The 57,671-nt window shown below is 36.8% G+C and carries 32 protein-coding genes (2 of these 32 only partly in view); 13 read left to right on the forward strand and 19 right to left on the reverse strand.

Going from position 1 to position 57,671, the window contains the following annotated elements; genetic code table 11:
• From K350_RS0109575 to asnA, 3 genes are all read left to right on the forward strand, one after another.
• Nucleotides 1-2,699 carry the 3' portion of a T9SS type A sorting domain-containing protein gene (locus K350_RS0109575; protein ID WP_028979728.1) on the forward strand. Its footprint begins 127 nt before the window's first position, so the window shows 2,699 of its 2,826 coding nt (coding positions 128-2,826); its start codon lies beyond the left edge, outside the window; it ends in the stop codon at nucleotides 2,697-2,699.
• Nucleotides 2,700-3,064: 365 nt separating this feature from the next.
• Complete coding sequence (locus tag K350_RS0109580) at nucleotides 3,065-3,919, forward strand: hypothetical protein (RefSeq protein WP_028979729.1); 855 nt, start codon at nucleotides 3,065-3,067, stop codon at nucleotides 3,917-3,919.
• A gap of 280 nt (nucleotides 3,920-4,199) precedes the next feature.
• Nucleotides 4,200-5,240 carry an aspartate--ammonia ligase gene (gene asnA, locus K350_RS0109585; RefSeq protein ID WP_211236731.1) on the forward strand — a complete coding sequence of 347 codons (1,041 nt, stop codon included), beginning with the start codon at nucleotides 4,200-4,202 and terminating at the stop codon, nucleotides 5,238-5,240.
• A gap of 126 nt (nucleotides 5,241-5,366) precedes the next feature.
• On the opposite strand, the gene K350_RS32525 is transcribed toward asnA, so the two are convergent.
• The 15 genes from K350_RS32525 to K350_RS28150 all read right to left on the reverse strand — a co-directional run bounded on the left by K350_RS32525 (nucleotide 5,367) and on the right by K350_RS28150 (nucleotide 30,359).
• A complete protein-coding gene (locus tag K350_RS32525; protein WP_162144153.1) occupies nucleotides 5,367-8,714 on the reverse strand; it encodes a rhamnogalacturonan lyase family protein in 3,348 nt (1,115 codons plus the stop codon).
• A gap of 458 nt (nucleotides 8,715-9,172) precedes the next feature.
• Nucleotides 9,173-12,244: a rhamnogalacturonan lyase family protein gene (locus tag K350_RS32320; RefSeq protein WP_051313015.1), complete on the reverse strand. Its 3,072-nt coding sequence runs from the start codon at nucleotides 12,242-12,244 to the stop codon at nucleotides 9,173-9,175.
• A gap of 277 nt (nucleotides 12,245-12,521) precedes the next feature.
• Entirely contained in the window at nucleotides 12,522-14,561 is a 2,040-nt protein-coding gene (locus K350_RS0109610) for a TolB family protein (protein ID WP_162144154.1), read from the reverse strand.
• Nucleotides 14,562-14,565: 4 nt separating this feature from the next.
• On the reverse strand, nucleotides 14,566-15,462 hold the full coding sequence (locus K350_RS0109615; protein ID WP_051313016.1) for a PorP/SprF family type IX secretion system membrane protein: 897 nt from the start codon (nucleotides 15,460-15,462) through the stop codon (nucleotides 14,566-14,568).
• Nucleotides 15,463-15,517: 55 nt separating this feature from the next.
• Complete coding sequence (locus K350_RS30975) at nucleotides 15,518-17,578, reverse strand: RCC1 domain-containing protein (RefSeq protein ID WP_051313017.1); 2,061 nt, start codon at nucleotides 17,576-17,578, stop codon at nucleotides 15,518-15,520.
• Nucleotides 17,579-17,627: 49 nt separating this feature from the next.
• Nucleotides 17,628-18,368 carry a hypothetical protein gene (locus tag K350_RS0109625; protein WP_028979733.1) on the reverse strand — a complete coding sequence of 247 codons (741 nt, stop codon included), beginning with the start codon at nucleotides 18,366-18,368 and terminating at the stop codon, nucleotides 17,628-17,630.
• Nucleotides 18,365-18,940, reverse strand: a complete 576-nt coding sequence (locus tag K350_RS0109630) for an RNA polymerase sigma factor (protein ID WP_028979734.1) — start codon at nucleotides 18,938-18,940, stop codon at nucleotides 18,365-18,367. Before K350_RS0109630 ends, K350_RS0109625 begins: the two co-directional genes overlap by 4 nt.
• Before the next feature lie 535 nt (nucleotides 18,941-19,475).
• Entirely contained in the window at nucleotides 19,476-21,845 is a 2,370-nt protein-coding gene (locus K350_RS30980) for a GDSL-type esterase/lipase family protein (RefSeq protein ID WP_051313018.1), read from the reverse strand.
• 26 nt (nucleotides 21,846-21,871) lie between these two features.
• Nucleotides 21,872-24,262, reverse strand: coding sequence for a GDSL-type esterase/lipase family protein (locus K350_RS30985; protein WP_051313019.1), 2,391 nt, complete (start codon nucleotides 24,260-24,262; stop codon nucleotides 21,872-21,874).
• 242 nt (nucleotides 24,263-24,504) lie between these two features.
• Nucleotides 24,505-25,134 (reverse strand): cadmium resistance transporter, encoded by a 630-nt coding sequence (locus K350_RS0109645; RefSeq protein ID WP_028979735.1) that lies wholly within the window; start codon nucleotides 25,132-25,134, stop codon nucleotides 24,505-24,507.
• A 9-nt stretch (nucleotides 25,135-25,143) separates the two neighbouring features.
• Nucleotides 25,144-25,932, reverse strand: coding sequence for a hypothetical protein (locus K350_RS0109650; protein WP_028979736.1), 789 nt, complete (start codon nucleotides 25,930-25,932; stop codon nucleotides 25,144-25,146).
• Between the two features lie 355 nt (nucleotides 25,933-26,287).
• Nucleotides 26,288-28,222, reverse strand: a complete 1,935-nt coding sequence (locus K350_RS33040; RefSeq protein ID WP_081670951.1) for a sugar-binding protein — start codon at nucleotides 28,220-28,222, stop codon at nucleotides 26,288-26,290.
• Between the two features lie 273 nt (nucleotides 28,223-28,495).
• Nucleotides 28,496-29,077, reverse strand: coding sequence for a HupE/UreJ family protein (locus K350_RS0109660; RefSeq protein ID WP_028979737.1), 582 nt, complete (start codon nucleotides 29,075-29,077; stop codon nucleotides 28,496-28,498).
• A gap of 144 nt (nucleotides 29,078-29,221) precedes the next feature.
• Nucleotides 29,222-29,986, reverse strand: coding sequence for a T9SS type A sorting domain-containing protein (locus K350_RS28145; RefSeq protein ID WP_162144155.1), 765 nt, complete (start codon nucleotides 29,984-29,986; stop codon nucleotides 29,222-29,224).
• Nucleotides 29,943-30,359 carry a hypothetical protein gene (locus K350_RS28150; protein WP_037574907.1) on the reverse strand — a complete coding sequence of 139 codons (417 nt, stop codon included), beginning with the start codon at nucleotides 30,357-30,359 and terminating at the stop codon, nucleotides 29,943-29,945. The genes K350_RS28145 and K350_RS28150 overlap by 44 nt, the downstream gene beginning before the upstream one ends.
• A gap of 213 nt (nucleotides 30,360-30,572) precedes the next feature.
• Between K350_RS28150 and K350_RS0109670 the strand changes: the two genes are divergently transcribed.
• The 3 genes from K350_RS0109670 (at nucleotide 30,573) to K350_RS0109680 (ending at nucleotide 32,528) form a co-directional block, all read left to right on the forward strand.
• Nucleotides 30,573-30,983 carry a hypothetical protein gene (locus tag K350_RS0109670; RefSeq protein ID WP_028979738.1) on the forward strand — a complete coding sequence of 137 codons (411 nt, stop codon included), beginning with the start codon at nucleotides 30,573-30,575 and terminating at the stop codon, nucleotides 30,981-30,983.
• A gap of 80 nt (nucleotides 30,984-31,063) precedes the next feature.
• Nucleotides 31,064-31,852 carry a hypothetical protein gene (locus tag K350_RS0109675; RefSeq protein ID WP_156026987.1) on the forward strand — a complete coding sequence of 263 codons (789 nt, stop codon included), beginning with the start codon at nucleotides 31,064-31,066 and terminating at the stop codon, nucleotides 31,850-31,852.
• Between the two features lie 55 nt (nucleotides 31,853-31,907).
• Nucleotides 31,908-32,528 (forward strand): hypothetical protein, encoded by a 621-nt coding sequence (locus tag K350_RS0109680; RefSeq protein ID WP_028979740.1) that lies wholly within the window; start codon nucleotides 31,908-31,910, stop codon nucleotides 32,526-32,528.
• A gap of 206 nt (nucleotides 32,529-32,734) precedes the next feature.
• On the opposite strand, the gene K350_RS0109685 is transcribed toward K350_RS0109680, so the two are convergent.
• Both K350_RS0109685 and K350_RS28155 read right to left on the reverse strand, forming a co-directional pair.
• Nucleotides 32,735-33,919, reverse strand: a complete 1,185-nt coding sequence (locus K350_RS0109685) for a hypothetical protein (protein ID WP_028979741.1) — start codon at nucleotides 33,917-33,919, stop codon at nucleotides 32,735-32,737.
• Between the two features lie 295 nt (nucleotides 33,920-34,214).
• The gene (locus K350_RS28155) at nucleotides 34,215-46,841 is read right to left on the reverse strand and encodes a CARDB domain-containing protein (RefSeq protein ID WP_037574910.1); all 12,627 of its coding nucleotides are present in this window, start codon (nucleotides 46,839-46,841) and stop codon (nucleotides 34,215-34,217) included.
• A gap of 729 nt (nucleotides 46,842-47,570) precedes the next feature.
• On the opposite strand from K350_RS28155, the gene K350_RS0109700 reads away from it, so the two are divergent.
• From K350_RS0109700 to K350_RS0109710, 3 genes are all read left to right on the forward strand, one after another.
• A complete protein-coding gene (locus K350_RS0109700; protein ID WP_028979742.1) occupies nucleotides 47,571-48,152 on the forward strand; it encodes a YdeI/OmpD-associated family protein in 582 nt (193 codons plus the stop codon).
• Between the two features lie 112 nt (nucleotides 48,153-48,264).
• Entirely contained in the window at nucleotides 48,265-48,954 is a 690-nt protein-coding gene (locus tag K350_RS0109705; protein ID WP_028979743.1) for a helix-turn-helix transcriptional regulator, read from the forward strand.
• 79 nt (nucleotides 48,955-49,033) lie between these two features.
• Nucleotides 49,034-49,426 carry a RidA family protein gene (locus tag K350_RS0109710; RefSeq protein ID WP_028979744.1) on the forward strand — a complete coding sequence of 131 codons (393 nt, stop codon included), beginning with the start codon at nucleotides 49,034-49,036 and terminating at the stop codon, nucleotides 49,424-49,426.
• A 53-nt stretch (nucleotides 49,427-49,479) separates the two neighbouring features.
• On the opposite strand, the gene K350_RS0109715 is transcribed toward K350_RS0109710, so the two are convergent.
• Nucleotides 49,480-49,815: a hypothetical protein gene (locus tag K350_RS0109715; RefSeq protein ID WP_028979745.1), complete on the reverse strand. Its 336-nt coding sequence runs from the start codon at nucleotides 49,813-49,815 to the stop codon at nucleotides 49,480-49,482.
• Nucleotides 49,816-50,264: 449 nt separating this feature from the next.
• A complete protein-coding gene (locus tag K350_RS0109720; RefSeq protein WP_028979746.1) occupies nucleotides 50,265-50,660 on the reverse strand; it encodes a DoxX family protein in 396 nt (131 codons plus the stop codon).
• 89 nt (nucleotides 50,661-50,749) lie between these two features.
• Between K350_RS0109720 and K350_RS0109725 the strand changes: the two genes are divergently transcribed.
• The 4 genes from K350_RS0109725 to K350_RS30990 form a co-directional block, all read left to right on the forward strand.
• On the forward strand, nucleotides 50,750-51,586 hold the full coding sequence (locus K350_RS0109725) for an AraC family transcriptional regulator (RefSeq protein WP_028979747.1): 837 nt from the start codon (nucleotides 50,750-50,752) through the stop codon (nucleotides 51,584-51,586).
• A 109-nt stretch (nucleotides 51,587-51,695) separates the two neighbouring features.
• The gene (locus K350_RS0109730; protein ID WP_028979748.1) at nucleotides 51,696-52,565 is read left to right on the forward strand and encodes a DUF808 family protein; all 870 of its coding nucleotides are present in this window, start codon (nucleotides 51,696-51,698) and stop codon (nucleotides 52,563-52,565) included.
• Between the two features lie 283 nt (nucleotides 52,566-52,848).
• The gene (locus K350_RS32325; RefSeq protein ID WP_156026988.1) at nucleotides 52,849-53,196 is read left to right on the forward strand and encodes a hypothetical protein; all 348 of its coding nucleotides are present in this window, start codon (nucleotides 52,849-52,851) and stop codon (nucleotides 53,194-53,196) included.
• Between the two features lie 1,052 nt (nucleotides 53,197-54,248).
• Nucleotides 54,249-57,671, forward strand: partial view of a pre-peptidase C-terminal domain-containing protein gene (locus K350_RS30990; RefSeq protein WP_051313020.1) — the 5' portion only. It continues 558 nt past the right edge of the window; the window shows 3,423 of its 3,981 coding nt (coding positions 1-3,423); it begins with the start codon at nucleotides 54,249-54,251; the stop codon falls past the right edge of the window.

The raw sequence follows: 57,671 nt of genomic DNA on the forward strand, positions 1-57,671 counted from the left end.
TAAACCCAACATCATTACAGTTTGGGCCAGATGGAAAATTATATGTCAGTCAGCAGGACGGCATTGTCCAGGTTTTTACTATCCAAAAGAATGGACCTAAAGACTATACTGCTATTGCAACCGAAAAAATAGATCTTGTTAAAAAAATCCCTAACCACAATGATGATGGGTCGCTATTGGCGCAAACAGCAGGTAAACGGCAGACTACAGGCCTATTGGTTGCAGGAACAGCAGAGTCTCCATTAGTTTATGTAACTTCCAGTGATTATAGAATGGGAGCAGCCTCAGCAGGAGATATGAATCTCTGTACTAATTCAGGAATACTATCTAAGCTTTATAAAGAAGGAAATGTCTGGAAAAAAATTGATCTAGTAAGAGGACTTCCCAGATCAGAGGAAAATCATGCTCCCAATGGCATGCAACTTCATGATGGGAAAATAATCATGATTGTGGGAGGCTTTACGAATGCGGGAGCTCCATCAATGACTTTTACCTATATCAGTGAATACGCCCTTTCTGCAGCTGTATTATCAATCGACCTGAGTGCAATAGAAGCTATGCCACTTAAAATCGATGAAAGTGGTCAGAACCCATATAGATATGACATTCCCACACTTGATGATCCAACCAGACCCAATAAACCTGATGGAACTGATGTGAATGATCCCTGGGGAGGAAACAACGGGCTCAACCAGGCAAAGATTGTCCCCAATGGTCCTGTACAAATATTTGCTACAGGTTTCAGGGCTGCTTATGATATATTAATAACTAAATCAGCCATAAGAAAAGGCAGAATATATAGCATTGACAATGGAGCAAACAGAACATGGGGAGGTTATCCTGTCCTGGAGCAAGATGGAGTTTCATATACCAATAAATACCCAGAAGGAGAGCCTGGATCAAGTGCAGTTGAAAATCTTGATGGATTGGAATATATAGGACATATAGACAGTTATATTCCAGGATCCTATTACGCAGGACATCCGAACCCTATCAGAGCTAACCCGAAAAATGCAGGGTGGCATTCTGTATACGGAGATCATAAAGGATGGAGAAATGATAATTCAGATACAAGTCTTCCCTTACCTGTTGACTGGCCTCCTGTACCTTTAGATATGGCTAATCCCCAAGAAGGTGAGTTTCACAATCCGGGTACAGCAAAAGACAAAGGACTAATCTACTTCAACACTTCTACAAATGGACTATGCGAATACACTTACTCTAAAAATCCGCTTTACGGTGATATTCTTGCAGCCTGCTTCGACGGCACTATAGCACGGATAAAGCTTGATGACGCAGGCAATGTATTAAATAGTAAAACAGCAAACAGAGTTAATCTTGACAAGCCTTTTGCAAGTGGATTCGGAGACAAACCTCTGGATATAATTGCTCAGGGCGACGATGAGCCTTTTGAAGGGACAGTGTGGATTGCAACTTACGGATCTCACCTCATTACAATCCTTGAACCAGAAGATGTCGTTTGTACAGGGGATACAACAGATCAAGTCTTAGATGACGACCACGATGGTTTTTCAAACTATGAAGAAAGCATTAGCGGAACAGACCCTTGTAATGCCGTTGACAAACCATCTGATACAGACAATGATGGAATAAGCGACAACTATGATGAAGATGATGACAATGATAACGTCAAAGATATTCTCGACTTATATGCTTTAGATTCTCAAAACGGTCTCACTACTGCTATCCCTACCCATTATAATTTATTTAACAATGACCCAGGTACAGGTCTCTTCGGATTAGGCTTTACAGGACTTATGAGCAATGGAGTAGATGCATACAACAAACTCTTTGATCCGGATAAAATAATTGCGGGTGGAGCTGTTGGTGCATTAACAGTTGAAGAGATTCCGGAAGGCGATGCTGCCGGGCCACTCAATACACAAAAATATGCTTTCCAGTTCGGAGTCAACGTTGACAAGAATACCGGACCATTCCTAATTAAAGCAGGGATATTACCGAATTACTTTAATGGTGTTACCCCAGTAGATTATCAATCACAGGGAGCCTTTATGGGATATGGGGATCAGGATAATTATATAAAAATTGTTTATAATTCAAATGGAGGCAAAGGAGGTATTCAGGTATTGAGAGAAGCAAATGGTACAAGCAATTCCTTTCAGAAAGACCTTCCTGAAGGGGGCGTACAATCAAAGCTTATTACTTTCTACTTTGCAGTAGATCCATCATCTGGTATGGTATTTCCCAAGTATGAGGTTAACAAAAATATCTATAGCTTTGATCCTATTGAGACAACAGGTAGACTGCTCGGTGCAATTCAAAAAAGTGACACCGCTCTTGCTGTAGGTATTATTGCTACATCAAACGGATCAGGAAAGACTTTCAGTGCAACATGGGACTATATAGAAGTAGTACCGGGAATTGTTTCTTCAATATCAAAATGGCATGATGGAAATAAGTCAATCAATATCAACTTATACCCTAACCCTTCCAGAGATTTAGTTAACATAAATATTAATGAAGAAGGTGGTAAAAGATATACGATAAAGATATATAATAATCTTAGTCAGATGATATCAGAGAAAGCTATCTACTTTGATTCGAATTTAAAAGATTATTCTATACCTGTATCTGACTATCCAGAGGGAGTTTATTACTTCCAGGTAATACCTGAAGGTGCTGATCACTCTGCAACACTCAAATTCATTAAAAATTAATAGGATTAGCCATTTAATTCCCGTTGACGATAGTCGTCACATTAGCTAAAACTTTAAAAGACCTCATCCTAAATCCCTCTCCTGAAGGAGAGGGACTTTAATGTGTATGTTATTAGTTCTAATCGCTGTTAATTCAATCTTATCGTCGACTGTTCCCTTCTCCTTCAGGAGAAGGGTTAGGGATGAGGTTTAATTGGCTTGAATACAATACTTTTTGGCAAATACATAAAATGCTTAAGTTCCACCTACAATACTTATTCTATCCTTTAAACATAAATTCTTCTAATAACATCCATAATCAAAACGAACAAACTAAGATTCTGATTTTTAGGTTTTAAAACTAAAAGAAACCGGAAGGAGGTTATATGTTAACGGATGTTAGTGAGTTATTGCAGAGAGTATCTCCTACAAAGGAAGAGATAAAAGGTTCAATAATTTCTTTTGAAGAAAAAATTTCACAAGAGTTCAAACAAAAAGCAGAAATAGAAAATAAACGAGCACATCTCGTTACTAAGATTTCAGAACCATATAAAACTCCTATTATTGATAATATGGAACTGAGCGCTCCTGATTTTAAATCCTTGGAAGAACTGGCCCTTAACGAACATGAACTACATCGCCAAAAGCTCAAAGAAGAACATACCGATGTAGAGGAAAGAGCCCGATACATGCTGAGAATTGATGAGCGATATAACATAATGGGACCACCCTATGATATAGATTGGACAAACGGAGCCATAGGATATGCTCATCCAAGCACAGGAGAATTCGGGATAGCACCATTTAACGGCCAAGTCGCAGCAGCTATTGGAATATTTATATCTCCATTACAAAATGTCATAGGTCGTTTTACTGCATATGTTCCAGTTACCTTCTCCTGGTTCAACTGGATCATAAACAGTGGATATGCGAGCACTAACGGAGGAATAGGAGTTATGATTTATGATGTTAAATCTGGCCAACCCCTTCTGGACAATAGAGCTAAACTATGGAACAATACCTTGGTTGGAGCTGGCTTCTCGAATGAATCCGAATCCTCTACTTATCTTAGCAGTACATCTGCAGCTGAAAGTTATTTTGCAATGACAGGAGGTGAATCATATCTGGTGTGGATTTGGTGCTGGGGTGAGACAAAATTCATCGGAAGCCCAGCTTTATCCATGGCATCCATTGCAGGTAAGATTCCATTTGTGGCATTACAATCATGGCCTACCAGATAATTTCTTTAAATAAATAAGTAAGCCCAACTTCCCTTCTCAAACCTAATTATTCTGAAATACAAGGAATAGCAATAACATTACCATTGCTGTTCCTTTGTCATATACTAAAACTTTAATTTGTTTGTTGATCAATTTAAAACTCATTTTTTTTCAAATGTGTTATCACTTATAGAATCTAAAACAGCAACCCTATCAGTATAAACCCTGACTCTTGATCAAAATTAAGTATGCGTATAAAAGCATAAGAATTTATACTTTTACATTGCTATAAAATAACAAAATGCTGAATCACCTTTTTATACCCAAAAACTACGATCCAATCCTTAATCTTAAAAAGACAGAAAAAGCTATCAAGCTTATCAAGGATACTTTTGAACATCAGTTAGCCTCAGAATTAAGACTCAGAAGGGTTACTGCTCCTTTATTCGTCCTTAAAGGAACAGGCATTAATGATGACCTGAATGGAATTGAAAGGCCAGTTACCTTCCCAATAAAATTCATGAAAGAGACTCCTGCTGAAATAGTTCATTCGCTTGCGAAATGGAAAAGGATGATGCTGGCTAAATTGGAATTTCCTACAGGTTTCGGACTTTATACTGACATGAACGCCATCCGTCCTGATGAAGATCTTGACAATATTCACTCTCTTTATGTTGACCAATGGGACTGGGAAAGGGTAATGTCGGACAATGACAGGGATATCAATTTCCTTAAAAAGACAGTTACTCAGATTTATACTGCAATGAAGCGTACTGAATATCTGCTATGCGAAGAATATCCAGAATTAAATCCGGAGCTTCCTGAGCATATTCATTTTATTCATAGCGAAGAGTTATTGGAAAAATATCCTGACTTAAGCTCTAAAGAAAAAGAAGACAGAATTGCAAAAGAGTATGGTGCTGTATTTATTATCGGGATTGGAGGAGCTTTAAAGAATGGTCAGAAACACGATGGAAGAGCCCCGGATTACGACGATTGGAGCACAGAATCTGAAAACGGATTCAAAGGATTAAACGGAGATATCGTTGTCTGGAACTCCGTTTTACAAAGATCATTTGAATTATCTTCAATGGGCATCAGAGTAAATAAAACAGCATTGAAAAAGCAATTGGAGATTGCCGGCTGTGAGAACCGAGCAGACCTCATGTGGCACAAAATGCTTCTTAACGGAGAACTTCCACAAAGTATCGGAGGTGGAATAGGTCAGTCAAGACTATGTATGTATCTTTTAAAGAAAGCGCATATAGGAGAAGTTCAATCAAGCATATGGCCTGACGAGATGGTTGAGGAATGCAGAAAACATAATATCAATATTATATAGAAAGATATTAGAAAAAAGTAACCCCGAATATCAGGGTTTTCTTTTTCTTTATTCTTAAGGTTTATAAAAGTAAAGCCACTGATATCAGTGGCTTACTTATTTAAAAAAATCCCCATTAAAATATAATTACAACTTTTGCAATCTTATTACCTCAACTTTTCCTGAAGAATAAACAATAGTTAAAGTATACAAACCAGTATCAAGAGAGCTTCCAAATTCTAATAGGTCCCCCTTTATAACTTTTCCATATCTGAACACTTCAATTCCATTAGAATTCGATACTAATAAAGTTTCAATATCGTCAAGAGCAGTTAAATTGAAAGCTCCTATAGATGGATTAGGTCCTACCGGAGCTATAGATTCTATGCGTAAAGAACGGCTAGCCGGAGCAGCACAAACATCCACTTTCTTGCAATAAGAAGCGTAGTAAGGAGGGATGTTATAACTAATCCCCACACAAACATCTCCACCGGTATAGTGTTCTCCGGTTTCAAGATTTGCTTTATAAACAGTTCCTGATTCAGCGTTTAAGCTCTTACTATACCCGTTTGTCCACCATGAGTATGCTGTTGCTCCGTTTCTTAATGAAGAACTTACTTCTAAAGTGATTGTCGTATTAGGCACACTGCAAGAAGGACCAGTAATACTTTCCTGAGAATTGTTAATTGATTTCACATTGATTGAAATAGCAGAAGAAGTAGTTGAAGCTCCTTGGTTATCGGTTGCTTTAGCAGTAATATTATAAACACCTGCAGTAAGATTTGTCCAGAAAAACGAATAAGGAGCTGTAATATCAGTTGCGACTAATGTTGAACCATTGAAGAATTCCACCTTTGTCACAGAACCATCATTATCACTAGCTGAGGCTGATAAGGTGATAGTTGCCGGCGCTGCATATTCTTCGTTAGACGGAGGTGAAGTCAGATTGATAGATGGAGGCTGATTCAGAGTAGCATTACATTGTCCTGCTGTTATATTTTCAGAAGCAAATGTAAGTTCATCAATATTAGGACCTCCGTTTTCTGTTAAAGAAGTTAAAGTGATCAAATTATTTCCTTGAGAAACAGGAATCTGAACTATAGCGGTATTCCATGTTGTCCATGCTCCCGAACCGGTAAAGCTTACTGAAGCTATCTGAGTAACACCATTTATACTAAGCGACATAGTTCTGTTTGCAGTTGTGCCGTTTGCAAACCGTATAGTCAGACTAATATTCCCTCCAGCACTTGCTGAAACTGCCCAGGTTGCTTTGCTTCCAACTGCATTATTAACATTTGCGTAACCAGTTCCATTAAATCCAGTGTTGGTACTTTCATTTGAAACACCATCAACTGAACAAGCTGATTCACCTTGCACTTTGAAGGAAGCAACTGGTGTAGAACTTACAGTCACCGCTACGGCGCCCGAAGTAGCAGTACCTCCTGCATTATCCGTAGCAACTGCAGTAATCGAATAAGAACCTGCTGCTACATTAGTCCAGCTAAAGGAATAAGGAGCTGTAGCGTCAGAGCCAATCAGAGTAGTTCCATTGTAGAAAGAGACAGAGCTTATTGTTCCGTCAGCATCATTTGCATTAGCCGATATATTAATCGAAGCTGGAGCGAGATAGTTTGAGTTGTTAGCAGGAGCTGTTAAAGAAACAGTCGGCAATTGATTTTGAGGATTCTGAGCTCCGACAATGGTAATATTCGGCTTTGCAGGTTCAGCCATTTTATCACCTAAAAAGAAGCTTACGTGAGGAGGCTGGTTATAAGCACCATTCTGCCAAGCCAACGCAACTCGATATTGCGGATCATGCACCAACGTTCTGATTTTATAGTTGGTAGGAATATTAGTTGTATAAATTCTTAATGCTTTGTTATCTGATGTTCTGAATATTACCTCTTCTCTCCAGTCACCAAGGATGTCACCGCTTAAACAAGGAGTTGATTTAGTTCCGTTGTTTGATGCACAACCAGAAGCATTCAACAAAGTGCTACCCTGGTATTTTGTAATAGAAGTACCATTTAATAATTCTCTAAGCAAGTCTCCATCCCACCAGGAAAGAAAGTTACATGAAGAAGGTGTAGGCAAACCTGTTCTTTGACCTTTGGTATTGAATACACCTGTTACACCAGCGCCAGCTGCCCATGATTCAGCTCCGGGAGATGATGCCGAAATATCAGCACAAACACCTCTTCCTGGACCTTCGCCATCAGCCCCAGCAGCAACAGAAGGAATAGCCCATATTTGTCTTTTACTTGTGGCATTGTACATATAAATACCTTCATCATCAAACCTTTCTTGAATATTCACTACTTCAATACCTGGCGTTGATGGGTCAAAATCAGAAACGTGCCCTGCATCTCCATGACCATTACCAGTTGTATAATACGGCTTACCATCATCATCAATTATTGCAGCACCTGAAATGATTTCATGCTTACCATCGTTATCCACATCTGCAACACTAAGGCTATGATTACCTTGCCCAGCATAAGCTCCGTTTCCAGAAGTATTACTGTCAAAAGTCCATCTGTTGGTTAGTTTTCCGTCTCTCCAATCCCAGGCAGCCATAACAAGTCTTGTATAGTAACCTCTTCCGAAAAGAGCTGTAGGCCTTTTGCCATCGAGGTATGCTACTCCAACTCTGAAGCGATCAATTCTGTTTCCATATGTATCTCCCCAAGAGCCTACATTTCCTCTTGCAGGTACATAATTGGCTGTTGCCATTGCTGCACCAGTAAGACCGTTAAAAACGGTAAGATATTCAGGTCCGGTCAATATATATCCACCACTATTTCTGTAATCTGCATTGGCATTTCCGATTACTTTACCTGTACCGTCAACAGTGGCATCAGCAGTCTTACACATGAACTCTGCTTTACCATCCCCATCAAAATCATAAAAAGCCATTTGAGTATAGTGTGCACCAGCTCTGATATTTCTTCCAAGATTAATCCTCCATAATCTTGTACCATTCAATCTGTAACAATCTATATAAACTACATCAGTTACACCTGACTGAGAGTTATCCTTAGCATTGGATGGATCCCATTTTAATAAAATTTCATAAATACCATCTCCATCAACGTCAGCAATGCTGCAGTCATTAGCATTATACGACCCAGATGGTGCTTGTATCGGCACGGATAAGTAGTTCTGTCCCCATGTTGCTGCTGTCTCTGATGCGGCTTGTTCTATTCCACCGACAACAGCTTTTACATTGTATTGGGCATTTGCAGGAGCACCATTATCTGTGTAGTTCGTAACAGTTAATGGAGTTGTATTCACCTTAGTACCGTTTCGATACAAGTTAAATGTAATATTATCTTCTGTTCCGAGCCAACGCCAGCTAACAAAATTATTGTTACCAGAACGAACAGAAACTACTCCTCTATTAAGCTTCTCCATTGCATATTGACCTTTTGAATAAAAGGGTAATATGGATAACCAAAGAAGAAAAATGACTTTTGATAGTTGTGTTTTTTTCATGATGTTAAGTTTAATTAATACCAAACAAAACCTTTTCTAAAAGTCAACAGCATAAATAATAGCCTAGGAAAAAATATACACTGTTTACCTTTTTCAGTTTCTAGTGTAGTATACAATTCGCCAAATTGGAAGGTGAACATTTTTTATTTAAAAAATTTCATTCATATCTAAATGTTGATAGCATAATATTCCAATGACTTAATGAAGCATATATAATGCATAAACTTTGTTTTGTATCACAAGGAAGAAGTAGTTAGATATAGTCAAATGGGATGTATTTCATGGCTATTAAATATAAATCAGACTAGCAATAACCTTATCTGCAACAGTTGTCATTATTAATAAACAGCATAGAATGATTTTATAGTGTACAAATAAAAAGAGGCTGCCTTTTAAGACAACCTCTTTTATTTATAATGTGATAGAAGGTATTAACAAAACATATTCTTCACTATTCATTATTTCACTTTCTGCAATTTTATAACTTCAACTTTCCCTGAAGAATGAACAATAGATGCAATATAAAGACCAGACTCCAACCCTGTTCCAAATCTAACCTGAGCTCCATCCTCAATACTTCCCGAACTAAATACAACAGTTCCGTTGGAATTAATCACTGTTAAAGACTCTACACTCTCGGCTGCGGTAAGAATGAAAGTATTCTCTGAAGGATTCGGTCCAATAAGAACACCATTACTATTCGTGTAGTCTATGGAAGTAACAACAGGATTTACTGTGATCGTCTTCGGGGAACTTGTAGTAACTGCACCTTGATTGTCGGTTGCTTTAGCTGTTATAATATAAGTACCTGCGCCAAGATTCGTCCAGAAAAATTCATAAGGAGTAGTCAGAACTGAACTTAACAGCTCTGAACCATTATAGAATTCTACTTTACTTACAGAACCATCACTATCTATAGCAGTAGCGCTTAGACTTATATTTGCAGGAGCTATATGTTCTCCACCGTCCACAGGTGATGTAATACTTATAGATGGAGGTAGATTAGCAGGAGTAGTAATACATTGTCCTGCTGATATATTTTCAGAGCCGAATGATAATTCATCAATATTAGGTCCTCCGTCAGCCGTTAGAGATGCTAATGTTATTATATTATTTCCCTGAGAAACAGAAATCTGAACGACTGCTGTATTCCAGGTTGTCCATGCTCCTGTACCTGCAAAGCTCAGTGAAGCAACTTGAGTAACGCCATTTACTGCTACAGACATAGTTCTGTTTGCAGTTGTTCCATTTGCAAAACGGATTGTCAGGCTTACATTACCAGCTGCACTTGCCGAAACTGCCCATGTAGCTTTGCTGCCTATAACATTATTGACATTTGCATAACCAGTACCATTAAACCCTGTATTTGTATTTTCATTTAATACCCCTTCTACAGAACATGCTGCTTCTCCTTGAACTTTAAATGACGGGGTAGAATCCACAATCACAGTTGCTGTGCTTGAAGTGACCGTTGCCCCAGCATTGTCTGTGGCAACTGCAGTTATCGAATAAGTACCTGCTGCTACATTAGTCCAGTTAAAGGAATAAGGAGCTGTAGCATCTGTGCCAATCAAAGTAGTGCCGTGATAGAAAGATACAGAGGATATGGTTCCGTCAGCATCATTGGCAGTAGCAGCAATACTGATCAAAGCTGGAGCAAGATAGCTTGTATTGCTTAAAGGAGCTGTCAATGTTATAGTCGGCAATTTGTTTATAGGATCAAGAGATCCTACAATAGTAATATTTGGTTTAGCGGGCTCTTCCATTTGATCTCCTAAGAAAAAGCTTACATGAGGAGGTTGGTTGTAAGCTCCATTCTGCCATGCAAGAGCAACTCTATACTGAGGATCATGAACTAACGTTCTAAGTTTATAAGTGGTTGGAATTGTAGTGGTATAAATTCTTAAAGCACTATTGTCTGAAGTCCTGAAAATAACTTCTTCTCTCCAGTCACCAAGTATATCACCGCTTAAACAAGGAGTTGATTTGGTTCCATTGTTGGATGCGCAACCTGAAGCATTTAACAAAGTATTACCCTGGTATTTTGTAATAGAAGTACCATTTAATAATTCTCTGAGTAAATCTCCATCCCACCAGGAAAGGAAGTTACAGGAAGGAGGAGTTGGCAAGCCTGTCCTTTGACCTTTAGTATTGAACACTCCACTTACACCAGCACCGGCAGCCCATGATTCTGCTCCGGGAGATGATGCAGAAATATCAGCGCAAACACCTCTTCCAGGACCTTCACCATCAGCGCCTGCAGCAACGGAAGGGATAGCCCATATTTGTCTTTTACTTGTAGCATTATACATGTAAATACCTTCATCATCAAATCTTTCCTGAATATTTACTACTTCAATGCCAGGTACTGAGGGATCGAAATCAGAAACATGTCCAGCATCTCCGTGTCCATTACCTGTTGTATAAAAGGGTTTACCATCATCATCAATGACTGCTGCACCAGATATGATTTCATGCTTTCCATCATTATCCACATCTGCAACACTAAGACTATGATTACCTTGTCCTGCATAAGCACCGTTTCCTGAAGTATTGCTATCGAACGTCCATCTGTTGGTTAGTTTTCCATCTCTCCAATCCCAAGCAGCCATTACTAATCTCGTATAGTAACCTCTTCCGAAAAGAGCTGTAGGCCTTTTTCCATCAAGATATGCTACCCCTACTCTGAAGCGATCTATCCTATTGCCATATGTATCACCCCAAGAGCCTACATTTCCTCTTGCAGGTATGTAATTCGCCGTAGCCATTGCAGCTCCTGTAAGACCGTTAAATACAGTAAGATATTCAGGACCGGTCAATATATACCCTCCGCTGTTTCTATAATCAGCATTGGCATCTCCTATTACTTTACCTGTACCATCTACTGTTGCATCAGCAGTTTTACACATAAATTCTGCTTTACCATCTCCATCAAAATCATAAAAAGCCATCTGAGTATAGTGCGCACCTGCTCTGATGTTTCTACCTAGGTTAATCCTCCATAATCTTGTACCATTCAGTCTGTAACAATCTATATAAACTACATCAGTAACACCAGACTGAGAGTTATCCTTAGCATTGGTTGGATCCCATTTTAATAAAATTTCATAAACACCATCTCCATCTACGTCAGCAATGCTGCAGTCATTAGCATTATATGACCCTGATGGGGTTTGTATCGGCACGGATAAGTAGTTCTGTCCCCATGTTGCAACCGTTTCTGATGCAGCTTGCTCTACACCACCCACAACTGCTTTTACATTGTATTGAGCATTTGCAGGAGCGCCAGTATCTGTATAGTTTGTAACAGTTAGTGGATTTGTATTCACCTTAGTACCGTTACGATAAAGGTTAAATGTTATGTTATCTTCCGTTCCCAGCCAACGCCAGCTAACAAAGTTATTGCTACCCGAACGAACAGAAACAACTCCCCTGTTGAGCTTCTCCATGGCGTACTGACCTCTTGAATAAAAGGGCAATATTGAAAACCAAAATAGAAAAATGATTTTTGAAAGTTGAAATCTTTTCATGATACAAAGTTTAATTATGACCAAATCAAAACCTTTTCTAAAAGTCAACAGTATAAATAAGAGCCTAGGAAAAATAAATACTGTTTGCCTTTTTCAGTTTCTTGAGTAGTATACAATTCGCCAAATAGGAAGGTGAACAATTATTATTTAAAAAAATTTTATTCCTTTATATATTAAAAAAAGCTATCCCTATGGATTGCTTTTTAATTTTACCTTTAAAACTGATTTACAATTTTTTACTCCGCAAGTTGATAAAAAATAGAAAGCCGATTAAAAGTTATTTTTTTAATCTGAATAGCTGACGGCTTGAATCATGAAGGTATTTAATACAATATTTATTTTGAACGATTTCACTTCCTTCCAGCCTAACTTCCTTACCATCAACAAAAAGATCATATAATCTATCGTCCATTACAACAATTTGAAAATCACCTTCTGGTCCGGGAGTTATATTAAACTGGTTTCTGTTTACCCAATCCCACACTGTAACTTCAGGAATATTAGAAGTTTCCATATCCTTTGCCGTAACACATTCTTTTATACTTACATATAATATTGAAGGTGTAGCTGCACCAAGATATAAATTATAGTAAGGTACCAAATCAGTTAGCCTGAAAGATTTTCTTTCTACATATATATATCTGAGCTTGTCACCATTTCTTGATGTAATAATATATTCACAATCCCCATCCAGTTTTATTGTCGCTGTAGCTGTATTATTATCAAGAGTATCCAGTGTTTTTTCAGTCAAGTTGTTTATAAGTATTAAAGCTCCGCTGAAATTCTCTTTAGAAAATTCACCTTTAAACTGAAGACTTGCATTATAAATATGCTTTCTCTTTAAATAAATTATTTTGGAAATTTTATTAGTATATGCTGCATTACCATAGGTCGATATATTCAAGGTATCACTCTTATAATCATTCTTATAGATAATCAATCTATATGCATGACCAGGACGGAGATTTGCTTTAATTGAATTTGGTGAAGAACCAGGTAAACATCTAATAGGTATATTTAATTCCGCATCAACAAGACTGGCAGTATAATCAACCAATTCCTTTTTATCAAAATCATCAAAAATGCTAAGATCAAAAAACACTTTATTCTCGGTATACATGTAAAGATCATCATCTCCATTGCTCTTTCTGTTAGAAGAAAAATAACCTGTCTTAGCCTTTTTATTATAACTGAAGCCAAAGTCATCAAGATTAGAATTCACAGGGAATCCCATATTTACAACCATGCTATCTTTAAACAGAAGATCGATATAATAAATATCCAAACCTCCCATTCCATACTTACCATCTGATGAGAAAAACAAAATATTATCATCCGTTAAAAACGGATATTTCTCATCTCCTTTGGTATTGACTTTAGGCCCAAGATTAGCTGGCTCTGACCAGGAACCATTCTTCAATAGGCTCATATAAATATCAGTCCCGCCATAGCCACCTTGTTTATCTGAAACAAAAAACAATTGTTTTCCATCCGTGCTTATTGCGGGATGACCAATTGAATATTCAGCATTATTGATGGATATAGGAGAAAGGTATTTCCATTTTTTTAACGATTCATCAAATTCACCGGAATAAAGTTCCAATCTGTAAGGTTCCTGATCTCCTTTTACACAAATGTTAACAATTGCTTTAAGACTATCATAAAATGCAACAGGTCCAATATGAAGTACATTTTCTTTATCGAAACTTACTTTAACAGATTTACTCCAACCAGTATCATTTTTTTGGGAATAATAAATATGTGCAAAACCACCGTTATTTAAAGCATTATACTTCCGAACTACTGAAGTATCTTCTTCCTCAGTAACATAAAACATTCCTTTATTCAATTGAGCAGGACAGTACTCAGAACCAGAAGTATTGAAAGGCAAACTAAAAATGTTATAATACAGACTATCTCTGAAAAGATTATTTAATACAATCCTTGAATGAACTTTTGTAAAAATTGTATCTGCCTTTGGATCATTGATTGCCCGTAAAGTATTGAAATAATCTATACTATCCTGAGAATTCAAAACATGCCCGGATAACTGAATATTTTCAAAGCACCTTTTCGCCTCTTCATATCTGGACATTTTTTTAAAGAGTATGGCAGCCTTTCTGTTAAGATCACAATCTTTAATATTTTTCTTTTTCTTTAAAGCTTCTGCATACAGGTCAGCTGCTCTTGCATAAACCAGCTTTTGATAATAATAATCCGCACGATTTTTAAGGCTGTTAACATCAGTAAAGACAGACTGAGCAAAAACCGCTTTAACTTTTATTAATAAAAACAATATGACCAGCAACCTCTTCATCTCATTAAAAATATCTTGGCATATATGCATTATCCTTAAAAAAGACAAACCTGTAACTCAGCTTAAACTCATGGCTGGCCCCTGCAACTGAACTGAAACGGGAGAATGGAGCATCATAAGAATAGCCAGCCTGAAGCTGATTGGTAATTTGAGCCTGAACAATAAAATTTAAAGAAGTCCCTACTCTATAGCCTAAACCTAGCCATAACACATCATTCAAAATAAAGATATTATTTATATCTAACTGGGCGTTACTACCATTCACATATTTAACAAGAAAGCCGGGAAGATATTTAACCTGATAAGATAATTTAAATACATATCCTCCATGAATAAATATATGCCTGTATTTAACAGCTTCACCATCTTCATTAATTCTAACTTCCAGAAGATCTGGAACGGATGCTCCCAGATAATACTTTGGAGAGTACCAATAAATCCCGGCACCAACACCGGGTGCAACATATATAGATTTATCACTACTCATATCAGGATCGTTGGCTTGCTTGGTCTGAATCCTGCTGAATCTTGAGACCATCTGCACAAATCCCCCCTCTAATCCAAGAGACAACTTTGAATTATTATTGAAGCTTATCCTATATGCATAAACACCATACAAGCCAGTCTTTCCCGTAACGCCTATTTTATCATGTACCGCCAATAGGCCAAGCGCAATCTTTTTTTTCTTAACAGGACTATGTATTGAAAATGTTTGAGTAGAAGGAGCTCCATCAATATCCATCCATTGCTTTCTATAAACTGCAGTAGCATTCAGATCTCCCTGACTTCCGGCGTAAGCAGGATTAATGATTAATGTATTAAAAATATACTGACTATACATTGGTTCATTCTGAGCATGCACAAAACCAGACTTGAGAAGAAACATCATGATTAAAACCATGTAATTCTTCTTTCTGATGAACAGCCTCAAATATAAATTACAATTCAACTTTAGTCTATCTGTTAATTACTACATATCCCTTCATAACCGGATTCCCTTCACCCAAATTAATTACATAAAAATAAGTGTCGTCTTCTAAAGGTACTTTTCCAGCAACATTACTTTCTCCCTTCCACACTTTGGATTCATTATTATATGAATTATTTCTATATACCAACTGTCCCCAGCGATTATATATTTCCACTTTGTTATCAGGATATAAATCAATAAAATCTATAATCCACTCATCATTGATATTATCTCCATTCGGAGTAAATCCGTTATAAACCTTAACTTCGGAAGCATCAACAATCCTTATCTCTGCAGCTTCAGAATACCTGGCAGGACAACTGCCTCTTTTGACATAGGCCCTGTAATAAGTCGTTTTTAACAAGTTATTATAAACACAAGAAGATTCCGAGGACTTTATAATTTGCCAGTCTGTAGTAAAATTATCTTTTGAATATTCCCAGAACAAAATTGTTCCTTTATAATCTTTTAAACGGAGAGTATCTTTATTCAAATGAGCACGGACACTCGCTGATGATTCAACTATACCGCTTTTGGTCAATGAATCTATATCTATTACAGTTACAGGAGAATAGAATGTTTTACCACAATCATTTAATAAAACTCTGTAATAAGTTTTCTTCTTAAGATTTATATATTCATTAGAAAAGCTGGTATTAACAATAGATGTAAAAGTCTCAAAATTATCTGTCGATAGTTCCCACCTCTCAATTGCTGAATGGTATTTAGTAATATAAACTTTGCCTTTATTAGATTCAACACAAACAGAAGAAGCATTCTCCATTTTTCCATTACCTGGAAATACATCTCTATCAGGTTCACATGGCAAAGTTAGCATGACGGGAAGCCATCTATCTACGTGATCATTAAGCCCCAGCTGGCCGAGAGGATTTCCACCCCAAACGTAAATTTCATTTTTATCATTTCTCACTATGCAATGAATATCTCCGACAGATATATAATTAATATCTTTCAAATCTCCGGTACCTGAAGGGTCTTTAACCTTTACCGGGAGAGCAGAATCCAGAGTATCATTTTTACCAAGCTGACCATAATCATTAAGTCCCCAGGCGCAGACAGTCTTGTCAGACATTAAAGCAAGAGCTACACCTTGCCCACCTGCGATAGCAACAACACCGGACAAATGCTTGGTACCATCAGTACTCCTAACATAATCAGGTAACAGGCGATCGGTTTTATTCCCAGTACCAAGCCTGCCGTCCCAGTTAGGTCCCCAGACCCAAAGAGTATCACTGTTAGATAAGGCATACGAATAATTATCCGCAGCTTCTATTTTTATAATATTATTCAAAACAGACTTTCCTGATTTATCCTTAACAGGTATGGCATATGCTGAATTTGTTTTATTACTCTGACCAAGTTGGCCTACATGGTTTTTTCCCCAGCCCCATACGCTGCCATCACATAACAAAGCAATGCAAAATGTACCACCTCCGCTGATTGCTTTTACATTCTTCAAAGTATCGCCAGGTGCCTTTAACACATATGAAGGATAATATACAGGATCAGTAAAATTACCAGTACCTGTTTCCCCATTGGCATTGCCACCCCAACTTAACACCTTACCATCATTTGTTAGCGCATACCCGGTTGTATTTCCTGTCGAAATCTGCTTTATATTACTCAAATGTCCTAAACCTCCAACACCTTTTACGATGTAGGGAGTAAGTCTTTTGTTCAATGTCCCATCACCCACCTGACCGCGATCATTGGGCCCCCATGATAAAACTGTGTCTCCTGAATTGGTAAGCGCCATAAAAGTTGTTACTCCTTCCAAAGATACCTGTTTACATCTGGGAGGTATTCCTCCATTTATACCGGAAATCAGGATAGGCACATTGGAAGGAACTAAGGAACCTATTCCAAGCTGTCCAACGTTATTTTCACCTGTTAAAAATACTCTTCCATCTTCACACAAAAAAGCAGAGTTATCATCACTCGCAGAAAAAAATACATTCTGGCCCTTAGCTTCTGATAAAGCAAGAGTAGCAAATAATATACTAAACAGAAGAGCTCTGAAATGCATCTAAAGTACCTACAATTTCAAATTTAACCTAGTGACTAAAACATGAATATTATTTACATTCTATTGAAGGAACCTCTACTTTAACATTCAACCTGCGAACACAACCTTTGGCATCTTTTACAAACAAACTGTACTTTCCTTGTTTAAGGTCTCCGATAAATGGTTCAGAAATAAATTCCCGATTGGGATGTATTGAAAATTCAAACGGTGCTTTACCATATTTAATGGTGTTCAAATCAACTTCAATAGCACCATTACTTTGATCAGTGCATGCAGCTCTTGCCTGACAAGAGAAACTGATCAACGTGTCTTTACAAATATCATGATCATTATTTATAGCAGCATTTTTTTCCAGACTATCTTCTGGCAAAAGTTCAGGAATATTATTCCAGGCTGCAGTATCGATTTCATTATTTTCAGAAACAGAAGTAACAGTATCAGTTAGTACCGGATTGTTTTTGGGTTCGGGCTTAACTTGCTCATCTGATTTAAGAAAGAAGTACAATAAAACAGCAATTAAAACCAATGCTGCGCCGCCTCCAAAATACTTCCAGCCATTATTCTTATTACCGATATATTTACTACCGCTAAGATCCTTGTGCATTCTGGCTTTTAAATCAAGGAGATTTTGACCTACGACAATCTGATAGCTTATATTTTGTATTTCAAACTGCTCAGCAAATTCCTTATTCGACTTAAGCCTTTCTTCAAAATCAGATTTCTCCCCTGCGCTCATCTCTCCATTGAGATAGCGATCTATCAATTCATATGTATAATCGGGGAGACTCATTGCTTAAATAATGATATGATGTGAGAATTATCTTTTACCAGATTGAACAGTTTTTGCCTGCATCTGTAACTATATGTTTTAGCTACCTGATCACTCGAGTAGCCCATTTTTACAGCTATTTCTTTAAGACTGATTTTATCATATATAGTATACATCAGAAGCTTCTTACATTCTTCGCCAACCCTATCCATTATATCTTCTATTGCTTTAGCCTTCTCTGCTGTAATCATATCCGCCAATACATCCGTACCTTCTTCTTCACTGTCATCAAACTCAGTTGTATTAACAAGTCTATTATCCCTCTTTGCCTTATTGATCCAAAGATTCCTGGCCACACTAAACATAAAGGCTCCTATTTCCTTCCTTTCATCAAACTTATTAAGTTTGACCTGATTATAAAATATCACTACGGTATCTTGAAATATATCCTTCGCATCCTCATGAGAGCCACTATTGTTGGTGATATATTTTTTGATATGAGGAAGGACATCTTTATACAGATTACTCAGAACAGATTCATTATCTCCTGTTCTGATCGCCTTCAGTATTTCTTTATCATTTAGCCTTCTCATTTCTTATACAAAGATGGTAAGGAAAATGTGAACAAAGAGTTTTTGCTTAATACTCTGAACTCGAGAACTAAGCATATTCTTTTTTATAAACAGACTAGACGGATTCATCAAATTTATATTTTCTAAAAGATCTCAAACTAAAATCTTCTGTTCTTATGATTTAAAGTGATGTTATACTTCTATAAGATTATTTAAATAATTCTTATGAGTGACACCCAAAACTATTAAAACACTATTAATAAATCACTTAGGGTATACGAATTCTCTTCATTGCAGTTTGTTTTACTTATCCGATTTTTAAAATAAAAACCCTATACCCATTACAACTGAAATAACAGAAGGTGAACAACATTTTAAAAAAGTTGCGATCAGAGCAGTAATTTAATTTAGAAGGCCTGTTTAAATTAAAAATCCCTGCCTTATTTTAGAAGACAGGGATTTTTAATTTCAATAATCCGGAACCATGACCTACTCAATATCAACAAATTAAACTAACTCTTATATTCAGACTATAACAGAATGAATCTTCAGGATCCTATTTTTTAATAATTCGCAAAGTCTTGATACTTTTTTCTGTTTTTAATCTTAGCACGTAAACACCTGGTAATAGTTCGCTTCCCCCCAGACCTGTTTCAAAACCTTTTCCCGATTCAATTTCTTTACCGGAAAGATCATAAAAAGAATAGGTATAATTTCCCGAAGTTCTTAATACAATAGAACCTGTAAATGGATTAGGATAACAAATAACATTATTGGAACTAAGATCTTCAGCTAAAATGCTGGTGACCACACATGATCCTTCCGAGACTGAGTTATCTGTAAAACCGATATAATCAAGGTTTGGCAAGCCATCAGCAGTTTTTGCGGCTAATCTGACCATATTATTTCCATAATTAAGATAAACATCAGCCTCTAAAGTAATCCATGTTGTAAAGTTTCCTGTAGAAGGAAAAACAAGTACATTGCTCTGTTCAATGGAGTTAATTACAATACCGGAAGATCTACTTGTGGCACCTCCATTCGCATATCTGATCAGGAGTTTATAATTTCCGGACGCCTCTGCATTAAATGAAAAAGTTGCAGACTTTCCAATAGCATTATCGGCATTCACATATCCACTACCTTCAAAACCTGCATTGGTAGATTCATTCCGGATACCATCTACTTCACATGCTTCCTCAGCCTGAAGTTTACCTACACAAGCTTTTTTACCAGTATTGCCACCAACGCAAACTCCGCATGCATCCAAAGTTGCGGTGCCATTCAGAACATTTGCACAATCCACACAACTTGATTCTGTTTTCCCACAACCGCAAACTCCCGGCTCTGATTTATATTTATCATCAGGGCATAGGTCTGTTTTGTCTGATACATATCCTGAAGGCTGTGTGCATGATGATTGAGAGACTACAGGATCTCCTTTTCCATCTCCATCAACATCTGCATACCATGTAGTTTTGGCTTGAACTGAAACTACAGTTGCAGGTGAAACAGCCTTGCAACCACTAACATTGATTACTTCTACGGTATAAGTACCTGCATTTGCAGCTACATAAGTCTGGGAAGTTCCTACCTGAGTAGTTTCATTCTTCCAAATATAAGATGAACCAGAGGATGAAGTTAAAGTAACACTTCCTCCTTCGCAGAAAGAGGTGGATCCAGAAGCCGAAATAATTGCAGAACAGGTAGTAGTTGCTCCTTTATAAATAGCTGAATATGATGTTGAAATTGCTCCAGACTTAATTGTTGTAAGCGTTGCAGTTGATAATTGACCTCCCGAAGCATTGTTCCATTTCTGAAAGGTTCCACTGGTTTTGGGCAAAGTCTTTAAAGTTATAGTAAGGCCTTCAGGATAGCTTGCAGTCCGTGTGGTCGCCAAATCCGAACCAACAGGATTTACACTGACACCTATCTGATATCTTGGTTTTATATAAGGAATAAGTTTACTAACATTTGCATCTGACTTCAGCTCTTCGATCCCCTGCACCACGAGATTCGCCATTGCTATAGCACCCATCTCCTGAAAATGAACATCGTCCGTATTTCCATTAGGATAGTTAGGATATTCTCCGGCAACGTAATTATTGTACCAGAAACGAGTAGTATAGGCCTGACCTGCAGCTTCCATCTGCACTTTTGCCTTTGCATCCAAATCTATCAAAGGAACTTTCAGATTGTTTGCAACAGTGCGCACGGCAACAGGATGATCATGATATGAATCATAAACTGTTCCATCAGCATTCCAGGCATTTCTTCTCAACGTAGCGACAAGAACAGGATAAGCACCTTTGGCTTTCGCTTCATTTACAAACTTTGTCAAATACTCTTCGAACACTCCTCCTGTTGGAGCATACCGGGCTGCATCTGCTTTATTTCTATCGTTTATCCCAAACTGAATAAATACATAATCTCCCGGCTGCAAAGCATTTCTAACTGCAGGCCAGAAGTTGTTGTAAAAACTTTTTGAGCTTGTACCTCCAACAGCTTTATTAATCACTTGAACATTATTACTGTTAAAAAAGAAAGGCAAAACCTGCCCCCATCCTTTTCTCGGATAATATCCGTCATTATAGTCCTGAACAGTAGAATCGCCTATGGTATAAATTTTTATAATTGCTCCAACTGAGTTGATTGCTATAGTTATATCTTCTGTATGTGTATATCCTGACTCTTCTGTGATCTTCACAGAGTAATTGCCTCCATCATCAACTGAAAGAGATTGATCAACTCCTCCTTCAATAAGTTTTCCTTCTTTAAACCATTGATACGAGCAGCCATCCGGAGCTATCAATGATTTCAATTTATTATCTGCTACTATTCCTTTTCCGGAAAAACAATAGCCCAATGCAGGTGATAATAATAAAATGAATAATAAAGCGAAGAATATTTTTTTAGTATTTCCCATTGTTAAGATTGATTCTTATACACCATTTATCTTTTAATAATGCGTACAGTCCTTGTAGACTGAAAAGTCTGCAATTTTATTGTATAAATGCCAGGTAACAATTCATTACCTGCAAACCCTGACTTAAATCCTTTACCAGATTCAACTTCTTTGCCGGTAAGATCATAAATAGAATAAGAATATTCATGAGGGGCTTGCAAAGTAATTGCTCCTGTGAATGGATTTGGATAGCAAAGACTTTCATCCGAACTCATATTTTCTAAATAAACTCCTGTTACCAGGCAATGACCGGCTGTAATAGCATTTTCTGTAAAACCAATAAAATCAATATTTGGTAATCCATCAGCAGTCTTTGCAAACAACCTGACTATATTATTACCTACATTGAGATATACTTCTGATTCTAATGTTGACCATGTTGTAAATGTTCCTGTAGAAGGAAATGCAGGTACACTGTTTTGTTCTATAGAATTAACCGAAACTCCGGAAGAGCGACTAGCCATACCACCATTTGCATATCTGATCAATAGTTTATAATTTCCGGAAGTTGCTGCATCAAAAGAAAAAGTAGCTGATTTGCCAATGGCATTTTCAGCATTCACATAACCTGTGCCTTCAAATCCTGCATTTGTTGTTTCATTGCGGATACCATCAACTTCACAGGCTTCTTCTGCCTGAAATTTATATAAACAAGCTTTTTTCCCAGTGTTCCCTCCTACACAAACGCCACACGCATCCAAAGTTGCAGTGCCATTCAAAACATTTGCACAATCCATACAACTAGTCTCTGTTTTTCCGCATCCACAATTTCCAGGCTCTGATTTATTTTTATCATTCGGACAAAGATCTGTTTTGTCTGCTACATAACCAGTAGGCTGAATGCATGATGATTGTGAAACTTTTGAATCTCCTTTTCCATCTCCATCTGCATCTGCATACCAGATGGTATTGGTTTGTGCAGTTATAGAAGTTGCTACTGACAAAGCTTTACAACCACTGGCATCTGTTACTTCCACAGTATAAGAACCAGAAGTTTTAGCAACATAAGTCTGTGTAGTTGCTACCTGAGTAGTTCCGTTTTTCCAAAGATAAGATGAACCAATAGAAGATGTTAGTGTAACGCTTCCTCCTTCACAAAACGTAGTTGCACCGGAAGCACGGATGGTTGCAGAACAGGTTGTTGCTCCTTTATAAATTGCACTATAGTTGGTAGCTGCCGCACCTGATTTAACAGTTGTAAGTGTAGCAGATGATACTTGTCCACCTGCTGCACTTTTCCATAGCTGAAAGGTACTACCTGTTTTAGGTAAGGTTTTTAAAGTAACCGTCAGGCCTTCCGGATAGCTTGCTGTACGGGTTGTCATCTGATCTGTCCCAAGAGGATTGACATGTACTTTTATTTCATACATAGGCTTCAGGAATTTAGCCAAACTAACCATGCTAGCATTACTGGTTAATTCTGAAATACCCAGAACCACCATCCTAGCATTCTCTATAGCGCCCATCTCCTGAAAATGTGTCCCGTCTGTAATTCCATTAGGATAGTTGGGATATTCACCTGCAGGATATGTATGATAAACAAACCTCGTGATATAATTTTGTCCCAAACCTTTATATAGATTCCAGGACTTCATATTAAGATCAATAAAAGGTACGTTCAAAGCTGTAGCAACTTCAAGCATTCCTCCACGATAGTTATTACCGGTTTCTGTAAAAACATTACGCATGGTTCCATTGCTCCATGCGTTCATTACCATAGGAGAAACAAGGACTGGTATAGCACCTTTGGCCCGACTTTCATTGACATAAATGGTTAGAAATTTCTTATAATCCTCAACTGAGGTATATCGTTCAGCCTTTGAAAAATCTCTGTCGTTATGCCCGAATTGAATGAATACATAATCTCCCGCAGCCAAAGCATTTTTCACAGTTGTCCATCTGCCTTCTTCATAAAAGCTCCGGCTGCTTCTCCCTCCTATTGCCCTGTTGTCAATCTTAACATTAGCACTATTGAAAAAATAAGGTAGCATTTGCCCCCATCCTGTCATAGGATAGGTCGATGCTGCATAATTACAGACAGTAGAGTCACCTATCAAATATATAGTTATAACAGCACCAGTTGCATCAATAGCTAGCAATACTCGCTGATAAGTTGAAATACCTTCATCATCAGTCATCAAAACCGAATATTCACCGGTTTGTGAAGGTTTTAAAACCTGATCATCCTCAGCATTTATTTTCTGACCATTATAAAACCATTGATAACTGCAAGCATCAGGAGCAATCAGTGCCTTTAAATTTTTATCATAACTTATTTTATTTATCTCCCCGGAATATGCTGAAAGAGAAATGAAAGTTAAACTAATAAGAATAGCCAGTTTACCGGCTTTAGTAATTTTTAGAAGGAGTCCTTTCATATATGGATTAATCTTAAACAACCTGAAAATTAATCCATATACAATTTGAGAGATTAAAGGGTAACAGATATCGGGATTTTTTTTAAAAAAGAAAATTCGAAGTTCCCCAAAGTTCCATAATCTCCTTCTTACCAAACACTTATACTTGGAAATTCCTATGATGCAGATATTAGATCACAGAGGTACATAAGGAGACTTAGAGAAACACAGAGGTTTTTATGCACAATTTTAGAATATTAAACCTATGGATAATTGAACCTAGAAGCAATTAATACGAAAAAACTAAAGCTTTTTGATTCTGCCAATATCCAAATACCAAGAGCAATCAAAAATACGGGAAGGATTATATGTCCATATTTACCCAATACCTTTTCAACAAAAGGATGTTTAACAAAATAAAAAGCAAGAACACACCAAACAGCAATCATCACCATAAACACTATGACAAATAGCATAATAGTGGTTAGTGAATTACTTGCAAACAAAGGAGTATAAACGCCCAGATTATCTCCGCCATTTGCAATTGTTACTAAAGCTACATTTAAATATTGAATCTTAGTCTTAGAAGCACCTTCAGCATTTTGTGTTTCATCATTATCAGATTTAAAAAGAGCTATGATCCCTTTCAATCCAAGCACTATCGGTATAATACCAAGTAATCCAATCCATCTTGGTTCAACCACCTTCCCAAGAATAAACCCGGAAAGACTAATGATCACTAATGTCATCACTCCCAAATACTGACCTATAACGACATTGCTCTTTTTATATGCAGGGTTGGAAAAATACATACTGAGAATCATGAGATCATCAATATTAGTTAAAGCAAATGTTGTTATTGCCAGAATGATTGATGGCAAGTAAATTTCCATATCTGAAAATCAATCAATCATAAAAATAATAAATAACGACATCCAGATAACATTCAAGGGCCACAGCCAGAATACCCAATTTGTGTTATTTCTTTCAAACTTTTTTATGGCAAAATTATCTATTTGCTTAAATAGTAAAGCTGCTCCAATTTGCTTATCTCCTGAGATAAAATCGTTTTTTCGTTCAAGTATAAATTTGGCAATAGGAATCTTTTTTAACAGGTGGATAATTGCTAATCGAAGAAAATAAGGCATTGATTTAAAGCTTTCATTTACCTCTTTCGCAAAGTCTATAAAATTTGTAAGCTCTTTATTGCTGACCTTTGATTTACCTTTGAGATAACCAGTTACTTTTTCCACCGCTATTTCACATAGCCTTTTAACAAGGGGCTTCGCACTTTCGTATACCAAATTCATAGTTTCTGTTCTTATAAACAGATAAGCCCAGTACCCGGCATTGATAGTAAGCCCTATTCCAAAACACAGAACTATAAAAACATAAAATAATTTTTCTCCACTAAAATCTGTTGCAAAAAGTCGAAATAGAGAATAACCAAAAAGAACCGTATTGGTCAATGCAAAAAATGTAATGATTAAAGCAAATCTTTTACGGCCTTTGATTTCATAATCCCCTCCTCCTAAAATCAGGCTGAATGGATTTTCAAGGAGAGAAAGAAGGTTATCAGTTTCCCCTATATTGTCAAGGCTATTTCCAAAATCAATTTCAAACTCCTTTTCAAATTCTTTTTCTTTACCATTAGAATAAGAACTTCCGTAGATTGTTAATTTTTCTTTCATAAGCAATTAAATACTTTTCAATACAACAGTAAGACAAAGTATTGCAGGTATACAATTATAAAATAAGGAATATGAAGTTATGAAAAATTTCTAACCAATGGAATAAAATGATTTAAGCGGAGAGATAGATGAGATAGTCTCTTTGAGGAAACCATGCAGACTATAAACCATCCATCCCTCATCTGCAAAGTGTTACAATTCTTAACAGTTTCTTTTTAAATAACTGGAGTATCCTCAAAAAAGAGGCTCAGGTTTTTAAACCTGAGCCCTGAAAAACTAAAACTAACTATAATAAACTTGGAAAATTGACTGAGACTTTATTAAGTTCTAACAATAACAGACTGAATACCAAAGATCATTCTTTAATAAACTTCATAATAGTTTTATTTGAACCTTCCTGTATACAAATGGCATAAAAGCCAGGAAGCAGGTTATCAATATTTACATCAGCTCCGGATGTCCCTTCCCGCACTTCTTTTCCCGAATAATCCATAATACTATATGTAAATTTATCTGATACTCCGGATATCTGTATAGAACCTTTCGCAGGATTAGGATACAAAGTAATGCTGTTCTTTGTAGTACTGACAATAGAAGTCACCACAAATGACTCCAATCTTCCTAGTCCGAAAGTTGAAGGGTTTGAATAAGAATTATCCTGTGTCGCAAACCAGGTAATTTTGCCATCTCTTAAAGCCTGATCACTATCATTGATATGGAAATCCATTCCTATGTTTTTTCGATCTGATGGACTGACACCTATTAAAGACCATGGAATAGATGCTTCCAGTATATATCCAGTGCTGTTTTGAGTAGCTTTTGCTATAATTCCCGTTACTGATTTACTATGCCCTTCCTGAATCTGAGAAGCATCATATCTGATTACAAATTGAAAATCGTTAGCATCATAACTTGTTGCCTTATCATTGTTTCCATCAATGTATAGTTCCACACCATCGTTCTCCCAGAAGTTTGTTGACGAAGCCCTCTTCTGACTATCAGTAACATTGTATAGTACATACAAATTCTGATTATCATAAAGTACATTAACTTTTGCACTCAGATCTGCATCATTATCGACTGTCAATATTTTATTTTTCAGCTGATATGTATTGGAATTGCTCCAGATAGGATCTTCTGCGCCATCTATTACAACTGGGGTTTCAGTCTTTACTACTTTAACTCCCAGAAAATCTGTAACGGTAAGTGTTATAATATTACTTGTAACTGTACCTAATTTATTTGATACTACAACTTTAAAAGTGCTTTTATCATAAGCAGCATCAACATTTGCAATAGTAAGCGTAGCTGAACTTGCTCCGTAAATAATCTGATCATTTCTATACCAGACATATTTAAGATCGGTACCGCTCGCAGCAATAGTTAATGTTAGTGTTTGATTTTGAGCAATGGTCGTATTACTTAGATTTCCTGTAATAGATGGAGCAGTATCTTCTGTCGGAGGAAGTAAGGTTAGCATTTTTTGTGCATATCTTGTACCAAGCAATCTGTATCCTGCAGAAGTAAAATGTAAATTATCAGACTGATCAGTACAACCACTTGAAGAAATAACATGTGCCGTTGGAATTGTATTTGGCAACTTGTCTATAATAGAATTATGTCCGGCACAAAGACCACCCTGGGCTGCATCCACAACCTGACCTACAAGTAAAGGAACATTTGCAGCGGTAAGTCCAAGATCTTTTAATAGGTTTTCATATACCCCTTTTACTTTATTTGGCCATGTTGACTCTCCGCTATTTGATTCACCCTGATGCATCAGTATACCTTTTATCACACCATCCTTTTGGGCAATCTTGGCTAATTGAACAAGTCTTCCATAAGGATTACCACCATATTGAGCAATAATATCTTTCATCCATTGTTGCTCACCAGCAGCATAGCTAGCATAATTCACCTTATCAAAGAGTTCTATCTTACAGCCTGCAACAGCAACATGAACAATTCCAACCTTTATATTGGATGGAAGATTTTTAACCATCTCACGGCCGAAATAATCAGCAGGTCCAAGTTTAGTGTTACATCTCGAAAGAGGTGGTGTAGCAGTCCTCCAGGTTTCCTGAGGCTGACCAGAACAATTAACAGCCTGCATAATCCTAAACCTGCTATCTACAGATTGATCCTGATTTTCTATAGTACCTTGCCCTTCCATGTTAGATTGTCCGAAACACAGATAAATATGAAAATTAGGATCCTGGGCATTTACAAAGAAATGACTGCCCATAAATAGTGAGAATAATATGAGTCCTTTAATTAGTGTGGTTTTCATCTTAATGAATGTTGTAAAGTTTTATAGAGAATCCTTCTAAACTCTATGGTTATAAAACGAACTAATAAGCTATTAGCCAGACTCCTTTAGTATTTTCCAGAGATTTAAGCTTTACACTGAACCTAAAAAAAGGTAAACATTCAAAATAATTATTTAAAAAAATGGGGATGATAGAAAGCACTAAGAAGGAAATCAAAAGAACTATGGCCTTATAAAACAAAAACTAGGCACATTACCTGACCTTTGTTGATATTATAAGTCATATCAATGGTATTACAATAAACTAATGCGGCTATAAATCAGAAATATTGCTATCACTGCTCCTGTGAAAGAAAATAGATATTTCCATTTATTATGTGTAAAAGATTTAAATCGATTGAGAAGAAAATAAAGAGAAAAGAAAGCACAAACAATCAGCATTTGTCCCACTTCCAGCCCAATGTTAAAAGCAAACAGCGGAAACGTGATGCTTTGATTGCTTCCCATCAATGCAGAAAAAAAGTTTGAAAACCCCAATCCATGAATAATTCCAAAAAGCAGAACAATTAAGTATCGGAATGTATTATTTCTAATAGACTCTGAAGCATAAAAAATATTAGTAACCGCAGTACAGAGAATCGTCACAGGAATTAAAAATTCAACTAGCTGACTGTTAGCAGAGACAATGTGCAGAGCTGAAAGAGCCAAAGATAATGAATGACCTATTGTAAATGCAGTAACGAGAATTGTTACCTTCTTCCATTCAGAAACAGAATAAACGGCGCAAAGCGTCATTAAAAAAACAATATGATCTATACCTTGAAAATCAGAAATATGCTCAAGACCTAACTGAAAATATATGCTAAATTGGTTCATCTCACATGCATTTTTTTTACTATAGACTTATACACTTGAGAAAACGAAAAGTAATTCAATAATCATTTTTTTTATAAAGAACCACAAGAATGTTTTAATCAGACATTGATAAATTATAATAAATTTTACCTGCATTTTATTGGTTTACTCTACAAGAATTCGTTTAACAACAACCTCATTTTGTCTGATATACCTAAGAAGATAAATACCTTTATTAATTGAGGGAGCAATGACAATACCTTCCTTGTGTAACTCACAGCTTTCAACAACATTTCCCTTCATATCAATCCATTCTACGATGGAATTCTCCATCACTCCCGGTAAATTAACTATCTCATTCTGTTTTACAGGTACTGGAGATATTGACAATTTATCATTACTGGTATTAGATTGCATATTTGAGGTAACACTACCTTCAACAACATCGGCAAGTCTGGTTGAAATAACAATATCATCGAACCATATATAAGAATCAACAAGCGGAGCCCAGTCAGCAGTACTTCCACCATGGAATGTAGAAAAATAAAGGGCATCAACTTTATCTCCATTAGTTACAAACTGTATCCTTGAAAGCTTGTCTACCAATGCACCGCTATAAAGCCTTATCTGTGCATGCTGATCATTAATCCACATTTCTACTTCACCGTCTTTATTAACACCACTATTTACTTTAACCCTCTGAGAAATTTTATACCATTGACCTTTCTCAAAGTATAAAGTCTTTCCATCTACAACTGTATCATAATTATCCCCGCAAGGTGGATTAACTTTATTCAAATGATATAGGTAAATAACAGCTTTACCATCAGTTCGCCTCATTAATCTTGCCGTAAATCCATTGCTACCAGTGCAGGTTGCACAACCACTACAACGGCCTCCACCAGAGTCCTGGTAATTTACCGCCTTCACTGGATGCTCCCCAGCTAAAGTCTTCACTGAAACGAACATAATAAGATGCAAAATATTCTTCTTGTGGAGGAACCATTAAAGGTGCTTGCCCTCCTGTATTTGCTGTTCCGAATTGTCCTTTGGGATAATAAAGACGAAGAGCATTTGAACCGCTTTGGGAGAATGCATCGTCCACAATAGCTCTATTAACATCAAATCCATTGACCCAGGGAACTGTAAAGCCTGCTGATTGCCATTCTGCTTTAGTAAAATAGGATCCCTTTGAAAATTGCTCAAAATCTGACGATTCAACAACCTGACCAAATACATTTATTGAAAGAAACAATAAGAAAAGCAGGCTACAACTAAGCAAAAGACTATGTTTCAGGGACATAATTTTTCAGATTAATATTAAGAGGAGATGATAAATAAATATACTGTAAAATAAATTTATAGTTACGAATTGAATTTCAAAGGTACTTAAGAACTACTTATTTGAAGTCTTAAGATTTATCCTAAACATTAGATTTTTTATTACATTACATAATTAAATTCATTATTGCTGGTAGGAGACAAATTTTAATACAACTTTTTAAAATAAATACATATGAATATTCTTGATGCCCTTATCTTTTTGGGTGAGCTTTTAGCTTTAACACCAGATAGAAAATCCGACAAAAGATCTATTTTAGAAAAATCTAATTCCATAGTTCAAAAACTGATTACACTATTTATCACTCTAGCAATTATCTTTTTGATAGTAGAAATAAACTTCAAATATCTCCCTTACAATCTTTGCCTTACTCCTCTGCTGGTTTCTGTAATTACCATGTCCTTATCCATTGGATTTTCTATTTTATTAAACAGAGTTTATAACATACAATATACTTATAGCTCCTTCATTGTACTGATCATAACAATGGCCCTATTCTTAAGTTCGCTGACCTTTACAATCAACAGGATGGCAGATCAAAAATTATTTAAAATTATTCCATATTCTCAAGCCCTTAAAGATTAATATATTCTTTTATATCATTCAATTATAGAAAAACAATAATTCTCACATTACTAAATAATATTTCTTAAAAGAGGGAATGTATGATCCGAATAGTATTTTTTACAATTGGTTCTCTACTCTCTTTGCAGATGCAAGCACAAGTCACGCTAAACAGTAAATATGAAGGAACAGACCTTTACTTTCAGAATCCATTCAGTGATGACAACTACAATACATATTGTATTGATTCTGTTTTTATAAATGAAAAAAAAGTATTCGATCACATCGATAGCTCAACATTTAAGGTTGTCCTTTCAGATTTGGATCTTCATGATACTTTTCAAGTGAAATTATTTCATAAGAAAACATGTAAACCAAAACTATTAAACATAAATCTTGCTTGTCATCACATAAAAAAATTTGCTTTTAAATCCCTTGAAATAAAACAAAATTATCTCTTCTGGACGTGCACAATAATTCCCAAAGGAAAATTTCAAATCGAGCGATTTGATTATAACTCATGGGTCATTAACAAAGAAGTCAAAGTATCTGACACGACAAAATATTCTATCCTTCTTAAACACTATTCCGGACTTAATAAGTACAGAATTAAATTTTTGCAGGAAAATGGGGAAGTAGTTTATTCAAGTGCACTAGAAATAAATTCAGATGTTCCTTGCCTCAATATTCAAACTATCAATAAGCAACTTTTATTCTCAGGAGAGTTTGACTTTGAAATATTGAATACTTATGGTAACAGTCTTTTAAAAGGCTCCGCTTCAGCAGTTGATCTCTCCTTCCTTTCCAATGGAATTTACTTTTTAAATGCAGATAATAAGACTTATAGAATAAAAATCAAAGAGGGGAATATAAAGATAAAAAGCCCTTAAAATCATTCTTAAATGCTTATCAAAGTAAATCATAATAAAACATGGAAATAGTTAGATGAAAAAAATCATAAGTATAATAGCAATCCTAATATTAGTTCTAATTTGTATTATTAGCATTTATATATATTTCTATTACGAGGAATTCAGGGATGTACAATCAGAATTTAACAAGATTGAAAATGTTGAATCAGTTGAACTAAGTATAGGGAATTACGACATAGATTTAGAAGAAATTTCTGCAGATGTTGTGCTTACGGACAGTACCCAAATAGAATTTGCTTCATCAATATTCTCAAGCAGCTTTAAAGACACAAGCTGGGTAGATATAAGACGATACAATAATTGGATTTTTGAAACACATACATTCAGAGACAATGATTTATTCAAATATTCTTGTAGTTCAACCATCGATCTGGGAAAGGATGGAGAATTGAATGGATGTACTGTAATTGACATTAATAATATTACAGACGCTATTAACTATCACACAGAAATAGAAAGATTTATAAATCAAATTCCAGTCTATTCCGAGATGCTAATGATTGAATATCCCGATTATAAAAAATTCATAAGTAAAGCCCCCAAAGATAAAGTCTTAGAATGGAGCCATGACAAGTTTGAAAATAAATTCGACAGGTTAAAATCAAAGGCACGGATAATCAAACCTCTCCACTAAGTCACTCTTTTGGTTCAAACGTCATCGCTTAAATCAAGAGAATGCCTGATATTAACAAAAGCTTATTAGACAATATGAGGAAATAGATCCAAGCGGACAAAACAGCAACCTATTAAAAAATAAAAGGATCCTACGCAAAATTATCCTTTTGTTTATCTAAAAATAAAAACCTGATCATTCGATCAGGCTTTATTTTTAAAACTACTTTAAAAATTGATTCCAGGAATAACAATTCTATTTTCAGATCCTTTTCTGACATTAGTACTTACTACATCCCTATAAAGCAATCCAGAAACTGAAACATTCCCTTTATCTTTATTCCAGTAATTAGTCTGAGCTGAAAACAAGCCATTAGACACGTCAATTGCTTCTGTTAAAAGGTCTCCCCAGTAACTAGTCTGAGTGGAGTTCAGTTCAGCAATTTTATATATATAAATTGTATTCAAACCAGTTCTTCCAGTCCAGCCATATCCGACTTTTGCGACTGATTCGTTCATATATATGGGATCTGCATTGAATAAATTTTCTCCTTCCTCATAAACCATTAACAATCCATTATCCTCATACCAATACTGATAAGCAGTTTTTGACGGATCGGATTCATAAGTTATCTTTACTTTGTAAATATTTGCATTAGGAAGTTTACTTTCTATGCTTATATTAACAAAATCCTCTTCGCCACCCAAAATTACTTCAGAATACCTCCATTTATTACCTACTTTCATAAATGCAAAATCGCCAAATGTAATTGGATATACAGCTCCGTTAGATGGCAGAGTGGAGATTGTATAGTCTTGTAATTGAACTTCAGCATCAGTCTCATAAGAACCACTTCCAATCAAACCAACTGTAGGAGAATAATAATTATAAACTGTTTCGTTACTTCTAACAATTTTTACTTTTACAGCATCTTTAACAAGTCCTTTTCCAGTATACACAGTTGCATTTAATGAATCGATTGTACAGGAAAAAGCAGTACCATTTTCTGTTCCACTCCATGTGGTTCCTACCGGGACATTAAATTTACATCTTATAAAATAATTGGATGGATCACGATGTCTGAAAGAACTGTATAAATTTCCATTTTTCAAGACATAATAAACTGTCGGATAAATTGTAGTAACATCCTCTGAAGAGTTTCTTACCATAAAGGTATCTTTACCAACTTCCTGCTCAACTTTAGCAACAACAGTTCCGCCAAAAAAACCAGTATACAGGTAAGTATGCGACGTACCTACCTTAAGAAAGGTTACACCATCATTACTTCCCCCATTATTACCTCCATTATTAGAATTGTTAGATGGAGCAGGATCATTTCCTTTTTTACAAGAAACAATCATTCCTATTACTAATAGAAATAAAAACGTTTTAAAAAAATTTTGCTTTTTCATTTTAATTAAATTTATCATATAAAAATACTTCAATATCTCCCCTTCCTCAAATCAGAAAGAGAGAATAATTATCCACAATTGCCAAAAATAATCGTACACAACAACTTAGATTACAAATAGAATTTATTATTTATCCTACCTAACTATTCGCATTGTTAAAATTAATATAACACCAATGGAAGTAGGAAAAATAATAGAGCCAATGCTCGAAATGCAATAAAAATAAAACAAAAGAGGCTGCTTAAGATCTCTCTTACAGCAGCCTCTTTGCTTATGAATAACTTTACTAAGTCTATTACCTTTCTACAACCATCTTCTTAACTGACTTTCCTTTCTTAGTATAACAATTGACGAAATAAATTCCCGGATCCAGTTTGTTTAAAAGTTTAACTTCAGAGTCTATAAAATAAGTAGCATCTCTAAAGTCTGTCACAAACATTGACCTTCCAAGAACATCTACCACTTCAAGGGTCACAGTTTCTTGAATTTCTAGTCCTGTTATAAGGACATTGAACTTAAAGCCATCAGAAGGGTTTGGATAAAGTATAAACGTTCCTTCAACTTTCGGATCAGCGACTCCAGTGACTACGCCACTCGAGATAAAACAAGTATCAGGCTGAACTTTTATAGCTTCTTTGTTATTCACATTATCTTTCGATACTGCATATAAACAATATGCTTCACCTTCTTTTGAAGGAATCTTGTAAATTGAGTCATTAGAGATATCTGAGGCTATTAACTTGTACTCAGCATTTCCGACAGCTACATAAAGATCAAATGCTTTTGCTCCGCTGCCATTAAAGTCATCCTCTATTACTGCTCTCACAGAAATTGAATCGTTACTAATAGCAAGAACTTTTACCTTAGACACCGGAGGCTCTGCATCGATGATATTGAATATCTCCGGAGTAATGATCGGAGCATTGATATCAAACACGATGTCAGCCTGAGCAAGAATTGAATCACCTGTGATAGCATTGTTCTTCGCTTTAATCGTATAGTTCACAAAGCCTTCTCCTGCACCTGTAGAATCATTAAGAGCAAGGAATCCTTTCAATGGATCTGAAGGAGGTAATCCTGTTTTAGGATCTATTGTCTGTAAAATCCAGAAAGCCTCATTTTTCTCAATGTCAATACCTGCAGTTACTTCAAGATCATACCCTAAAGAATCCGGTAGATCCACTGTGTTGAAGTAAGAAGATACATTTCCATCAACACTGAAAACATAATCAGCAAATCCGAAATCTTTAACTCTGAATGTTAAAGGATTCAAGTCACTATCCAGCACCTGTCTGATCTCAACTTTCTGAGCAGGAGCTGTAGCAGCTTCAGGATCATTTTCATAACGAATGGTATATGGTAATACTTCGCTTCTTGAAACATATTTACCTTCACCATATCCTTTAGGACCAATGATATCATTCGGATCACAAGATGCCACGATCTGATTACAGATAATCCTTTGTGCAAGGCAATTCAACACTGTAGCTGCTCCTAATATATTAAATCCACCAGGGACACATCCGACATCACCAGGACCAACACCCCATCCCGGAGGCGCTTTAGGGTCTGTCATTAATCCACCAATAGCATAACCGCAACCAAATGCCCCCATAGAACAGTTAGCAACACCCCACGCAGGCGTCAATGCAACAGATTCAAATAAACTCTCGGCACAGCTTCCAACAGTAATAGCGCAACCTGTTATTGTAAAGAATGTATTACAGATTGCTGTACCTACAGTTCCGTTATTACCGCATCTTGGTTGTCCACCAGGGCCGCCAGGACCAGGACCTCCCGGACCACCAGGACCGCTTGGGCCACTCGGACCGCTCGGACCACTTGGGCCTCCAGGGCCAGGACCACCAGGACCAGGGCCGCCCGGTCCACCAGGACCGCCTGGACCACCTGGACCAGGACCACTCGGACCGCTTGGACCTCCAGGACCGCCTGGTCCACCAGGACCACCTGGACCGCCTGGACCACTAGGACCTCCTGGGCCACCTGGACCACCTGGACCTCCGGGAGAACCAGGACCACCTGGACCATTTCCGGGACCGCCCGGGCCACCGGGACCACCTGGGCCACCTGGACTACTTCCAGGACCACCTGGGCCTCCAGGGCCTCCAGGACCTCCGGGAGCGCCGGGACCTCCGGGACCACCAGGACCTCCAGGACCAGCAGGAGTTGTTCCGTTTCCAGGACCACCCGGGCCACCAGGGCTACCAGGCTGACCTATACTACCTCCCGGAGCTCCGGGAACACCTGGTTGTCCTACACCAGGTTTATAAGCACTAAAGCATAATTTTAATGTATCTGTTCCAGCCAGTCTCAGATAGAAGAAACCACCATACAGATTGTTGTAAGTTGCAAAACGACTTATATCTATAGAAAACTTATTTGCAGCAAATCCAGAAATACCACCTGTAGCAACTGCGATTGTCCAGCTTGTATCAACAGCAGGGTACCATCCTGAAAGTACATTAGGATTATTTGCAAAATCTAAAGATGCAAGCCTGATGACAAATGGATTTGAAGAAGTTGCTGTTATCTGAATGGAACCAGATGCTTTAATAAGATCCCAACCTGGATTAGCACCAGCGACTCCTGCATATTTGTTTATTTCCCACAGATAGTCCTGACCAGCACCAAAGATCACATTGGAGCCATTTAAAGTACCAGGGCTATTACCCGGACTAAATGTAAAGTTTCCATTTACCAATACAGGAGGCTGAGAGCCACAATTGCTGCACTGTACATTAGCTTTTGCAAACTCTGCAGGTGAGAAGATTTTTTCAGAATAATAAACAGCTAAAACAGAATCCATATAGGCTGCACTGTCTACCGCAAAATTTCTCCAGTTCGAAGGAGCGGAAGGATTCTGAAGGATCGTCCTTCTCGTTGTCTCAGCCGAATTTACTTGCTGAGAAATATATCTTTCTGCACTATATCCCACAGCTCTTGTTCTTACCGGGAAGAACTGAGATGTAAAATGGCTTACGATCAGGTTCATCGCAAGTACTTCTCCCGGCCTTACATCCTTACCTAGTAAAGGAATTACTTTGTAAGAATCTACCAGGAAGAAATCTTCAAATGACTTACTCTGACTTGTATAGCTACTGCGTTTTCTTATTTGCTTACTTGCTGTAAAGCTTACGATATTAGTAGCCGCCGGAACAGAGAGATCTGCATTTATAAATGGAATATCAACGTTACCTATATTCTGAAGATAGAATGTGTATTGTGCTTTTCCACCAAGCCTAACAAGATCCGGAGCAATTTCATTGAAGTCTACAAGGAAGCCTGTTGCCTTTTCAACAGTCAGACCATTGACAAGGGTGAACGTTTCATTAGGATTGACAGCCTTAATATTGTAAGTACCAAAAGGAACTTTGGTTAGATCCCAACGAACATCTACCTGCATACTGCTCATGAAAGTTCTTATCTCAGCAGTATCAACAGGCACATTGGATTTATTAACAAGAATAAACTGTGTTTGCTTTTTAAATCCTGCACCATTCAGTTTGGTTGTAACAATACCTTGTCCTACTGTATCAGAGTTAACTTCGATAATACTGAAAGGTAGTGCTTTGGCAAGAATCGTTACATTCTGAAGATTATTGAAATTAGTTGGCGTTTTTACCAGCAGATAATACGTTCCGCCTTTTGTAGTAGGAACCAGTAACTGCTGATTGACACTATTCGGATTTTCAAAAATATAATCAAAATCGTTTAGAGATGGTACTCTGTTATAGGCAGCATAAATCTCATTTGTACCATTGCTTCTGTTACTCTTAAGTGTAACTAAAAGGTCTTTGTCTGCAGGTACATTTATTTTGTAGTAAAGCAGTTCACCTTTTTCAAGAGGAGCTGTTTGTGGCACATCCAGCACAAGCTCTTTAATAGAAACATTCAACTGGTTTGCCGAAACTCTGGTATTGTTATTAAGATCTGTTTCTACAATCGTATTAAGTGCGTTCGTCACTCCGATACCATAATAATTACCTTCAAGCAAGCCAGGCATTTTCGAAGAAACACTTCCCGAAACAGAATCACCAGGGTTTAACTGAATATAACCATCTTTGGTACCGAACAGAGGATCATTCACCTGATCCAATTGCTGGTCTTTTGAGAAGAACAACAGGTCTCTTAGGTTACCAATAGCAGGATTGCTGCCGATATTTTTCACTGAGTAAGTTACTTCTACATTTTTACCAGGCTCAGTAGAAGAAGGGATATTTAATCTATTAAGTACAAGGTCGCTCGGCTGAGGAACAACAATTGTAACTACAGCATCACCAAGATTATTTTCTTCTTTGGTATGTTCAAATACCCTGTTCTGATAATCTGTTTTTACAATCAGATAATAATTACCTGAAAGATAGTTGGGCACTTTGATCTTTGCAGTAGCGTTATAAATTCCACCAGTGGCAAGGACACCATTTCTTGTAAAGCTACCAACTATATAATAAGTACGGCTCAAATCTCTGGTATTAGCCAGATAAATCTGATCTGTCCATGCATTTTCAACAGTTGCCCCCGTTCCTGCATTTTCTATTTTATAACTGATATCCAACTCCTGCCCCGCCAGCAATGTAGCTGGTGCCTCTATTGTTTTTACAATAAGATCAGGAGGGGGAGTAAGAGCAATATTAATTTCGAATCTTCCTTTATTATTTGCCTTAACAGTGTCATTTGTTACACGAAGGTTATGATCAGAAGATACCAGTAAATAATATTTTCCTGAATAGCCATTAGGGATTGTTACCATTTCGCTGAAAAGATAATCAAAACCAGCAGCTAAGCCTCCGCTATAAGACTTATAGGTTAACTGAGCATCATAGTTATCCAGTATTGTATCTTTCGATATAAATAGCAGATCATTCCAGAAATCTACATTGGTCGCAGCGCTACCCGTATTTTTAACATTCCAGCTGACAGGTATTTTCTTTCCTGATTCTGCAGATGTCGGAGCACTAAGGCTTGTAACTTTCAGATCTGCTACAACCTGAGGTAGAATATACAGCTTGGTTCTAGTGCCGAATGAGTCGCTTTTCGCAACATTGTTACCTTCCTTTGTGTACTCATATATCTTATCTGTAATGTCGGTATAGACATACAGATAATAGATTCCTTCTTGAAGTTCTCTTGGGATTCTAATTGATGCTTTTTCTGAATAGTTAGAACCGGCATCAAGAGCAAGACCACGTGTTACAGAAGTTAATTGCGTTGCATTACCTGCAGACCACGTAGGAGATGAAGATATAAAGATTCTGTCAGTCCAGGCAGGACCTGCAGAAGCCAATCCTCCATTAGAAACAGTCCATGACACTTCAGCATCCGTATTCGCTCTGATTGTATCTTTTACTGAAATATTAAGGATACGAAGATCCGCATATGGTGAAAGGCCCACATTTATCGGAGCAGAACGTTTGATATTATCTCCTTCATAAATGTATTCAAATACTTCCTTATTAAAATCCGAATAAACATAAACGTAATATTGACCGGAAATTCCATCAGGCAGATTAAAGGTCAAACCTGCGCGATAAATTGAATCCGGCTTCAATGAAGATCCATTGTATTTATCTACACTTCCAACTTCTATTGCTTCTTTTATATTAAATGTATCCAGCTTAGAAAAGAAAACTTTATCACGCCATACATTCTCTACAGGTGCATTAGCTCCACCATTGATCACTTCCCAATTCACTGTCAAAGGTTTTCCTGAAAATCCTGATGGAGGAACAGTTACCTTCTCTACAGCCAGATTAGCTGGTGGTGTCAATGTAACATTGATAATGTTGCTTCTCTGTGAATTATTTACATTCGAGAGCTCATCAACATTATTCAGCACATCAGAAATTAAATAGATATAATATTTGCCTGAATAGGAATGTGGCACAGTTACCTGAATAGTTTTTGTATAAGAACTGTCTTTAGGTAAATAATCAGGAATGTTATACCAGTTTAATGTATTATCACAAATGAAGCCACCTGGGTACTTTGGTGATCTTAATTTAACACTTACATCAGTCAGAAACTTAGATCTCGCAGGATTAAAGACAGAATCCTGAGAAATATAAATGGCATCCATCCAGTAATGCTCTTCGAAGTAGCAATACTTCTTCAACGAATAATCATAATACTGATAGTGAGTTGCAAGTGTATTACCTGTAGCATGAGCGATTGCAGTATTGGTTACTTTATAGGTAACATTGATCTTACTTCCGGAGAAAGTAGCAATAGGTGTACCTAGCGAACTGACAACCAAATCAGGTTTAGGAGGAATTGATACACTCAATACACCTGAAGTTGTATCAAACTTGGTATTGTTATTTTTATTAGACTCCAGGATTGAATTATTTACATCTGCTTTTACAAATACAAAATAATCACCTACTGTAGTCTGCGGAATATTAAACGATGCTGTCTGACTATAGCTTAAACCTTCAGCAAGATAGCTCAGATTATTAATGCTACCGATCAGAACATCCTGAGATGCATCGAATAAGGTATCATCAGACAAATAAACTCCATCCCTCCAAACCTTAGATTCTGTGCTTCCCAATCCTTTATTCTTCACCTCCCATGTCACTGTCAGCGGTTGGCCACTATAAATTGCAATTGGAGTCTTCACTGAAGTCACCTGCAAATCAGGTAACTTTCTGAGAGTGAAGCTCTGCAGCGGTCCATCTGTGCGGAAGCAGGAGTTTTTACCTGTAACTTTCCATTTGTACAATACTCCATAATCCAAACCATTAACAGAATAATTGATTTGGCTTATATTAGAATATCTCGGAGTTGCAGGAACAGCCTGATCTGCCTTCCACATATAGATATCATAAGTAGATGCATATTGAGCCGGAGCCCATGAAACTTCAAGTGGCTGTCCAAGATTTAATGTAGAATCAGCTGGAAGCATATTGCTTACTTGTCCCGGAGCAACCACAGGTATAATGTTGATTTTAACACTGTCGCTATATGTACATCCCCTGGCTGTAGTTGCAGTCAGTTTATAAAGAGTAGTATCTGTAGGAGTTACTGATATTTTTGCAGTTGTGGCTCCTGTAGACCAGTTATAAATGCTCGCTTTACTTGAAACAAGCTCTACAAGGTCTCCTTTACAAACTGTTGTGATCTTACTTACAACAGAAATTTTAGGTGCATTATTGAAAGTATTAACGATTAGGTTAAAGATACCTGTCGCAGAAGCATTTCCTTCCAATATCAGATAGTAGGTCTTGCCAGGAGTCAATGCTCTGGTATTGATACCTGCATAAATTCCGCTGTAGTTATTGTTAAATTCTATAAGTGCCTGAGCTGAATCTATCAAATGAAGATAAGTGTCAAAATTTGAGCCTGCAGTTGAAATGCTGAATGAATCAACGCAAGCCGGCACTTTAAACTTATAGAACACATCATTCGATGGCTGATTGGTCATTCCTGTGAAACTGTCAGAATACAGATCTGCTGTATCTTTTATTGAATAAGGGAATGAATTAATGACTATCGGATTACTAAAGTGATCTCCTCTTCTGCTTTCTTTAATAGAGAAAGCATTTCCGCTTTCTGCAGTTACAGAAAGATTTGCCCCATCCGTTAATTTAATCAGATACTGATTCGATACTGCAAGTGATACAGGAATTGCCCAGTTGTAAGAACCTGAGTTATTGGCAGAACTACTAATAGTTTTCCAGGTAATGCCATTGTCAGGAGAATATTCAATTTTTATAGTATTAGAAATAAGTCCTGCTGAAACCCAGGTAATTTTCTTGGTTTGTCCAAGATACCAGGTTTCACCTCCAACAGGTGATGTAATATATATAGTTGGCTTTGCAATTCTGAAAGCCGTCTTGCTTGAATCTCTTATTGAAGCATCAGAAGTACTGCTAAGTCTTACAAGATAGTTTGCAGAAGGATTTATACTTGCAGGTATATTCCAGGTATAAAAGCCTGTATTTGCAATAGAAGATACCAGGGTCTTCCAAAGCTCACCATCAAAATATTCTATTTTAATATTACCAGGAACGACACCAACATTGCTCCATGTGATATTTTTCGTTTGTCCCTGATACCAGGTTTCTCCACCCACAGGTACATTAAGCGTAATCCTTGGTTTGAAAATAGTAAAGGCTTCATTAGTTTGATCCTGAACAGAAATATCTACAAGATCTGCAACCTTAACTAAATAATTTGATGAGGTCTGTATTGAAGAAGGTATTGCCCAGTTATAAGAACCACTGTTGGTCACAGAAGCAGTAATCACTTTCCATGTAATACCTTTGTCATCCGAGTATTCAATCTTTACATTTGGAGAAGCAAATCCCTTATTGGTCCAGGAAATAGTTTTAGTTTGTCCGACATACCACTGTTCTCCTCCATTTGGCACATTCAGTATAATAGAAGGCTTTGCAATAGTGAAGGCTACATCACTTGTGTCTTTGTTTGTGGGATCCAGGACATCAGAAAGTTTGATATAACAATTGGTTGATGGTGTTACAGAATAAGGAATTGTCCAGTAATAAAAGCCTGTATTCGGAGCAGAAGCAATGATATTATTCCAGCTCGCACCTCCGTTCACTGAGTATTCCAGTTTCACATTTTCAGAAGCTCCCAGACTGCTCCACTGTATGGATTTCGATTCACCCACATACCATACTTGTCCATCATTCGGAACTGTAATACCTACAACAGGTTTGATAATAGAGAAGGCAACATCATTAGAGTCATAGCTGGCAGCAAAGTCAAGAGAAGTAACTTTCACAAAACATTTCGAAGAAGTTACCGCATTACTTGGAATCGTCCAGATATATGAACCACTATTAGCTGTTGATGCTGTAATAGGCGAATAACTCAATCCGTTATTAACAGAGAAGTCTATTTTAACATTAGCGCTTGAAGTAAGACCATCAACGCTCCAGGAAATAGTCTTGTTCTCCCCTACTTTCCATATTTCAGTTCCTGTATTTGGTGTAAGCACTTTAACAACAGGATAAGAAATTGAGAAACTATTATTGCTTACATCGGCAATTGTGTTTGCTACTGTAGCACTTTGCATAGAGGTCACTCTGATTCGGGCATTCGGAGCAGCTATATTCGGAACTTTCCAACTATAATTTCCATAGTTATAAGTATAGTTGTTGATTAACTGCCATGTAGTACCGTTATTATCTGAATATTCAAGTCTTACATAATTTGAAGGAAGATTTGAAGCTGCCCAATAAATTGTATACGTCTGACCTGCATAGTATTTCTCTCCTCCGTTAGGAGTTGTAATGGTTATAGCGGGATCATTATTAACAGAGAAATACGCATTATTATAGTCTACATTACAAGTTTTATTGTACTCATAAACCTGCACTAAACCTTTTGATGAAACCTTATTCGTTGGCAGCAACCATTCGTAAGTTCCATTGTTTGCAATATTATTTGCAGCATTTCCATCCTTATTTCTTATCCAGTCCCAATTGGCTCCGCCATCCAGAGAATACCTGAGTGATATATTACCAACCATTCCTTCAGAGGTCCAATTAACTGTCTGAATAGAGCCAGAGCCCCAGTTTTCACCTCCTGCCGGAGAGATTACCGACAGCTTAGTACCGCTCTGCGTCACTGCAAAATTGGCATCACTCGAATCTTTAACATTTCCATTATAATATCCTGAAACTTTAACCCTTATATCACCAGAAGCAATAGATGGTACAGTCCAGTTATAAGAATTTGAATTATCATCTATATAATCTTCGCCAATATAAATCCAGTCATTTCCTCCATTGACAGAGTAATACAGATTTACATAACTCTGTACACCTTCCTGGTTCCATTTGATTGTATATGTTCCACAACCAGGTATGCTTTCTCCGCCATTAGGCTGAGTAATCTGAATTACCTGAGGAGTAATGGTGAATACATTATTACTTATATCAAAAATGGTAGCATCTGCAGCTGCACTTATTCTGATCAGACACTGAGCAGAATTAAGGAAGGCTGGAACAGTCCAGCTATAATTTCCATAATTATAAGCAGAATTAGAAATGACCTGCCAGGTGTCACCATTGTTAATAGAGTACTCTAACTTAACATAAGTAGTTGGCAGATTAGAAGAACTCCAGTTGATAGTATAAGCTCTTTCTGCAAATACCTTTTCTCCTCCATTAGGCGTTGCTACAGTAATGATAGGATTGTTATTTACAGAAAAGAGCGTATCACTGTAATCAATGTTACAGGATTTACTGTTTTCATAAATCTGGATCAGACATTTAGAGGATACCTTATTACCAGGAAGCAACCAGTCGAAAGAACCGTTGTTTGCGATATTGCTGGCATTGTTTCCTGCTGGGTTTTTAACCCAATCCCAATTTGCTCCTCCATCAAGAGAATATCTCAAAGACACATTACCAACTGTTCCGGTTGATGTCCATTTGATTGTTTGTATCGAGCTTGAGGACCATGTCTCTCCAGAATTTGGAGAAGTTAAAGTAAGGTAACTTGAACCTTTGGTTATTGAAAATGCAGCATCACTCGAATCTTTTACATTTGCATTGTAATAACCACTTACCTTTACTTTTATAGCTGCTGAAGAAACAGTTGGCACTGTCCAATTATATGAATTGGAATTATCTCCGATATAATCTTCACCTATATAAATCCAGTCTTTACCATTATTGATGGAATAATACAGATTCACATAATTCTGAACTCCCTCCTGATTCCATTTGATAGTATATGTTCCGCAGCCAGCAATACTTTCACCACCATTAGGTTGAGTAACCTGAATTACCTGAGGAGCAAAAGTGAAGACCTGATTACTGATATCAAATATTGTTGAATCTGCAACAGAACTTACTTTGAATAAAGCTTGTGTTGAATTTAATGTTTCCGGAACGGTCCATCCATAATTACCATAGTTGTAGGTGGAATTAGTGATAACCTGCCATGTTGAACCATTATTTACTGAATAGGCGAGCTTTACATAAGGAGTAGGAAGATTGGATGAACTCCATGTCAATGTATAACTTTTGCCGGTATACACCTTCTCTCCACCGTTTGGTAAAGCAACAGTAATGACAGAATTGTTATTAACAGAAAAGAAATTGTCGCTATAATCTATATTACAGCTTTTATTGTATTCATAAATCTGAATTAAACCTTTTGATGATTGCTTATCAGAAGGAAGCATCCATTCGAACGAACCAGTGTTTGCAACATTATTAGCGTTGTTTCCTGCAGCATTTTTTACCCAATCCCAATTGGCGCCTCCATCAAGAGAATATCTCAGAGATACATTTCCAACCGTACCTGTAGAAGTCCAGTTGATGGTTTGTATAGAACTTGCTGGCAATGCTTCTCCTGAGTTAGGAGACAGTATTGTAAGATAATTCGGAGATTGCGTAACAGAAAAAGCAGCATCACTTGAATCTTTTACATTTCCATTATAATAACCACTAACCTTAACTCTTATTGCAGTGGAAGGAATTGATGGGACAGTCCAGTTGTATGAATTTGAATTATCTGCAATATAATCCTCACCAATATAAATCCAGTCTTTGCCATCATTGATAGAGTAATACAGATTCACATAATTCTGCACGCCCTCCTGATTCCAGGTTATATTATAAGTACTGCAACCTTGAATACTTTCACCTCCATTAGGAGCAGTCACTTGGATGACCTGAGGAGCAATGGTAAAAGTCTGATTACTTATATCATAAATTGCTGCGTTGGAAGCTGAACTCACCTTAAACAAACACTCAGTTGAATTCAGCCCTTCAGGAATAGACCAGCCATAGTTGCCGTAGTTATAGGTTGAATTGGTGATGGTCTGCCAGGTTCCTCCATTATTTAAAGAATACTCCAACTTTACATAAGTTGTAGGAAGGTTGGAAGAACTCCAGTACAAAGTATAGCTTCTTCCGGAATATATTTTCTCCCCACCGAATGGATAAGTCACTGATATGGAAGGACTGTTATCTATTGTAAAATAGTTATCACTATAATCTACAGTACAAGTTTTGTTATATTCATAAATCTGTATCAGACAATTTCCTGACGCAGCTACCGATGGTACAAGCCAGTTAAAATTACCTGTATTGGCAATATTGTTCGCATTATTTCCATCTTTATCTTTTACCCAATCCCAAGTTGCTCCTTTGTTTACAGAATATTTCAGAGAAACATTTCCTACAGTACCTGTTTTGGTCCAGCTTATCTGTTGAAACGAACTTGCAGAAAAAGATTCTCCACCATTGGGTGATGTAATTTGAAGTCTGTTTGCTCCAGGCACAACAGTAAAATTGGCATCACTGGAGTCTTTAATATTTGCTTCATAATAGCCACTCACCTTGACTCTGAATTTGTCTGAAGCCATTGAAGGCACAGTCCAAGTAAAGGTATTACTATTATCACCGATATAATCTTCTCCGAAATAAATCCAGTTGTTCCCACCATCATAGGAATAATAGAGGTTTACATAATCACGCACACCGCCTTGTGTCCATGTGATCGTTTGTGTTGTACAACCCGTCAGGCTTTCTCCTCCATTAGGAGAGGTGATTGTTATAAAAGGTTGCTTGATGGAAAAGGCAGCATTGCTGACATCATTGACTGTGGCGTCTCCATAATCGCTCACTCTTAGTAAGCATTGTGTAGATACACCGGAAGGTACCGTCCAGTTATAGGTACCAGTGTTGTTAACACCGGATTCAATGAGGTTCCACTGCGTTCCGTTGTTAACAGAGTATTCAAGTTTCACAAAACCTGATGACAGTCCGGAACTGGTCCACTTTACAGCGAACACTTTTCCTACATACGCACTCTCCCCTCCATTTGGAGCAGTGACGGCTATAGTCTGGGCTACAGAGTTAAATACACAAATAAGTGAAATAATAACTAAAGCCTCTATTCTTTTAAAAATTTTCATATAAGATGAATTTTTCTATGGTGAGTTTCTGATGAATCAGAAATTTTTAAAAAGGAGCACGAATTTATAAAAATATCTTTTTATGAAATCAATCTGAAATATGAAAAATTGAAAAATTCGATAGAATCATAGAAAAATACCAGATTACTGGATAAGAAAAGGGGATAACTTCATTTAAAAATTATATCGACCCGGTTAATTTTAATCTTAATTTAATCTGATTTTTTCCTAAAACAGATGCATATCTCTTTTTATAGATATAAGTAAGTTGAAACTTACAATTATAACGCAGACCAATCTCAGTATAAATACTTATAGGTAATGACAGAATGAAAAGCACATACACTGGAGTTTGTGAGCTCTACATATAAAGCACTGGTTCAAGCATCCTCGCTTGAACCAGCGCAAATCAGAGATTATATTTCCATATCAGCAGTTCTTTATAGATATAAAATGCTTTTTCATGAAGCTTTGTATTCTCTGACAAGTCAAGCTCGATAGCATGATCATCCAGCTGATTAAAATAATGATTTATAGAAAATGTGTATTCAGTTATTAGAAAGAACTAAACTCCAAATTGAATGAATTTTGACCATTACCCTATTTTTTGCTGACTGCTGACATAAGGTTGTCACTTGTCAGGTTTATATTTGTTTCAATTGACAATGGATCAATTAATGAATACACTACTTTTATTACTGAAAGCAAAAAGACTGTTGACAAATAGAAATGTCTGAAAAGGAACCTGAAACATATTGCCCTAAAAGCCGGACAGACTGGCGAAAATGGTTAGAAAAAAATCATCAGTCAAAACAGTCTGTCTGGCTTGTTTATTATAAGACATCAACCAAAGTTCCTTCGCTTACCTGGAGTGAAGCAGTCGATGAAGCACTTTGCTTTGGATGGATAGATAGCACTAAAAAGACTATCGACAAAGAAAGGTATATGCAATATTTCAGCAAAAGAAAACCTGATAGCACATGGTCAAAAATAAATAAAGATAAAGTTGCCAGACTTATCCAAAACAACCTTATGACAAAAGCTGGCTTAGACAGCATCAATACTGCTAAACAGAATGGAACATGGGACATCATGCAGGATATTGAAGAATTGATCATACCAGAGGATTTAACAATTGAATTGAATAAATATGAAAGTTCAATGGATTTTTTTCAGAGCCAGTCTAAGTCAATTAAGATAACAATGATGCATTGGGTTGTAACTGCTAAAAGAATCGAAACAAGAAAAAAGAGAATTGAAGAAATAGCACGGATGGCTGCCAAAGGAATGAGACCAAAACAATTCGGGTAAAAAGATAGCTTAGACAATGCAATGATTCCTGGGCTTTAACTTCCACACCAGCGATGTTTCCAGTCTTCCAGAACAGGCCACTACTCTAAAATCCCCACCGATAATTTGACGAATGAACGACAACGATACCAAACGGCTTTCCCGACTGACTGCTATCTTAACACAGTTGCAAACAAAACGACTTTTGACAGCAACAGCATTAGCGGACAAGTTTTCAGTTAGTATTCGTACCATTTACAGGGACATCAGAGCTTTGGAACAGGCTGGCGTTCCGATTCTGACTGAAGAAGGGAAAGGTTATACCCTAATGGAAGGTTACAGAGTTCCACCTGTAATGTTTACCGAAGCACAGGCCAACGCACTGATTATGGCAGAACAATTAGTTCTCAAAAACAAGGACGCATCGCTTATCAAAGATTACACAGAAGCCATAGATAAAATAAAATCGGTTTTGAAACAAAGCATAAAAGTCAAAGCTGACTTACTTTCTGAAAGAACCCGATTTGACCAGAATATTAAAAGGGAAAGAAACAGCAACAGTCTATCGGATTTACAATTTGCTTTGACAAATTATTGCCTTACAAAAATCGAATACATTAATGAGCAAAACAAAATCACAATCAGAGACATTGAACCATTTGCATTACTAAGCACAGAAAACTGGTTATTGATTGCCTACTGCCGCTTGCGACAAGAGTTTCGCTATTTCCGGTTAGACAGAATTAAAAAACTGGAAGTGCTTCCCGACAAATTTAAACCCCACGGAATGACCTTGCAAGAGTTTTTTGACAAGTATCATTAATTCATTTCATACCCCTGACACAAGGCTGTCAGTACCCAATCTTAATTTTGAAATATTGAACAAGTAAAACAAAATTAAGATGGAAAAAAGAACAATTGATCCCTGGGTTTGGGGCGAAAAAACAAACTCTGCACAGGCAGTAGAAGTTAAAAATGTATCAGGAACACTATACTGTTCGGGACAAGTAGCCATTGACGCCAATGGCATACCAAGCAGTGATGATATGCGTTCCCAGTTGGTGCAAACCATTCAAAACCTTGAAACCCTAATCAGCACATCAGGGTACGAAGCAAAAAATATTGTAAGGCTGAATGTATACACAACATCTGTGCAGGAGTTTTTCACCACCTGTATGGACGTCTATGTACCGTTCATTCTCAAGCACGGTATTCAACAAGCCACTACACTGCTTGAAGTTAAAGGACTGTTTGCAACTCTGACCATAGAATTAGAAGCTACGGTGGTAAAGTAATAATAATAAAACCATCTCCTGCTGGTTCAAGCGTCCTCGCTTGGACCAGTTTATCAGACTTCATATTTCCATACAAGCAGCTCTCTGTAAATATAAAATGCTTTTTCATGAAGCTCTGTATTCTCTGACAAGTCAAGTTCTATAGCATGCTCATCCAGCTGATTAAAATAGAATGCATAGAGCCCGTCTGTTCTGTTTTCTATACCCAGCAAGCCGAAGACAAGCTTACTTAAGTCACCGGCATAGGCTGTATCATAGCCATCCTTCTCCAGTCGCTTCGATATCTTACGATTTCTTATATCTTCTGCAATTAAAAATATGGTCAGTTCTTCTTTAGCCGGAAGCTTGATGAGGTTGAGATTCTTTGGAAAAAGTTGTGGTTGTTTCATAGCTATTGTGTTGGTTGATAAAAGTTTATGATGCAAATATACCCTATAGTCCTCGTTTCCAAACGAGGATTTCCGAGAATAGCGATTGTATCGCTATTTATTAAAACTTAATTTCATCAATAAACTTAAAAAAGAGAGGCCTGGTCATTCAACTGAAAGTGCTTACTGTTTTTTTATATTGATGCCATCGCTCAAAGCGATGGCATCAATCCTTTTCCCCGCTTGGTGAGAGAAAGCCCTTAGATAGCAATATATCTCATTTACTTCTTCAACAACACCTGATCAACAGAAATACCATTCCTCCTTTAAACTGAAGCAACCACACGAAAATCATCACATGTATCAACTGAGAAGGAATTGCTTCCCTCCTCTGGCTGAAGTCTATTTGACTTCAGCCCACAAATGAGAGCAAGTTTATAACTTGCGGTTAAATGACAGATGGCGACATACTACCTCTTCAACAACACCTGATCAACAGAAATACCATTCCCCCCTTTAAACTGAAGCAACCACACAAAAATCATCACATGTATCAATTGAGAAGGAATTGCTTCCCAGTTTTCAATAAGAGAGGTGCCGAATATAAGTAATATCATAATACCAGCTCCGGAGATCAATGCTACTTCAGTAAAAAGCCCCACGATTAAAAGGAAACCTATTACAAATTCCATGAAAGGTAATGCATAACTGAAAGGTACTACCAATGCCTGAGGCAGCATGGATTTTTCGAACCCTGTTACCATCCAGTTGCTAAAGGCTGAAAGCTTTGGAAAACGAACCAGGCCATGACCAAACATACTTGCTCCTACTGCAAGTCTCAATAATAAATAAGCTGTTGTATTCATATCATAATTGATTTTTATAGTAACAAATTTATTCAGGAAATAAAGGAAGGGCTTGTAAGAACAATGGATAAATTTGTACATTCACAGGTATGGAAATCAGAAATATCCATCAACCTTTTGAGCTTGATATACTGGAGGTAAGCTCATACACAGCCAAATCTCATAAGAACACATTTTTTGAAATGATCTTTGTCCTTGAAGGAGAAGGAATACAAATCGTTAATGAGCATAAACTTCCTTATAGTCCGGATAAGCTATTTCTTGTTTTCCCGGAAGACAAGCATAGCTTTGAAGTTAAAACCCTTACCAAATTTTTATTTATCCGCTTTAACCACAGCTATTTAAAAAATCAAAGCAAAGAATGGATCCAGAAAATTGAATATATCTTTCATAACCATAATCACCTTCCGGGGTGTATGTTAAAAACAGTAACAGATAAGCCTCTGATCAGGGCTCTGGCCTTAGGACTTATTTGTGAAAAAGAAAAACGCAATCCTAATCATCATGAAGTTATCACTCAACTCATTAATACTATCATTACAATCGCTGCAAGAAACATTACACTAATGGATGTTTCCGGATTTATACCTACTTCATCAAAAGATTCGGTTTCATTATTAAACTATATCCACGAGAACATTTACTCTCCGGAAAAGCTGAGAGCCGAAACCATAGCAGATCAATTCAACATTTCCGTTACATACATCAGTGAATATTTTAAGAAACATACAGGTGAAAGTCTTCAGCAATACATAATACATTACAAGATAAAACTGGTTGAAACCAGGCTTCTTTATACTCCAATGAGACTAAGTGAAATCTGTGATGAATTTGGATTTACAGATCTGAGCCATATGAACAAGACATTTAAAAAATATAAGGGTGTAAGTCCAACAGAATACAGAAAAACTAATGGATTTGAATAGTAAACTGTTCTAGAACAATGGCATCAATCCTTTTCTCCGGATAAACAACGACAGATTTTTTAGCTTATAATCCTTATCTTTAACGTTAATAATTAAATCAAATAATTTTATGGCTTCTGGTATTCTGGCTATTTTAGATGACATCGCTGCTTTAATGGACGATGTGCTGATAACCAGCAAAATTGCAACACGTAAAACCGCAGGAATTTTAGGTGACGATTTAGCAGTAAATGCAGAGAAAGCAACAGGATACCTTTCTTCCAGAGAACTACCTGTAATCTGGGCAATTACAAAAAAATCCTTGCTAAATAAATTCATTATTATCCCTCTTGCCTTATTATTCAATTTCATTTTCCCCATAGCTATAAAAATCATATTGGTACTGGGAGGATTTTTTCTAGCCTTTGAAGGAGCTGAGAAAATTGTTGAATACTTTTTTCCTCACGCTGAAGCCCAGACAGAGCAAGGAACAGAAACTACTGAAGAAGATAGCGCTTCTATTGAAAAGGAAAGAATCAAATCGGCTGTCAGAACAGATTTAATTCTTTCTATTGAAATAGTAATCATTGCATTGGGGACAGTTTTAGACCAAAGCCTGACAATACAAATTCTCACAGTATCAGTGGTAGGAATTATAGCAACTATTGGTGTATATGGTTTAGTGGGCCTTCTTGTAAAAATAGATGATCTCGGTTTCAAGCTCATTAGAGATTCTAATAACAAAGGATTTATATCCAGGATAGGTCACTTTTTAGTTCGCTTGCTTCCTTACATTATTAAATTCTTATCTATCGTTGGCACTATTGCTCTCCTTCTGGTTTCAGGAGGCATATTTATTCATAATATAGAAGCACTCCATCATTTATTTCCGGAAGTAAATTCTCTTATCAAAGAGTTCGTAACAGGATTAGTTGCGGGTCTTCTTGTAGTAGTACTAGTAAAAGCAGGAAAGAAAGTTTTTTCATTGGGTAAAAAATAAAAGCACTGCTTACATAAATTCTATTGATAGCACTCCTGCATTTAATTAAGGATTATCAGGAATACTATTGTATGTAAAACTCAAAATGGAATTATACAAAAGGATAATTAAAATAGTGGATTTGAATCTGATCTGTTGTCTGATTCCAATAATACTGACTTTATTTCTTATCGAACTTTTCTTCAGGAACCGATTTGAAACAAAAAAAGTACTGAATCTGATTCGTTGGACAATTATTATTTATGCGTTAGTTATTTGGACAGATACATTAATCAGAATAGCTATGCACCCGGAAGAGTTTGCCTTTTCTAAATGGGAAGCAGGGCACTGGATAATGTTCTTATCTCCTTTGTTACTACCATTTACATTATTAATAAAAAAATTAGCATCTAATTTTTTATACGTTCTCTTTGTAGCTTTTTGTATAAAAATCGGATTCTACTTCGAACGTTTTGTAATAATTGTAACAAGTTATCAAATGGATTTTATAACTGAAAACGGGAGTACCGAATTTACAGACTCAGTCTTATTCCTAATTGAAATTTTATTTTTACAAGGAATAACAATCGCAATTCTGGCTTTAGGGATTTTTGAAATAATGAAAAGAAAAAAACTGAGCACAACGAGCTAATGAGAATTTAATATAACCTCCGCAATGAAAATTTGCATTGCACAAACAATACCCTATAAGGCAGATATTTCTTCAACATCGAAGCACAAAAGACTTATTGAACTTGCTTTGACAATGAATGCGAATGTAATTCTCCCCTCTTACTTTTATTTAATCGCATAAATTATTTATAGGATTAGCCATTTAAGTCCCGTTGACGATAGTCGTCACATTACTAAAACTTTAAATGACCTCACCCTAAATCCCTCTCCTGAAGGAGAGGGACTTTAATGTGTATGTTATTAGTTCTAATCGCTGTTAATTCAATCTTTTTATCGTCGACTGTTCCCTTCTCCTTCAGGAGAAGGGTTAGGGATGAGGTTTAATTGGCTTGAATACGGGAACTAAATAATTATTCCTGATTATTTAAATCTTCTTCGCAAATGAATTGCGAAGTGAACTTGCATCTTTGAATTAACATCAAAAACAAAGATGAACAAATGGCAAAACAGAAGAGATACGTTTTCAAGATAAGAAGCTTACCTTTTCTATCTAACAATTTAAAATATCGAATATAAGTATTCCCAATAGACCGACCATTATCTGATTCTTAAAAATGGGAAAGTCCGGATAATAATGAAATGATAGATTCGGGTAATTTTTAAATTATGCTGATGAACTATCAAGTATGTGATTATTTTTTTAATATGTAAGTCAGATGGCTTTGCAAATTTTTCACTATAGGCCATTGTCTCCCTTCTGTATAATTTTATTACGTATGGTATTCTATGTAATACTATAGCATTACATAGGTTCGATTTATCAAAAAATGACCAAGATTGGCTATTGATCCTGAGATAGGCCTGTTATTTATTTGCAAATTACTTAAGGTATTATTGAAATGTTTTTTTGATGAATCAACATCATCAAGATCCTTATTCCATAAGATGGATTTCAATCTAGTAACAGCTTTTTTTAAGAATTTATAATAAGTGAGCTAATCACTAGTCCTATTATTTAATAACTGAACAATTTTAATTTTTAATTCACTTTTAACTTTAACTATTTAATCTATGAGAAAAATGAATTTTCTCCTTCTTACGGGAGGACTTCTGTTGATTCTGGTGAGCCAGTCGTTTGCCCAGAAATACAAAGAAAAAGATCAAGGCTCTGTTGATACTTTCAAAGGAAAGATAAAAAACAAGAAAGATCTTGATATTACTCTGCCAGGAAAAGATAAAGTTTTCAAGGGCGAAGTAAAAATGAATAAAGTCAGAAATGGGGCTACAACAGTTGCCGGTACTTTAGAAGATGAACCATCTTCAGGCTTCAAGTTTACCTACACAGAAGAAGGTGTGGAAGGCTTGGTACTTCTGAAAGACAAAAAGCAGGCTTTCAGATATTACACTGAAAAAGGAAAAGTAAAATCAAAGGAAGTTGATATTCACTCAGTGATCTGTGTTGAATATGCTTCATCTGCCCCGAGTACTTCCAATGCACGTACTTCTTTAGCACAGGTACCTCCTGCAGGAGACCCGGTTTACAGCTTACAAAGCCTGGCAGGTGCAGAAGCGGTAGTCTACCTGGACTTCGACGGAGAAGTTGTAACAGATACATATTGGAATGCATGGTTCGTTAATGGGAATACAATAAATGCACTGCCGCCAGCCATAGATGGCACTCAGATTCAGGAAATATTCAATCTGGTATCTGAAGATTTTATGCCATTCCAATTGAATATTACTACAAGTTTAAGCGTGTACAATGCAGCTCCTGTCAACAGAAGATTGCGAGTTGTTTTTACACCTTATACAGATTTCTCTATGCTTTCAGGTGGAGTCGCTTTTGGCGGAATTTTCCCTTCAGGTGATCCAGCAAATAGTCCTGCCTGGGTCTTTACAGATAGTCATCAGAATATAGCGAAAAAAATAGGCGAAGCTGCCTCTCATGAAATCGGGCATACATTAGCTCTGGCACATGATGGTAAAACAGGAGTAACAGAATATTATGAAGGTCATAATGGCTGGGCACCTATAATGGGCGTAGGATATAACCAACCTTTGTCTCAATGGAGTAAAAGTGAATATCCGGGAGCATACAACAGCCCGACTGTTACTCCTATGCAGGATGACCTGGACATAATCACTACAGTAAATGGTTTTGGTTATAGAACAGATGAAGACCTGAATACGACAGCTTCAGCCAGAACCCTAACTATAGATGGAACAGGAAACGTACTTGCTGCAAACAACAAAGGTATCATAAGCAAACGAACAGATGTAGATTACTTCAAATTTACAGCGTCCAATCAGTCAAATCTTACGCTGAGTATTTCACCGGCACAGATGCATGGTGATCTTGATATCCAGGTAAGATTATTAAACTCAAGTGGTAGCCAGATCGCTGTGTTCAATCCGGCAGGACCAGGTAAAGTGGATGTCTCCAATTCTATTACCACTGGAACATACTATCTGGAAATAGATGGAGTAGGGCAAGGAGATCTTACTACAGGATATTCTGACTATGGTTCACTAGGAGCTTATTCTATTTCAGGACAACTCAGTGCATGTGGAAACAATTTTGAGCCGAATGAATCAATCGCAGCAGCTTCTCTGATAAACGTTAATACAACAAATAATGCTGCAATTACAACTTCCACAGATGTCGATTATTATAAGCTGAACGTTACAACTGCCAATCAGGATATAGAGCTGATATTGAAAAATCTGACAGCAAATCTAAAACTGGAATTACTAAGTTCCACTGGTACTGCATTGTTCACCTCAGATAATTACGGAACCTCAGATGAAAAAATCAGTTATCTGGCTACTACTACTGGACTTTATTATGTAAGAGTAACTGGTGTAAGTGGTGCTGTAACTGCTGGTTGCTACACATTGGCAAATTCCGTAAAAGTCAACAACTGTCCAGCTGCCAATGAGCCCAATGAAAGCATTTCAGCTGCAACGGCTTTTCCTCTGAGAAGTTCAATACAGGGAGCAATAAATACCACTACTGATAAAGATTTTTACAAGCTAAGCAATTTAACTGCAGGTTCGGTGTTGAAAATAAATTTAACAGGTCTTACTGTAGATATTGACATAAGGTTGTTAAATTCATCTGGAGGACTGGTAGCTGGTTCATACAATGGAGGTTTTTCAGACGAAAATATTATCTATAATGTCCCTGCAACAGGTACATACTATCTTGAAATGTATGGATATATGGGTGCAAACAGCAGATTTTGCTATACGCTTACCAATGATGTGATCCTTTCATGTCAGAATGCTTATGAACCCAATAATCAGCCATCTCAGCCTCTCCCGGAGATCCCTCTGAACTCTACTATTACTGCAGATTTTAATCTACCAACGTATGATTACGACTATTACGTGGTAACTGTACCTGAAAAGGGAACACTTTCCTTTTCCCTTACCAACCCACCTGCTACAGGAATCTGGTTGCTGCTTTACAACTCAGCTAATACATTTTTAACGCAAAGCAATACTCTGGCATTGTCTTATACAGTAACCACTCCGGGAAAATATACCATCCTGGTATTCAACTCAGTAACTACTACAAATTTAAGTTGTTATAACTTAACCAATACATTTACGCCTGAATGTAATCCGTTTGAACCCAACAACACTGTAGCAACAGCTACTGCAACTTCACTGAACGGTAGTTTCAGAAGCACGTTCACTGCTGCTACTGACATCGATTATTTTAAAATAGCCGTGACTGAAAGAGGTCAATTGAAAATTTCCCTCGAAGATAGAGATCCAACTTCCATAATTATATATAATCCGGCTGGCCAGCAAATAACAGGTAATTCAAATACCGGATGGAACTGGCCAAGAAACTTTCTGGTAGATGCTCCTACTACAGGAAATTATATCATTGAGTTGAAACCAGTAACAAGTTATACTATTACTTATCCAACACAGTGCTATAAAATAGAGACGAGCTTTGTACCTATGCCTGTGACGCTTTCCACTAATGCTGTGAAGTTTAACGGAGATAACAAAGGTATTTCCGGAGATGAATCTGGTATTTATATTCCGGCAAGTAACAAGCATCACGTTGAGAATGCAAATGTAACGTTTTCAGTGGAAGCTATTGTAAAATCAGATCAGATACCTTATCCTGGAAACGTGATCAGCAGTGATTCACCTGATGAAGGAATTTTTGCCAGTCCGACAATCGGTACTCTTGAAATTGCGAGAAATGAATCAATGACCGGCAATGATCTGTTATACTTTAATTACTATGGTGGTTATGTAAGTTATGAGTATAACTTTAAAGATGGCAAATGCCACCATATAGCAGTGGTACATGATGGTAGCAAGTTAATTTTATACATAGATGGAACAAAGGTTGCAGAAGAAGCAAAACAATATCCGACAAATACACCATACGTAACTGGCGATACCCATCCAATAATTTTAGGCGCTTTTGACAATGGATCTGACTTTGGCTTTCAGAAAAGTTTCAGA

The organism is Sporocytophaga myxococcoides DSM 11118, assembly GCF_000426725.1.
Taxonomy (GTDB): domain Bacteria; phylum Bacteroidota; class Bacteroidia; order Cytophagales; family Cytophagaceae; genus Sporocytophaga; species Sporocytophaga myxococcoides.

Excerpts from the sequence above, each read along its gene's own strand:
- K350_RS0109580 (WP_028979729.1), top strand. The coding sequence starts at position 3,065 with ATGTTAACGGATGTTAGTGAGTTATTGCAGAGAGTATCTCCTACAAAG.
- asnA (WP_211236731.1), top strand. The coding sequence starts at position 4,200 with ATGCTGAATCACCTTTTTATACCCAAAAACTACGATCCAATCCTTAAT.
- K350_RS32525 (WP_162144153.1), bottom strand. The coding sequence starts at position 8,714 with ATGAAAAAAACACAACTATCAAAAGTCATTTTTCTTCTTTGGTTATCC.
- K350_RS32320 (WP_051313015.1), bottom strand. The coding sequence starts at position 12,244 with ATGAAAAGATTTCAACTTTCAAAAATCATTTTTCTATTTTGGTTTTCA.
- K350_RS0109610 (WP_162144154.1), bottom strand. The coding sequence starts at position 14,561 with ATGAAGAGGTTGCTGGTCATATTGTTTTTATTAATAAAAGTTAAAGCG.
- K350_RS0109615 (WP_051313016.1), bottom strand. The coding sequence starts at position 15,462 with ATGGTTTTAATCATGATGTTTCTTCTCAAGTCTGGTTTTGTGCATGCT.
- K350_RS30975 (WP_051313017.1), bottom strand. The coding sequence starts at position 17,578 with ATGCATTTCAGAGCTCTTCTGTTTAGTATATTATTTGCTACTCTTGCT.
- K350_RS0109625 (WP_028979733.1), bottom strand. The coding sequence starts at position 18,368 with ATGAGTCTCCCCGATTATACATATGAATTGATAGATCGCTATCTCAAT.
- K350_RS0109630 (WP_028979734.1), bottom strand. The coding sequence starts at position 18,940 with ATGAGAAGGCTAAATGATAAAGAAATACTGAAGGCGATCAGAACAGGA.
- K350_RS30980 (WP_051313018.1), bottom strand. The coding sequence starts at position 21,845 with ATGGGAAATACTAAAAAAATATTCTTCGCTTTATTATTCATTTTATTA.
- K350_RS30985 (WP_051313019.1), bottom strand. The coding sequence starts at position 24,262 with ATGAAAGGACTCCTTCTAAAAATTACTAAAGCCGGTAAACTGGCTATT.
- K350_RS0109645 (WP_028979735.1), bottom strand. The coding sequence starts at position 25,134 with ATGGAAATTTACTTGCCATCAATCATTCTGGCAATAACAACATTTGCT.
- K350_RS0109650 (WP_028979736.1), bottom strand. The coding sequence starts at position 25,932 with ATGAAAGAAAAATTAACAATCTACGGAAGTTCTTATTCTAATGGTAAA.
- K350_RS33040 (WP_081670951.1), bottom strand. The coding sequence starts at position 28,222 with ATGAAAACCACACTAATTAAAGGACTCATATTATTCTCACTATTTATG.
- K350_RS0109660 (WP_028979737.1), bottom strand. The coding sequence starts at position 29,077 with ATGAACCAATTTAGCATATATTTTCAGTTAGGTCTTGAGCATATTTCT.
- K350_RS28150 (WP_037574907.1), bottom strand. The coding sequence starts at position 30,359 with ATGTCCCTGAAACATAGTCTTTTGCTTAGTTGTAGCCTGCTTTTCTTA.
- K350_RS0109670 (WP_028979738.1), top strand. The coding sequence starts at position 30,573 with ATGAATATTCTTGATGCCCTTATCTTTTTGGGTGAGCTTTTAGCTTTA.
- K350_RS0109675 (WP_156026987.1), top strand. The coding sequence starts at position 31,064 with ATGATCCGAATAGTATTTTTTACAATTGGTTCTCTACTCTCTTTGCAG.
- K350_RS0109680 (WP_028979740.1), top strand. The coding sequence starts at position 31,908 with ATGAAAAAAATCATAAGTATAATAGCAATCCTAATATTAGTTCTAATT.
- K350_RS0109685 (WP_028979741.1), bottom strand. The coding sequence starts at position 33,919 with ATGAAAAAGCAAAATTTTTTTAAAACGTTTTTATTTCTATTAGTAATA.
- K350_RS28155 (WP_037574910.1), bottom strand. The coding sequence starts at position 46,841 with ATGAAAATTTTTAAAAGAATAGAGGCTTTAGTTATTATTTCACTTATT.
- K350_RS0109700 (WP_028979742.1), top strand. The coding sequence starts at position 47,571 with ATGTCTGAAAAGGAACCTGAAACATATTGCCCTAAAAGCCGGACAGAC.
- K350_RS0109705 (WP_028979743.1), top strand. The coding sequence starts at position 48,265 with ATGAACGACAACGATACCAAACGGCTTTCCCGACTGACTGCTATCTTA.
- K350_RS0109710 (WP_028979744.1), top strand. The coding sequence starts at position 49,034 with ATGGAAAAAAGAACAATTGATCCCTGGGTTTGGGGCGAAAAAACAAAC.
- K350_RS0109715 (WP_028979745.1), bottom strand. The coding sequence starts at position 49,815 with ATGAAACAACCACAACTTTTTCCAAAGAATCTCAACCTCATCAAGCTT.
- K350_RS0109720 (WP_028979746.1), bottom strand. The coding sequence starts at position 50,660 with ATGAATACAACAGCTTATTTATTATTGAGACTTGCAGTAGGAGCAAGT.
- K350_RS0109725 (WP_028979747.1), top strand. The coding sequence starts at position 50,750 with ATGGAAATCAGAAATATCCATCAACCTTTTGAGCTTGATATACTGGAG.
- K350_RS0109730 (WP_028979748.1), top strand. The coding sequence starts at position 51,696 with ATGGCTTCTGGTATTCTGGCTATTTTAGATGACATCGCTGCTTTAATG.
- K350_RS32325 (WP_156026988.1), top strand. The coding sequence starts at position 52,849 with ATGCACCCGGAAGAGTTTGCCTTTTCTAAATGGGAAGCAGGGCACTGG.